This is a genomic window from Providencia sp. PROV197 (assembly GCF_028479625.1).
Lineage (GTDB): Bacteria > Pseudomonadota > Gammaproteobacteria > Enterobacterales > Enterobacteriaceae > Providencia > Providencia vermicola.
Genome location: NZ_JAMPNZ010000022.1, coordinates 1 through 57,671 on the forward strand (window position 1 = coordinate 1; position 57,671 = coordinate 57,671).

At 42.5% G+C, this 57,671-nt stretch carries 49 protein-coding genes (1 of these 49 running past the window's edge); 20 read left to right on the forward strand and 29 right to left on the reverse strand.

All coding sequences use genetic code 11. From position 1 onward, the window contains the following. Positions 1-23: 23 nt before the first annotated feature. A complete protein-coding gene (gene cysS / locus PR808_RS13160) occupies positions 24-1,412 on the reverse strand; it encodes a cysteine--tRNA ligase (RefSeq protein WP_272539447.1) in 1,389 nt (462 codons plus the stop codon). A gap of 268 nt (positions 1,413-1,680) precedes the next feature. Between cysS and ppiB the strand changes: the two genes are divergently transcribed. The 5 genes from ppiB to PR808_RS13185 all read left to right on the forward strand — a co-directional run bounded on the left by ppiB (position 1,681) and on the right by PR808_RS13185 (position 6,013). Continuing rightward, the gene (ppiB, locus tag PR808_RS13165; protein WP_047756161.1) at positions 1,681-2,175 is read left to right on the forward strand and encodes a peptidylprolyl isomerase B; all 495 of its coding nucleotides are present in this window, start codon (positions 1,681-1,683) and stop codon (positions 2,173-2,175) included. Between the two features lie 10 nt (positions 2,176-2,185). Continuing rightward, positions 2,186-2,911, forward strand: coding sequence for a UDP-2,3-diacylglucosamine diphosphatase (lpxH, locus tag PR808_RS13170; RefSeq protein ID WP_272539448.1), 726 nt, complete (start codon positions 2,186-2,188; stop codon positions 2,909-2,911). Between the two features lie 149 nt (positions 2,912-3,060). Then, entirely contained in the window at positions 3,061-3,576 is a 516-nt protein-coding gene (gene purE, locus PR808_RS13175) for a 5-(carboxyamino)imidazole ribonucleotide mutase (protein ID WP_206082897.1), read from the forward strand. Beyond that, on the forward strand, positions 3,576-4,658 hold the full coding sequence (gene purK / locus PR808_RS13180; RefSeq protein WP_272539449.1) for a 5-(carboxyamino)imidazole ribonucleotide synthase: 1,083 nt from the start codon (positions 3,576-3,578) through the stop codon (positions 4,656-4,658). Before purE ends, purK begins: the two co-directional genes overlap by 1 nt. A 116-nt stretch (positions 4,659-4,774) precedes the next feature. Then, the gene (locus PR808_RS13185; protein ID WP_206083035.1) at positions 4,775-6,013 is read left to right on the forward strand and encodes an MFS transporter; all 1,239 of its coding nucleotides are present in this window, start codon (positions 4,775-4,777) and stop codon (positions 6,011-6,013) included. 128 nt (positions 6,014-6,141) lie between these two features. Here PR808_RS13185 and PR808_RS13190 read toward each other — a convergent pair whose 3' ends face one another. The 3 genes from PR808_RS13190 to ybbA form a co-directional block, all read right to left on the reverse strand. Beyond that, positions 6,142-7,524 carry an esterase-like activity of phytase family protein gene (locus PR808_RS13190; RefSeq protein WP_272539450.1) on the reverse strand — a complete coding sequence of 461 codons (1,383 nt, stop codon included), beginning with the start codon at positions 7,522-7,524 and terminating at the stop codon, positions 6,142-6,144. A gap of 140 nt (positions 7,525-7,664) precedes the next feature. Next, the gene (ybbP, locus tag PR808_RS13195; RefSeq protein WP_272539451.1) at positions 7,665-10,112 is read right to left on the reverse strand and encodes a putative ABC transporter permease subunit YbbP; all 2,448 of its coding nucleotides are present in this window, start codon (positions 10,110-10,112) and stop codon (positions 7,665-7,667) included. Continuing rightward, positions 10,109-10,795: a putative ABC transporter ATP-binding protein YbbA gene (gene ybbA / locus PR808_RS13200; RefSeq protein WP_206082905.1), complete on the reverse strand. Its 687-nt coding sequence runs from the start codon at positions 10,793-10,795 to the stop codon at positions 10,109-10,111. Before ybbA ends, ybbP begins: the two co-directional genes overlap by 4 nt. Between ybbA and tesA the strand changes: the two genes are divergently transcribed. From tesA to PR808_RS13225, 5 genes are all read left to right on the forward strand, one after another. Further along, the gene (tesA, locus tag PR808_RS13205; protein WP_206082906.1) at positions 10,763-11,404 is read left to right on the forward strand and encodes a multifunctional acyl-CoA thioesterase I/protease I/lysophospholipase L1; all 642 of its coding nucleotides are present in this window, start codon (positions 10,763-10,765) and stop codon (positions 11,402-11,404) included. The two genes, ybbA and tesA, sit on opposite strands and share 33 nt — an antisense overlap. A gap of 77 nt (positions 11,405-11,481) precedes the next feature. After that, entirely contained in the window at positions 11,482-12,285 is an 804-nt protein-coding gene (locus PR808_RS13210; protein WP_272539452.1) for an SDR family oxidoreductase, read from the forward strand. A gap of 59 nt (positions 12,286-12,344) precedes the next feature. Beyond that, complete coding sequence (locus PR808_RS13215; RefSeq protein ID WP_206082908.1) at positions 12,345-13,205, forward strand: co-chaperone YbbN; 861 nt, start codon at positions 12,345-12,347, stop codon at positions 13,203-13,205. A gap of 13 nt (positions 13,206-13,218) precedes the next feature. Further along, on the forward strand, positions 13,219-14,154 hold the full coding sequence (locus PR808_RS13220; RefSeq protein WP_206082909.1) for an SPFH domain-containing protein: 936 nt from the start codon (positions 13,219-13,221) through the stop codon (positions 14,152-14,154). After that, positions 14,151-14,630: an NfeD family protein gene (locus PR808_RS13225; protein ID WP_272539453.1), complete on the forward strand. Its 480-nt coding sequence runs from the start codon at positions 14,151-14,153 to the stop codon at positions 14,628-14,630. Before PR808_RS13220 ends, PR808_RS13225 begins: the two co-directional genes overlap by 4 nt. Here PR808_RS13225 and cueR read toward each other — a convergent pair. Then, complete coding sequence (gene cueR / locus PR808_RS13230; RefSeq protein WP_206082911.1) at positions 14,584-14,994, reverse strand: Cu(I)-responsive transcriptional regulator; 411 nt, start codon at positions 14,992-14,994, stop codon at positions 14,584-14,586. The two genes, PR808_RS13225 and cueR, sit on opposite strands and share 47 nt — an antisense overlap. Before the next feature lie 119 nt (positions 14,995-15,113). Here cueR and copA point away from each other — a divergent pair, with 119 nt between their 5' ends. Then, positions 15,114-18,047 carry a copper-exporting P-type ATPase CopA gene (gene copA / locus PR808_RS13235; RefSeq protein ID WP_206082912.1) on the forward strand — a complete coding sequence of 978 codons (2,934 nt, stop codon included), beginning with the start codon at positions 15,114-15,116 and terminating at the stop codon, positions 18,045-18,047. A gap of 344 nt (positions 18,048-18,391) precedes the next feature. Continuing rightward, complete coding sequence (locus tag PR808_RS13240; protein ID WP_206082913.1) at positions 18,392-18,973, forward strand: HdeD family acid-resistance protein; 582 nt, start codon at positions 18,392-18,394, stop codon at positions 18,971-18,973. A 32-nt stretch (positions 18,974-19,005) separates the two neighbouring features. On the opposite strand, the gene PR808_RS13245 is transcribed toward PR808_RS13240, so the two are convergent. Next, positions 19,006-21,798 carry an RHS repeat-associated core domain-containing protein gene (locus PR808_RS13245; protein ID WP_272539454.1) on the reverse strand — a complete coding sequence of 931 codons (2,793 nt, stop codon included), beginning with the start codon at positions 21,796-21,798 and terminating at the stop codon, positions 19,006-19,008. 206 nt (positions 21,799-22,004) lie between these two features. On the opposite strand from PR808_RS13245, the gene PR808_RS13250 reads away from it, so the two are divergent. Next, positions 22,005-22,820: a TraB/GumN family protein gene (locus tag PR808_RS13250; RefSeq protein WP_272539511.1), complete on the forward strand. Its 816-nt coding sequence runs from the start codon at positions 22,005-22,007 to the stop codon at positions 22,818-22,820. An 11-nt stretch (positions 22,821-22,831) separates the two neighbouring features. Continuing rightward, positions 22,832-23,305: a Cys-tRNA(Pro)/Cys-tRNA(Cys) deacylase YbaK gene (gene ybaK, locus PR808_RS13255; RefSeq protein WP_206082916.1), complete on the forward strand. Its 474-nt coding sequence runs from the start codon at positions 22,832-22,834 to the stop codon at positions 23,303-23,305. Between the two features lie 59 nt (positions 23,306-23,364). Here the strand turns inward: ybaK and ushA are convergent, their stop codons facing one another. Then, positions 23,365-25,035 (reverse strand): bifunctional UDP-sugar hydrolase/5'-nucleotidase UshA, encoded by a 1,671-nt coding sequence (ushA, locus tag PR808_RS13260; RefSeq protein WP_206082917.1) that lies wholly within the window; start codon positions 25,033-25,035, stop codon positions 23,365-23,367. A gap of 255 nt (positions 25,036-25,290) precedes the next feature. On the opposite strand from ushA, the gene PR808_RS13265 reads away from it, so the two are divergent. Continuing rightward, positions 25,291-26,514 (forward strand): MFS transporter, encoded by a 1,224-nt coding sequence (locus tag PR808_RS13265; RefSeq protein WP_241016788.1) that lies wholly within the window; start codon positions 25,291-25,293, stop codon positions 26,512-26,514. Between the two features lie 286 nt (positions 26,515-26,800). Continuing rightward, positions 26,801-28,552 carry a YbaL family putative K(+) efflux transporter gene (ybaL, locus tag PR808_RS13270; RefSeq protein ID WP_206082918.1) on the forward strand — a complete coding sequence of 584 codons (1,752 nt, stop codon included), beginning with the start codon at positions 26,801-26,803 and terminating at the stop codon, positions 28,550-28,552. Positions 28,553-28,788: 236 nt separating this feature from the next. Here the strand turns inward: ybaL and PR808_RS13275 are convergent, their stop codons facing one another. From PR808_RS13275 to apt, 19 genes are all read right to left on the reverse strand, one after another. After that, positions 28,789-29,682, reverse strand: a complete 894-nt coding sequence (locus PR808_RS13275; RefSeq protein ID WP_272539455.1) for a hypothetical protein — start codon at positions 29,680-29,682, stop codon at positions 28,789-28,791. Between the two features lie 78 nt (positions 29,683-29,760). Then, positions 29,761-30,297 carry a fimbrial protein gene (locus tag PR808_RS13280; protein ID WP_272539456.1) on the reverse strand — a complete coding sequence of 179 codons (537 nt, stop codon included), beginning with the start codon at positions 30,295-30,297 and terminating at the stop codon, positions 29,761-29,763. Positions 30,298-30,307: 10 nt separating this feature from the next. After that, entirely contained in the window at positions 30,308-30,823 is a 516-nt protein-coding gene (locus PR808_RS13285; RefSeq protein WP_272539457.1) for a fimbrial protein, read from the reverse strand. After that, positions 30,823-31,353 (reverse strand): fimbrial protein, encoded by a 531-nt coding sequence (locus tag PR808_RS13290; protein ID WP_272539458.1) that lies wholly within the window; start codon positions 31,351-31,353, stop codon positions 30,823-30,825. The genes PR808_RS13285 and PR808_RS13290 overlap by 1 nt, the downstream gene beginning before the upstream one ends. 11 nt (positions 31,354-31,364) lie before the next feature. Then, complete coding sequence (locus tag PR808_RS13295) at positions 31,365-31,991, reverse strand: fimbrial protein (RefSeq protein ID WP_272539459.1); 627 nt, start codon at positions 31,989-31,991, stop codon at positions 31,365-31,367. Positions 31,992-32,045: 54 nt separating this feature from the next. Further along, the gene (locus PR808_RS13300) at positions 32,046-32,792 is read right to left on the reverse strand and encodes a fimbria/pilus periplasmic chaperone (RefSeq protein ID WP_272539460.1); all 747 of its coding nucleotides are present in this window, start codon (positions 32,790-32,792) and stop codon (positions 32,046-32,048) included. Positions 32,793-32,882: 90 nt separating this feature from the next. Then, positions 32,883-35,417: an outer membrane usher protein gene (locus PR808_RS13305; RefSeq protein WP_272539461.1), complete on the reverse strand. Its 2,535-nt coding sequence runs from the start codon at positions 35,415-35,417 to the stop codon at positions 32,883-32,885. 55 nt (positions 35,418-35,472) lie between these two features. Continuing rightward, entirely contained in the window at positions 35,473-36,003 is a 531-nt protein-coding gene (locus PR808_RS13310) for a fimbrial protein (protein WP_272539462.1), read from the reverse strand. A 67-nt stretch (positions 36,004-36,070) separates the two neighbouring features. Then, the gene (locus PR808_RS13315) at positions 36,071-36,628 is read right to left on the reverse strand and encodes a fimbrial protein (protein ID WP_272539463.1); all 558 of its coding nucleotides are present in this window, start codon (positions 36,626-36,628) and stop codon (positions 36,071-36,073) included. A 129-nt stretch (positions 36,629-36,757) separates the two neighbouring features. After that, the gene (locus tag PR808_RS13320; protein ID WP_272539464.1) at positions 36,758-37,129 is read right to left on the reverse strand and encodes a helix-turn-helix domain-containing protein; all 372 of its coding nucleotides are present in this window, start codon (positions 37,127-37,129) and stop codon (positions 36,758-36,760) included. Positions 37,130-38,426: 1,297 nt separating this feature from the next. Beyond that, complete coding sequence (locus PR808_RS13325; RefSeq protein WP_206082925.1) at positions 38,427-39,740, reverse strand: inosine/guanosine kinase; 1,314 nt, start codon at positions 39,738-39,740, stop codon at positions 38,427-38,429. Between the two features lie 108 nt (positions 39,741-39,848). After that, positions 39,849-40,967 (reverse strand): LPS O-antigen length regulator Wzz(fepE), encoded by a 1,119-nt coding sequence (gene wzz(fepE) / locus PR808_RS13330; RefSeq protein ID WP_241016789.1) that lies wholly within the window; start codon positions 40,965-40,967, stop codon positions 39,849-39,851. A 119-nt stretch (positions 40,968-41,086) separates the two neighbouring features. After that, positions 41,087-42,055: a ferrochelatase gene (gene hemH, locus PR808_RS13335; RefSeq protein ID WP_206082927.1), complete on the reverse strand. Its 969-nt coding sequence runs from the start codon at positions 42,053-42,055 to the stop codon at positions 41,087-41,089. A 182-nt stretch (positions 42,056-42,237) separates the two neighbouring features. Next, on the reverse strand, positions 42,238-42,882 hold the full coding sequence (gene adk, locus PR808_RS13340; protein WP_206082928.1) for an adenylate kinase: 645 nt from the start codon (positions 42,880-42,882) through the stop codon (positions 42,238-42,240). 192 nt (positions 42,883-43,074) lie between these two features. Next, positions 43,075-44,949, reverse strand: coding sequence for a molecular chaperone HtpG (gene htpG, locus PR808_RS13345; RefSeq protein ID WP_206082929.1), 1,875 nt, complete (start codon positions 44,947-44,949; stop codon positions 43,075-43,077). A 666-nt stretch (positions 44,950-45,615) separates the two neighbouring features. Continuing rightward, positions 45,616-46,215: a recombination mediator RecR gene (gene recR / locus PR808_RS13350; RefSeq protein ID WP_206082930.1), complete on the reverse strand. Its 600-nt coding sequence runs from the start codon at positions 46,213-46,215 to the stop codon at positions 45,616-45,618. Beyond that, the gene (locus PR808_RS13355; RefSeq protein WP_004260403.1) at positions 46,215-46,544 is read right to left on the reverse strand and encodes a YbaB/EbfC family nucleoid-associated protein; all 330 of its coding nucleotides are present in this window, start codon (positions 46,542-46,544) and stop codon (positions 46,215-46,217) included. Before PR808_RS13355 ends, recR begins: the two co-directional genes overlap by 1 nt. Before the next feature lie 47 nt (positions 46,545-46,591). Further along, entirely contained in the window at positions 46,592-48,523 is a 1,932-nt protein-coding gene (gene dnaX, locus PR808_RS13360; RefSeq protein ID WP_206082931.1) for a DNA polymerase III subunit gamma/tau, read from the reverse strand. 112 nt (positions 48,524-48,635) lie between these two features. Continuing rightward, complete coding sequence (gene apt, locus PR808_RS13365) at positions 48,636-49,187, reverse strand: adenine phosphoribosyltransferase (protein ID WP_206082932.1); 552 nt, start codon at positions 49,185-49,187, stop codon at positions 48,636-48,638. Positions 49,188-49,329: 142 nt separating this feature from the next. On the opposite strand from apt, the gene priC reads away from it, so the two are divergent. Beyond that, entirely contained in the window at positions 49,330-49,878 is a 549-nt protein-coding gene (gene priC / locus PR808_RS13370; RefSeq protein ID WP_206082933.1) for a primosomal replication protein PriC, read from the forward strand. Positions 49,879-49,907: 29 nt separating this feature from the next. Beyond that, positions 49,908-50,087 (forward strand): DUF2496 domain-containing protein, encoded by a 180-nt coding sequence (locus tag PR808_RS13375; RefSeq protein WP_206082934.1) that lies wholly within the window; start codon positions 49,908-49,910, stop codon positions 50,085-50,087. On the opposite strand, the gene mscK is transcribed toward PR808_RS13375, so the two are convergent. The 3 genes from mscK to acrR form a co-directional block, all read right to left on the reverse strand. Then, positions 50,088-53,486: a mechanosensitive channel MscK gene (mscK, locus tag PR808_RS13380; protein WP_272539512.1), complete on the reverse strand. Its 3,399-nt coding sequence runs from the start codon at positions 53,484-53,486 to the stop codon at positions 50,088-50,090. A gap of 118 nt (positions 53,487-53,604) precedes the next feature. After that, on the reverse strand, positions 53,605-53,958 hold the full coding sequence (locus PR808_RS13385; protein WP_206082936.1) for a DsrE/DsrF/TusD sulfur relay family protein: 354 nt from the start codon (positions 53,956-53,958) through the stop codon (positions 53,605-53,607). Between the two features lie 16 nt (positions 53,959-53,974). Next, on the reverse strand, positions 53,975-54,622 hold the full coding sequence (acrR, locus tag PR808_RS13390) for a multidrug efflux transporter transcriptional repressor AcrR (RefSeq protein WP_272539465.1): 648 nt from the start codon (positions 54,620-54,622) through the stop codon (positions 53,975-53,977). A gap of 134 nt (positions 54,623-54,756) precedes the next feature. Between acrR and PR808_RS13395 the strand changes: the two genes are divergently transcribed. Further along, the gene (locus PR808_RS13395) at positions 54,757-55,944 is read left to right on the forward strand and encodes an efflux RND transporter periplasmic adaptor subunit (RefSeq protein WP_206082938.1); all 1,188 of its coding nucleotides are present in this window, start codon (positions 54,757-54,759) and stop codon (positions 55,942-55,944) included. Between the two features lie 15 nt (positions 55,945-55,959). After that, a protein-coding gene (locus PR808_RS13400; RefSeq protein ID WP_206082939.1) for an efflux RND transporter permease subunit crosses the window boundary here: on the forward strand, positions 55,960-57,671 show its 5' portion. It continues 1,447 nt past the right edge of the window; only the first 1,712 of its 3,159 coding nucleotides appear in the window; it begins with the start codon at positions 55,960-55,962; its stop codon lies beyond the right edge, outside the window.

A 57,671-nucleotide genomic window follows, 5' to 3' on the forward strand; every position in this document is an offset into this window, starting at 1 on the left:
CGCGAAATATGACGCGTAGGTGTTTATTTACGGCGCCACGTTGTCCCCGCAGATGAATCCTCCAGCACAATCCCCATCGCTGTCAGCTCATCACGCGCAGCATCGGCTTGTGCCCAATCTTTATTTTGACGTGCATCTAATCGCTGTTGAATTAACGCTTCGATTTTTGCGACTTCCGCATCATCTTCACCTTGAGCGCCGCCTTTTAGGAAGTTTTCTGGATCTTGTTCTAGTAAACCGAGCACGCCTGCTAGTTCACGCAGTTCTGCAGCCATACCATTAGCAGCAGCCATATCTTCCGTTTTCAAACGATTGATTTCACGTACCATGTCAAATAGCACAGAATAGGCTTCTGGTGTATTAAAATCATCGTTCATGGCTTCAACGAAACGGGCTTTAAAGGCTTCTCCGCCCGCTGGTTTTGCAGATTTTTCTGTGCCACGTAATGCAGTGTACATACGCTCTAACGCGGTGCGCGCTTGCTTCAGGTTTTCTTCCGTATAATTCAGTTGGCTACGATAATGGCCTGAAAGCAGGAAATAACGCACGGTTTCGGCATCGTAATACTCAAGCACATCACGAATGGTGAAGAAGTTATTGAGAGACTTCGACATTTTCTCTCTGTCTACCATGACCATGCCTGAGTGCATCCAATAGTTCACATACGGGCCATCATGCGCACAAGTGGATTGAGCAATCTCATTTTCATGATGCGGGAACATTAAATCTGAGCCGCCGCCGTGAATATCAAAATGATTACCCAATGTTTTGCTGTTCATCGCCGAACATTCAATGTGCCAGCCTGGACGACCTAAACCCCAAGGTGATTCCCAGCTTGGCTCACCTTCTTTGGACATTTTCCAAAGCACGAAGTCCATTGGATTGCGTTTAACATCCGCCACTTCAACACGCGCACCCGCTTGAAGTTGTTCTAAATCTTGGCGAGATAGCAAGCCGTAATTTGGGTCAGTTTTCACTTCGAACATCACATCGCCGTTATCTGCCACGTAAGCATGACCACGTTCAATTAAGCTTTCAGTCAGCTCAATAATTTCGCTAATATGCCGCGTTGCACGTGGCTCGCTATCAGGGCGAAGAATATTCAACGCATCGAAATCTTTGTGCATTTCCGCTAACATGCGAGTGGTGAGTTCTTCAACACTTTCCTTATTTTCCGCGGCACGTTTAATGATTTTGTCATCAATATCCGTGACGTTACGGACATAATTCAAATCATAGCCCAAATAGCGCAAATAGCGGCTAATTGCATCAAATGCCACAAATGTCCGGCCATGGCCGATATGACACAAGTCGTAGATAGTGATGCCACACACATACATCCCAATCTTTCCTGCGTGGATGGGCTTAAACTCTTCTTTTTGACGACTTAGTGTATTAAAAATTTGTAGCATCTGGACTTTTCCATGTAAGTGAAAAATGATTATCGATTTCTATCGGTAAAATACCATGTTATTGAACCCCGATCACCTTAAGAATGCAAGGGTTTACCCTGCCTTTTATTGTTGGATTCAATAGGCATTTAATACACACCTATTATGCTATAAACCACCTGCAAAACGCACTGTCGCTTCAAGTCAGGTTTTATCTGTGATATAAACGTGCAGATCTCAACGCTTTCGCAAGATAGCGCACAAAAAACAATTATTCAGGATAGCTATTATGGTTACATTTCATACCAATCACGGCGACATTGTTATCAAAACATTTGACGATAAAGCGCCAGTCACAGTCGAAAACTTTTTAACTTACTGCCGTGAAGGTTTCTACAATAATACCATTTTCCACCGTGTTATTAACGGCTTCATGATCCAAGGCGGTGGTTTTGAGCCGGGCATGGAACAAAAAAACACGAAAGCGCCTATTAAAAACGAAGCAAACAACGGTGTAAAAAATACCCGTGGCACACTAGCAATGGCTCGTACTAACGACCCACACTCTGCCACTGCACAATTCTTTATCAACGTCGTTGATAATGACTTCTTAAACTTCCGCTCAGAGCGCCCAGATGGTTGGGGTTACTGCGTATTTGCTGAAGTTGTTGAAGGTATGGACGTGGTTGATAAAATCAAAGGCGTTTCAACTGGCCGTAGCGGTTTCCACCAAGACGTTCCTCGTGAAGATGTGGTGATCGAAAAAGTGACTGTCAGCGAGTAATCCTGTCTCTATGTCTACTTACATCATTGCAGATCTGCATTTGAGTGAAGATGAACCGGCGATCACCGCCGGTTTTATCAATTTTATTCAACAACGAGCCATCCACGCCGATAGCCTGTATATCCTCGGTGATTTTTTCAATTATTGGGTGGGCGATGATGATGATAACCCGCTTCATCAGCGCGTTGCGAACGAGCTAAAACAACTCACAGCCAAAGGTATTCCTTGTTACTTTATACATGGCAACCGTGATTTTTTAATTGGTAAACGCTATGCCAAGCAGTGTGGAATGACGATTTTACCCCAAGAAACTGTTCTCGATATTTATGATAAGCGCATTTTAATTCTACACGGTGATACCTTATGCACTGATGATATGGCTTATCAAAACTACCGTAAAAAAGTTCACACTCCTTGGATACAACGTATTTTTCTCACGCTCCCTCTGTTTATTCGCCGCCGAATAGCACAGAAAATGCGTAAAAATAGCCAGTACGCCAGTAGCATGAAAACCGAGTCTATCATGGATGTTAATCCACAAGCGGTTGTTAATGCGCTACAAAGACACCAAGCGCAGTGGATGATTCATGGCCATACCCACCGCCCAGCCATTCATGAAATCAATATTGATGGCAGGCTACATTTCCGAGGTGTATTAGGTGCATGGCATCATGAAGGCTCAGCCTTTGTGATTAATGAACACGGTATTGAACTGATTTTCTTTCCCTTTGAATAATACCCATGAAAGTTCTTGCTCGTAAACGCGACTGTTTGCTTACTTATTAATCACGCAAACGTTTTCCTTGCTGCTTTGTCATGATATGATCGACTCAATTCAATTCTCCACCTTCGGGTGACGTTTTTTTCAATACAGGAAAGCACCAAATGACTGCCCAAGCTTCTGCTCAATCTGCGGCAAAAATCGCCATTGTTATGGGTTCGAAAAGTGATTGGACGACCATGCAGCACGCTGCTGATGTATTAACCGAACTCCAAATTCCTTTTCACGTCGAAATTGTTTCTGCACACCGTACACCCGATAAACTGTTTTCGTTTGCCGAAACCGCCAAAGAAAATGGTTTTGATGTGATCATTGCAGGTGCAGGTGGTGCAGCCCACCTACCAGGTATGATAGCGGCCAAAACCTTAGTGCCTGTTTTTGGTGTTCCTGTACAAAGCGCGGCACTCAGTGGTGTTGATAGCTTATATTCCATCGTTCAGATGCCAAAAGGCATCCCAGTGGGTACGCTTGCCATTGGCAAAGCTGGTGCAGCAAATGCCGCGCTGTTAGCGGCGCAAGTATTAGCCATTGCAGATACCGCTGTTTTTAATCGCTTATCCACTTGGCGTGAAATACAAACTAACGACGTACTCAATAACCCAGACCCGAGGGATGCGTAATGAAACCCGTTTGCGTACTGGGCAACGGTCAACTGGGTCGCATGCTGCGCCAAGCTGGCGAACCATTAGGTATCGCCGTTTTCCCTGTCGGATTGGATGCAGAGCCTGAAGCAGTTCCTTATCAACAAAGCGTGATCACCGCTGAAATCGAGCGTTGGCCTGAAACGCCTTTGACTAAAGAGTTAGCTAGGCACAATGCCTTTATTAACCGCGATATTTTCCCGCGTTTAGCTGACCGCTTCCCACAAAAAAGCCTGTTTGATAGCTTACATTTGTCAACCGCCCCTTGGGTACTGCTCGAATCCCCGGAGCAATGGCCTGAATTGTTTGCCTCACTGGGTGATTTTCTGATAGTCAAACGCCGAACAGGCGGCTATGACGGGCGCGGCCAATGGCGTGTACGCCCAGGTGACGAACTCAGTTTACCCGCTGAAGTTTACGGTGAGTGCATTGTAGAGCAAGGCATCCCTTTTGATGCTGAAGTCTCGGTGATTGGTGCTCGTAATGCTGCTGGGGAGTCAGTTTTTTACCCTATCACCCACAATCTACACCAAGAAGGTATCCTGCGCACCAGTGTCGCTTTTCCGAAATCCACCAATCCTCAGCAAGATCAAGCGCAAGCGATGTTAAGCGCTGTAATGGATGAGCTCGGCTATATTGGTGTGATGGCGATGGAATGCTTTGTTGTGGGCGATAAACTGCTGATCAACGAAATTGCCCCTCGCGTACATAACAGCGGACATTGGACCCAAAACGGTGCATCAATCAGCCAATTTGAGTTACATTTGCGTGCCATATTGAATCTACCAATGCCATCCCCTGAAGTATACAGCCCTGCGGTAATGGTGAACTTAATCGGCACTGATGTGAATATCGATTGGCTCAATTTGCCACTAGTTCACTTGCATTGGTATGAAAAAGAGGTGCGTCCAGCCCGTAAAGTTGGCCATTTAAACCTCTCCCACAGTGACTGTAATCAGCTAACCGAAACGCTCAGTGCACTTATCCCACTCTTACCAAATGAGTATAAAAGTGGCATTGAGTGGGCAAATGAAAAATTAGACTGGTACTCTCACCAATAAATAGGGAAAATAGCCTTAATCGATGCCCGAACTTGTTTTCGGGCATTTTGCTATTTTCGCCGTCATCCAGATGATAATTCTCCTGACTAAAGGTGTGCGGCATGACTGGAGTTACTATGTCCTCGCAGCATTTTAGTCCGTTTTATCAGTGGTGTATTTTAATTCTATTAGGGTTAGTTTATTTTTTAGCCACAGCCACGACTTTCACCTCTTTAGGCGTTGTATTGCCAGAAATGATCAGCGAGCTAAAATGGAGCTGGAGTGAAGCGGGTTTTGGCTTTACCTTATTGGGCTTGACCTGTGGGCTTGCCAGTTTCTTACCCTCTTTGCTGATCCGTAAAGTTGGCGTGCGAGCCACATTACTGCTGGGTACCTTAGTCTTTGTCGCTGGGTTTTATAGCCTGTATTCCACCAACACCATCAGTACATATTTCTTAGGTACAGCCTTGATTGGTATCGGTTTTACCTTATTAGCCACGGTGCCTGGCACTTACGTGCTTTCCCGATTATTTGAAAAACAGTCCCTCGCTTTTGGCTTGTATTTCACCATTGGTGGGCTCGGCGGAGTTGCAGGGCCATGGATTTATTTCTATGCTTCAAACCAATTGGGCTCATGGCGCATGCACTGGGTTTTGTGTGCGATTTACCTCAGCATCATCACGTTAATCACTATCTTTATGTTACGTGAAGGCAAACAAGAGCAAGAACATGCCAAGAAAGTGATGCAAAAACAAGTCAGTGATGCAAGTAAACCCATTTATCGTACAGCTGAAGTGTGGACAGTTGGACGCGCACTGCGCACATGGCAGTTCTATTTAATTGCAGCGACCTATACCTCTTTTCTATGGTGTGGTATTACCGTTAACAGTTTTGCTGTTGCCCATATCGAAGAACGTGGTTTTGGTATGACCGTTGCAGTTTCATTACTTAGTACAATGGCTTTTGTTAATGCATTTTCACGATTTATTGGCGGCGCAGCTGGAGAATGGTTGGAGCCCAAAAAACTGCTGATTGGCAGCTTAATTATCATGGTGCTTGGTGTTATCTTCCTCAGTATCGCAAGCTCTTGGTTCTGGTTAATTTTATTTGTTTTGTGCGTAGGAATTGGTTACGGCATGACGTTCTTAGCATCAAGTGTTTTGTTATCAAACTACTTTGGTCGTGGCCCCTATTTGGAGCTATTTTCTGTGGTTAACTTGATTTCAACTATCGCCTGTTTAGCGCCATTTATCGCAGGTGGGATCAAGGACTACACAGGTAGCTTCACCCCTGCATTTTTAGTCATTGCCGCCCCTGTGGTGGTTATCCTCGGCTTAACATTAATGATGAAACCGCCCGCACTCCATACCAAATAAAAAATCCCGAGCACAGGCTCGGGAAAGATTGAAACCAAGGGAAAAATAATCAGAAGACCAGATATTGGATCAAAACATGCGTTTCACATTGTGCCACGACAAACTGGAATGAGGTGGCACAAATTCAATCAAGGCTTTAACAATTCAGGGACTTTCAACAGAATAAATTCATTATCATCGGCTTGATTTGGCTCACGGCTTGATGAGAACGGGTAGTTATTGTCATTACCAACAATGATATGTTCACCGTCGACCACATCCACATTCTCAATCGTAAAGAATGGGAAGGTAAATACCCCATCATTTAAGGGTTTTCTTGCTTGACTATTTGGGTCTTTAATATTCATTAAATCAATGTACGCCTGCTTATCAACCGCTTCACCGACGTTTTTATCTGAAAACTCAATACGGTATACACGCTTAAATTTCGCTAAATTACTAAAGCAATTTTCCGTGTTCGTACTGCCTGCAGCACAGGCTTTATCCGATATCCCCTCGCCATTATCACGCTCGATGATTAGGCCATGAGTGCCATCGATTAAATTAAAATCGCCGATAGCATTTTGGTTATCTTCGAACACATACAACCAGCTTCTGCCTGTCCAATCTTGTTTTTTTACATCGAACTCAAGAATGCGTGCAGCGCGTTTACCATCCACATTTTCATAATCTTGTTTTTCATCAACCCAAATTGCCCCTTCAAGCATTGGGTACAGTTTTGAACCGTCTGGTGAGGAAGCCATACCTTCAAACCCTTTTGAGCGATTCACTTGGAAGGTGACTTTATCTGTTGGTTTTCCTGGTGTGGTGACTTGATAATGGTCTGGAGAAACCACTTTTTTGCCATCGACCTGCGTTTCAAACAAGGCTAACACTTTGCCATCCAAATCCATTTTTATCAGATATGGGCCAAATTCATCCCCTACCCATAATGCACCATTAGCAAACTGAAAACTTTCTGGGTCGAAGTCGCTGCCCGTTAAGTAACGTTCCTTTGTGCTCTCATTAATAATGTGAAAAGGAATGATTCTGTCGGGGTCATGGAAAAAAACCGTTTTGAGTGGTGTTGTTTTGCCTGATTTAAAATCAATATCGTATTGCGTCACATACAGCATAGAGTCTGGTGAATTCACTTTATTACCAAACCCATTATCCGTTAACACCCAATAGGTGCCATCCCCCATCCGTTTAATTCCTGAATGGCCTTGCAATGGCTGCCCTTTGATTGGAATGTGTTTCCCCGTTGGACGATCAGCGGATTTTCCTTCGACTTTGCCGAGAGTGTCAACGCGTGTGCCAGTGGTGAATTTTCCGCTCACTTGAAGGTCTGCAGGCGCATTTTGTGGCGCTGAAACGGTGGAATCAACGGAAAGAATGGAATGCCCCATTAATGTGGCAGGCACTTCTTGTTGAGCAAACCCTGAGAAGCTAAATGAAATCAAACTTGCCAGTAAAGAAAATGAACCCAACGTCTGTTTAATTGGGTGTGTAATTGAATTTTTATGCTGCATGGTTATGTTTCCATTTTAAGGCTATCAATAATCGACGGCGGAATCATAACCTGAGTAAATGACGATTTTGTGAAGGATTCAAGACAGTTATTTTAATTGGGCGTAAATAATTTCACGCCCAATTATTCCCTATAAATTAATCATCCATTGGGTAATCGACGGTGCTGGCTGCCTGTTCCTAATAAGCGAAGACCTAGCCATCCCCCACAAATCGACAACAAAATAGCTGCGCACAGTGGTAATAATAGCCACATACGCCATTCAGGTTGCCATGGAAAATCAAACACTTTACTTTGCAATAACCACAAGGCAATTTCAGCACCAAAGGCCGCAGCAAGGCCTGCCATTAAGCCAAGTAATGCAAACTCGCTCCATAATGTTCTGCGCATCAGCTTTCTGCTCGCACCTAAGGTGCGATAGACCACCAGTTCGCGCTCACGTTGGCTCATTCCCACTTGAATCTGTGCCAACAATAACAGCAAGCCACAGAAAATCACTAAGACGACCATCACTTCAAGAGCTTGGCTGACTTGCTGAAGGATTTGCTGAATCTGTGTAATGATCGCCCCTGTATCCAGCACATTTATGGTTGGGTAATGGCGGCTAAGTTGCGTCAATAACTGGCCGTCCCCCTCATAATGGAAACTACTCAGCCATGTTGCTGGCATTTTCGACAAGCTTTCTTCCGAAAAAATAAAATAAAAATTCGGTCGTAAACTTTCCCAATCCACAGTGCGGATGCTGCTTACCGTCGCCGTAAAAACTTGAGCTCCTGCGTTAAATGTCAGTTTATCCCCCAGTTTTAACCCTAGCTCTTTCACCACGGTTTGTTCAATGGAAACCTCCCCCGCTTTCGGCGGCCACGTGCCTTCATTCACGATATTCGCAGGGGCCAATTGAGATTGCCACGTTAAGCTTAATTCACGCCGTACCGTATTATTATTTGGGTCACGTTTATCGGCCCATTCAATCGCTGACTGGTCATTAATATCGGTTAAACGCGCTAAAACCACAGGATTGAATTCCGTTGGCTTCACTTGATACTGTGCCAGTAACTCAGTCACAGGTTTAAGCTGTGATTGGTTCATGTTAATCAAGAAATAGTTCGGGCTATCTGCTGGCAATTGCTGCTGCCAGCGGTCAAGTAAATCACCCCGAACTAAAATTAATAATGCCAGTAACATAAACGAGAGCGAAAAGGCGCTCATTTGGGTGATAGTTTGCAACGGTTGGCGCAACAAGCGGCTGACCGAAAGGCGTAAACTCAGCTGGCGAAATTTAATATGGCGCAGCCCCCAAAGCCCGACCCAACCAATTAAAGCCAATAGAATCGCCACGACAACAATCCCTGCAAGAATCGACCATAACAGGGGGTTTACTCCCGCAAAAATAAATAACCCGCCCACGACAATTAATATAACCACAGGGAGATAATAATGCAGCGGCCATACTGGGGATTTTGCATCTTCACGTAACACCCGAGAAGGTTGGGTCGCCATCAATTGGTAATAAGGACGGCTGCCTACAATAATGGCAATGATAAACAATGTCCCTATCGCCCAGACCCACGGCATTAGGCTAGCAGGAGGCAATTCTTTTGGCAGCATTGCGCCTAGAATTTGCATCAAAATGCCTTCAAAGGCTAGCCCTAATAACGAACCTAATAACGCCGCTGCCACTAAAATTACCAACCACTGGCCAATGATCCATTTACGCAGCGCACTGCGCCCAGCCCCAAGTGTTTTTAGAACCGCAATAAGCTGGTGGCGGCTACGGCAATAGTGGGTCATAGAAACCACAACAGCTGCAATCGCCAGTAATAAGGTTAATAATACGGATAACAACAAAAATTGCTGAGCACGTTGGAAAGTTTTCCCCACCGCGCCATTGTCTTCACTTAAGGTATACCATCGCTGGTCATTGCGCAGTTCTTTATCAAACTTTTGCTTAAATGCATCAATAACTTGGCTATCACCCGCGAACATATCGCGATAGGTTAAACGGCTACCTAACTGAATCGCCCCCGTTAACGGTGCATCTTCAATCGCAATTAATACTCGAGGGGCAATTTGGAATGGATTGAAGCCACTATCGGGCTCTTGGAGTAATTTCCCCGAAACCTTTAACGTCGCATCGCCGATATCAATATTATCGCCAATATTCAGGTTCAATAACTCTAATAAGCGAGGTGCCACTAACACCTCCCCTTGGTTTGGTACTAACCCTTCAGGTTCTGTAACTAACTCGCCATACAGCGGATAAGCCTTATCGGCGGCTTTGACTAACACCAGCTGTGGGCGGGCATCTTCATCTTCCGTTGCATAGGCCATCGTCGAAAATGATATCTGCTGGCTCAGTTTTAACCCATCTTTTTGTGCCTCTTGCAACCAAGCGGGCTCGCTCGGGTGTGAGGAACGCAGAACCAGATCCCCTGCAAGTAGCTCACGGCTTTGGTAGCTCATGCTGTTTTCGATACGATCACTAATGCGCCCTAACGCTAAAACACAGGCAACGGCGAGAGTGAGTGCTAACCAGACAATCAATAATGACGGCGTTTTCCATTCACGCCAAAACCAACGCCAAATCATGCTTCTTCCCTCAGTTGTCCATCAACCAAGCGTAAGCGACGCTGACAACGTGCAGCGAGTTCGTTATCGTGTGTAACTAAAATCAGCGTAGTACCATGTTCTTTGTTCATGGCAAACAGCAAGTCCGCGATTTTATCCCCAGTCTGTCTATCAAGGTTACCTGTCGGCTCATCGGCAAATAAAATTTGTGGACGACCGTTAAATGCGCGTGCCAGTGCCACACGCTGTTGTTCGCCACCAGAAAGTTGTGGCGGCATATGCTTCATGCGATCTTTCAAGCCTAAATCAGTCAGTAATTCAGCGGCATGTTGGTGGCTAGATGACTCTGGCTCTCCACGCAACAAGGAAGGTAGCTGCACGTTTTCAATCGCATTTAATGTAGGGATTAACATAAACGATTGGAACACAAACCCCACGCTTTGCGCGCGCAAACGAGCTCGTTCCTCTTCATCCATGCGGGTCAGGTCTTGCCCCAATAAATTGACCGAGCCACACGTACCGTCATCTAAGCCCGCAATGATCCCAAGCAGAGTTGATTTCCCCGATCCTGACTCGCCAATTAAAGCAATTGTTTGACCAGACTCGACAATTAGCTCAACACCTTGCAATATAGTCAGTTCATGTTCACCTTGACCAACACGTTTAATGAGATGATGAACTTCAAGAATATTATTCGCCGACATATATTGGTTTTTCTCCTGTTACTGACTGCAAGTGGACACGCCCTTGCGTCAACTAAGCTATTGATCTTAGGTGATAGCCTAAGTGCAGGCTACCGTTTACCCGCTGAGCAGGCGTGGGCCTCTTTGCTTGCCAACCGCTGGCAGAAACTGTCTCCGCCTATTGAGGTGGTCAATGGCAGCATTAGTGGCAATACATCAGCACAAGGGCTGGAACGCCTTTCTACCTTATTGGAACAAAATAAACCGAGCTGGGTGCTGATCGAGTTAGGTGCTAACGATGGTCTGCAAGGCTTACCTGTCGAACAACTGGAAACTAATTTACAGCAAATAATCGACCAAATCGTGCAATCGGGTGCAAAACCGCTCTTAATGCAAATTCGTATTCCACCAAATTATGGAAAACGTTATACAACAAGCTTTGAAAAAGTGTACCCGAAACTGGCGGATAGCAATCAAATTCCGTTACTGCCTTTTTACATGGAAACCGTTATCACTAAGCCTGAGTGGATACAACAAGATGGGATTCACCCGACGGTTGAAGCACAGTCATCCATTGCTGACTTTATGGAAAAACAACTTTCCGCACATATTTTACCCTCAAACAAGTAAAATAGACGGTAAACAAACGCGATAAAGGGCTCTTTATACGCGAAATAAATTCAGTTGCATGAAATGAAGGTAAAGTTATGCAAACATCCGCACGAAACGGAAAATCGGTTCTGATCACTGGAGCATCAAGCGGTATAGGCTTTTGTGCTGCCCAAACTCTGCGCCAACGGGGCTACCATGTGATTGTCGCCTGTCGCAAAGAGAGCGATATCTTCCGCTTAAGAGACCTTGGCTTTGATACAGTTGCTCTCGACCTTGATGATAAGAATAGCATAGATACAGCGGCAAAAGAGGTGTTAACACTCTGTAATCACCGACTTTTCGGATTATTCAACAATGCGGGTTTTGGGGTTTATGGGCCATTGAACAGTGTTAGTCGGGAACAACTCGAAGCCCAGTTTTCCACAAACTTTTTCGGCGTGCACCAATTGACCTTCCAACTGCTACCCGCCATGCTAGCACACCATGAAGGGCGCATTGTGCAAACCAGTTCGGTGATGGGCATTATCTCTACCCCAGGTCGTGGTGCTTATGCAGCGAGCAAATATGCCTTGGAAGGTTGGTCAGATGCCTTACGGTTAGAGCTAAAAGGCAGTGGTGTTTTCGTGAGTTTGATTGAGCCAGGGCCAATTCACACGGCATTCACTCAAAATGTTGAACAAACTCAAAAAGATAAACCTGTTAAAAACCCAGGGATCGCCTCGCGCTTTACCTTAACCCCAGAGCATGTGGTGGAAAAGCTTATCCATGCGTTAGAAAGCCCACGCCCACGCGTGCGTTATTCTGTCACGCTTTTAACAGTGGCAGTCCGAGTGCTTAAACGTGTTTTACCTGACAAACTGATGGATAGAATACTGGCAAATCAGGGAAAAAAGGCTTGAAAAAAGCAAATTAAGCCCCACTCTACTATTAATGCTAACTCATTCAAAAGAGATACCCTATGTTTGCGAATAACGCACAAATTATTGATATTAACGAAACTAATCTTCATCAAGTCATTGAACAATCAATGAACTTACCCGTCATGTTTTACTTTTGGTCACCTCGTAGCCCTCATTGCCAAGAGTTTGGCTCAATGTTGGAAAAAATTGCCAACGACTACGCAGGTTTATATATCTTAGCTAAAGTTAACTGTGACGAAGAACAAATGATTGCCAGCCAGTTTGGCTTAAAAGCCATCCCAACGGTATATGTCCTGCAAAATGGCCGACCCGTTGATGGCTTTGAAGGGCCGCAACCGGAAGAGGTCGTGTTAGAGATTTTATCTCGTGTTCTACCAAGCCCTGAAGAGTTAAAAGCGGCACAAGCGGCTGAATTAATAGCGGAAGGTAAAACACAAGAAGCGTTGCCTCTGCTGAAAGAAGCTCATCAACTAAACCCGAAAAATAGCGATATCACGCTGTTATTGGCAGAAACGCAAATTAACCTAAAACTCGTCGATGATGCACAAACCACCTTAGATGTGGTGCCATTACAAGACAAAGACAGTCGTTATCAAGGGCTGATTGCACAAATTGAGTTGTTAAAACAAGCAGCGGATACCCCTGAAATTCAACAATTACAGGACGAATTTAATCAAGATCCGCAAAATACCACGTTAGCCGTTCAATTAGCACTAAAATTACATGAAGTGAACCGTAATGAAGAAGCCCTTGAAATGTTATTTAGCTTCTTACGTAAAGATTTAGGTGCGGGTGACGGTGCTGTGAAAAAAACCATGATGGATATTATGTCCGCCATGGGTACTGGCGATGCGATTGCGAGTAAATATCGCCGCCAAATGTATTCATTACTTTATTAATTAAGGGTTAGATATGGACTTGTTCGCCTTTGGTGCCATTCCGATTATTATTTTTGTAGCCATCGTTATTGTTTTCACCTGCGTTAAAACAGTACCGCAGGGTTTTCAATGGACAGTTGAACGTTTTGGGCGTTACACCCGTACATTGCAACCTGGGCTGCATATCATTGTGCCATTTATGGACAAAATCGGCCGTCGTATCAATATGATGGAACAAGTCCTTGATATCCCATCACAAGAAGTTATTTCACGGGATAACGCCAACGTCACTATTGATGCCGTGTGCTTTATTCAAGTGGTTGACCCTGTTCGTGCTGCTTATGAAGTCAGTAATTTAGAACTGTCCGTGCTTAATCTGACAATGACCAATATTCGTACCGTGTTAGGGTCTATGGAACTTGATGAAATGCTGTCTCAACGAGATTCGATCAACTCCCGCTTATTGCATGTGGTGGATGAAGCAACTAACCCATGGGGTGTGAAAATCACCCGTATTGAAATTCGTGATGTGAAACCGCCAAAAGAACTTATCAGCGCGATGAATGCGCAGATGAAAGCGGAACGAACAAAACGTGCCGATATTTTAGAAGCGGAAGGTATTCGTCAAGCGGCAATCCTTAAAGCGGAAGGTGAAAAACAATCACAAATTTTAAAAGCCGAAGGGGAAAGACAATCTGCTTTCTTACAAGCTGAAGCGCGTGAAAGGGCTGCAGAAGCTGAAGCGAGAGCAACCCAAATGGTATCTGAAGCAATTGCCGCTGGGGATATGCAAGCCATTAACTACTTCGTGGCACAGAAATACACAGATGCGTTAACCAGTATTGGCTCGGCTCAAAATAGCAAAGTGATTATGATGCCATTAGAAGCCAGCAATTTAATGGGCGCGATCGGCGGTATTACCGAACTCATTAGCGAAAGCAAAAAAACAACACAAAAGGCGAAAGAATGATAGAGCTTATCAGCGCTCAACCCGCATGGTTTTGGCTGTGCCTCGGTGGGCTATTGCTGATTGCTGAGTTACTCGGCACGGGTGGCTATTTGCTTTGGTCGGGGATTGCCGCTGTCGCCGTCGGTTTATTGACTTGGGCTTTACCCTTCCTAAATTGGGAGTGGCAAGGGATTTTATTTGCCGTCTTTACCCTTGTTTCTGCCGTGTTATGGCGCAAATGGTTAAGCGGCCGTAAAAGAAGCAAAGCTGACGATGTCAATCAAATCAGCCACCAGCTTGTGGGGGTTAAAGCGCGTTTGTTAACGGATACCGAAGAAGGCTTTAGCCGTGTTCGCCTTGCTGATGGCAGCTGGCGGGTTTTCAGCGATGTCCCACTTCTTGCTAATACTGAAGTAGTGGTCATCGCCGTTGATGGCATTACATTGCAAGTTAAACCTTCTGGTGATGGCAACAGCCACGTGCCAGGTGGTCAATAATTGGGCAGTTAGCGCCATCATCCCCTGGGCACACATCCACCAGCTCCTGTAATGTATCGCGGATTGCAGACAGTTTAAAAATTGTCTGCTCTATTTCATTTATCTTAGCAATGGTCGTGCTTTTCACATCAGCACTGTGTCTGGTTGGATTACGAAACAGCCCAAGCAGTTCACCGCATTCATCCAAGGTAAAGCCAACATCCTTCGCTTGTTTTAGCAATATCAATTCGTTTAAATGCCGTTCTTGGTAATAGCGGTAGCTATTCTCCCCTCTTTCAGGTGGCGTAATCAGCCCTTTATCTTCATAAAAACGGATTGCTTTTGCAGTTAGGCCTGTTTTTTTGGCAATTTCACTAATATTCATAATAACCCCTTGACCTTAACCTTGCTGGAAGGTGTAACCTTTGCTCATTGTCGAATTATAGACCTAATTGTCGATAAAGTTATAGACCCAATTCATCGAACGGGTTCGGAGGCTGCAAAATGAGTAACAAAACTATCCTAAAATTACAGGGGCTAAGCTGCATGCACTGTGTCGGCTCAGTCACTAAAGCATTAGAAGCTCGCGGTGATGTGATAAATTTAAACGTCACTATCGATTATGCGACATTAGAAAGTGATACCAATGTTGCTGATATCATCAACACGATTACTGAAGCTGGCTATGAAGCCGAAGTTGCATCAACACCTGATGTCGAATTGCAGCTTTCGGGTTTAAATTGCATGAAATGTGCAGGCAAAACCCAAAAAGCCCTTGAAGAGGTTGAAGGTGTTGCCGCTGCGGTTGTTAGCACAACTCAGGCAAAAGTGTATGGCTCTGCTGATGCACAAACCTTAATCGCTGCGGTTGAACAAGCAGGCTTTAAGGCCCAGTTGCCGCAGTCCAATGAGGTGACGTTATCCCTTTCAGGATTAAGCTGCATGAAATGTGCGGCGAAAACCCAACAAGCACTCGAAGCTGTTGACGGTGTAGAAAGCGCACAAGTGGATACAACGTCTGCGGTTGTACAAGGTTCTGCATCAGTTTCGGCATTGATTGCTGCCGTCGAAGCCGCTGGCTACCAAGCTACAGAAGGTGAATCTCACCCAAAAACTGAGCCGCTGACCACCCAAACTGAACAGCCGGATGCTGATTCAGCGGCAATTTGTGACATTCCGGCACAAGAGTCAGATTTAGGTGAACAGCCTGACATCCCCCCAACGGATGACAGTGTGCAGTTACTGCTTGATGGCATGACCTGTGCCAGCTGTGTGAATAAAGTGCAAAAAGCACTCAGCGGCGTCCCTGGTGTGGAAAACGCACGCGTTAATTTAGCCGAGCGTAGCGCATTAGTCACAGGAACTGCAGATCCCAATGACCTGATTAATGCCGTGGTTAAAGCGGGTTATGGTGCTGAAATCATTCAAGATGAAGCCAAACGCCGTGAACGCCAGCAAGAAGTTGCTCAAGCCAATATGCGCCGTTTCCGTTGGCAATCAGCCTTAGCCTTAGCCCTTGGTATCCCTGTCATGGTATGGGGAATGATGGGCGATAATATGGTGCTGACTGAGCAAAATCACACCACATGGCTTACCATTGGGGTATTAACCTTCCTAGTAATGGTATTCGCAGGTGGGCATTTTTATCGCAGTGCATGGCAAAGTTTAAAAAATGGCAGTGCCACTATGGATACCTTGGTTGCACTGGGTACAGGAGCTGCATGGCTCTACTCTATCGTCGTTAATATTTGGCCTGAATGGTTCCCTGACCAAGCTCGCCACCTTTATTACGAAGCCAGTGCGATGATCATCGGTCTGATTAACCTTGGCCACGCTTTAGAGCAACGGGCACGCCAACGTTCCTCCAAAGCCCTTGAAAGGTTGTTAGATTTAACACCGCCAACTGCACGTGTTGTGACGGAGCAAGGCGAAGTTGACATGCCATTGGAGCAGGTTAAAAAAGGCATGATCTTACGCTTAGCGACGGGTGACCGCGTACCTGTCGATGGGGAAATCATCGAAGGGGAAGTTTGGCTAGACGAAGCGATGCTGACAGGTGAACCTATCCCGCAACAAAAAAGTAAAGGTGACCCTGTACATGCAGGTACTGTCGTGCAAGATGGTACGGTACTCTTTCGCGCCGCGGCAGTGGGAAGCCAAACCACATTAGCGCGAATTATTCACCTTGTTCGTCAAGCACAAAGTAGTAAACCGCAAATTGGCCAAATGGCGGATAAAATTTCGGCAGTGTTTGTCCCTGTAGTTGTTGCTATTGCATTGATTTCGGGGGCTATCTGGTACTTTATTGGCCCTGCGCCACAAATTACTTATGCCTTGGTTATCACCACAACTGTGTTAATCATTGCCTGTCCATGTGCTTTAGGATTAGCAACGCCGATGTCGATAATTTCAGGTGTCGGTCGTGCAGCTGAGTTCGGGGTGTTAGTCCGTGATGCGGATGCCCTTCAGCAAGCTAGCGAACTGGACACTATCGTCTTTGATAAAACAGGTACATTAACCGAAGGTATGCCTCAAGTTACTGACATCCACGTATTTAATGGTTTTGATCAGGACGGCGCATTGCAGCTCGCAGCATCGTTAGAAAATGGTTCAAACCACCCATTAGCGCGTGCTGTCTTAGCAAAAGCGAAAGGCTTAACCTTACCCGCTAATGAGCAATTTAGGACATTAGCAGGCTTAGGTGTAAGCGCAATTATTGATGGTAAAACCATTTTGTTAGGTAACCAAAAGCTGTTAGCGCAAAGCAGTGTGGATACCACAGATGTCGACGGTATTCTGCATCAGCAAGCCTCTCAAGGGGTGACCCCTGTACTGTTGGCCGTTGAAGGGAAAGTCGCTGCGTTGTTATCTATTCGTGACCCATTGCGTGAAGACAGCATCAGTGCTCTTGCTCGCTTACATAAACAAGGCTTCCGTTTGGTGATGTTAACAGGGGATAATCCAGTCACCGCAAATGCTATCGCTAAAGAAGCGGGTATTGATGAAGTGATTGCTGGCGTCATGCCTGATGGTAAATCAGCCGCAATTGAAGCCCTGCAAGCGAAAGGTCATAAAGTAGCGATGGTCGGTGATGGCATCAATGATGCCCCTGCACTTGCCCGTGCTGATGTGGGTATTGCGATGGGCGGCGGTAGTGATATCGCCATTGAAACAGCATCTATCACCTTGATGCGTCAAAGCTTACACGGGGTTGCTGATGCGGTTTCTATCTCAAAAGGGACGCTGCGCAATATGAAGCAAAACCTATTTGGTGCCTTTATATATAACACGCTGGGGATCCCAATTGCTGCTGGTATTTTATACCCACTCACAGGGACTTTACTTAACCCAGTAGTTGCAGGAGCAGCAATGGCGCTCTCCTCTATCACTGTAGTGAGTAACGCAAACCGTCTATTACGTTTTAAGCCTGAAAAATAACCTTTAAAAAAGGGTGGGGGCCTCTCTCACCCTTGAGGTTGTTGACAAAGCAGGATAAAAGCGTGGTTTTTCCTGCTTTGTGTTATCAGCCGAAAATCAATAAATTGATTTTCCTCGACTATTTTCAAAACCAATCCAACCTGCAGTCAAACCTAATCGGTTTGTCAGCAGTCTGAAGGGTGGGAGCCTATCTCATCCTTTCTCGTCTTATTTCAATCATCAAAATACGCTAAGTATTTGCCTTCCAAGATTTTATTATTTAAATCGCACGATCTTTGATGCCCTTTCTCGTCGGCTAGGTCTATACTATTAAATAATTAGCTACTTAATATTTGGAGCGCAAAATGCTTAATATTGATCGTGAAAAACTTGCTAAACTCGCTGGTGAGGAATTTAAAAAACAGCGAACTTTTTTATTAATTTTGTCCTTTTTGCTGTTGGCTGGCGGCATTTTTTGTATTGTTAACCCAATGATTTCAGGCATTGCGGTCAGTACGGTATTAGGCGTTTTACTGATTATTGGTGGTGTCGGTGCCATTGTTAGCATACTTAGCACGGTAATTTATACGGGATGGTCGCGCTTATTTGGTTTTGTGATTGGGCTAATCTATATTATTGTCGGCTATTCCTTTATTAAAGACCCACTACAAAGCTTAATCGCCCTCGCGATTTTAGTCGCCGCACTATTTATTGTCGGCGGTGTCATTCGCTTATATGTGGGTTTTCAACAAATAAAATCCCCAAGCGGTTGGCTGCAAATTCTTATCGGGTTATTAGATTTCTTTATTGCCTTTTTGCTTGTTGGCAATGGGCCATTAACGTCGATTACGCTATTAACCACGTTAATTGGTATCGAAATGGTGTTTAGCTCATTCAGCTTATTTGCGTTGCTAAGTGTGTTTAAAAACATTACTAAAAACAGTTAATTCAATTTGCCCCCTATTTGGGGGCAATCACTTCATCGATGACGACGACTGGTACTGGGTTGATTTTTATCAAGCTGATGGCCACGACCTCCTGAGCTTTTGGGGGGTTTAGGGGGAAATGACTTTTTGACTCCCTTTCCGATAGGAAGACTCCCAAATACACGTTCAAACTCATTGGCATACATTGTATAGAGTGTTTTATCCATCCCTCCCCAGAAATTCCCCATTCCAACCTGAAACTCTATATCTTTATAGTCGTATAATGTGAAACTCGTTTTCCCTACCGCCACTCCAGCAGAATATGAAGAGTTTTTATAGCGAGTTCGTGACTGTCCATGTTGTATGGCTGCAAGAGGTAAATCACCATCTCGAAGAATCATCGTTGTGAAGCGACGTTTAGGCATTGATTGTCGAAAAGTATACATGGCATTTTCACAACTTGAACATAATTTAGCCTTTTGGGATATGATTAAATTACTTATGTTAAAACTATCATGAGCCGTTAATGTTCTTATTAATGCCTGCTCCGCATGATTAACCGTTTCCCAGCCAGGCTGACGCTGGCGAGAAGTATTTTGATAGCTTAATTTATTTGTCGCCCATGTCTTAAACTCCTCACTTTGCGAGTCCATCTCCAAAAATTCATATAAATTAATAGCATATGTAAATTTAGATGTTTTATCTTTGTAAAATAATTGCGCCATACTAATGACTCGGTTGCGAATTAATGATGGATTTTTCGCAATTCTTTCAATTTTAGAGGATGCATTAAGCAGCTTTGATACTGTTTGCTGGAAATCAGCAAACATATCATCCTGTGTATCAAAAAGTCGAGGTGCTAACCCATGTTCATCCTGATAGGTCAATGGGTTGTTACGTACCATCCGATACAGATTTAAACCATCAATAGTTCCCGCGGGATCTGCGCTTAACCAACGCCCCACCCAAGGCTGATAATAACGACGACCATAATAATAAAGCCCTGTAATATCACGCTCTTGCCCTGAATAGCGCCGTGTTTTGTAGTTTACTTCCAATGCGCTACTTACCGCCCAAACAGCCGTTCCACCAAAGGGATAAAACTCCTCTTGGCTAATCAAGTTTCCATCCATATCGAGTTCTAAACCGCTATTGCTGGCAAGCCCATTAATACTATAACGAACGGTATTATTTACCATTTTATCTGGTAGCCCAATTTCCCAATGCAATACTTGGGCTTGTACCTCACTGTCTTCCCCGATACAGATCACATGGTATTTTTCATTATGTTCAATTTGCCTAATCTCTAGGTTCGGTAAATAAACAACCTTGCTTTGTTTTTGATTATATTGTGTTATTTTTAATGCCCGCTGGCTGTCGCCATCGTAGCGGTAAAACTCATTCCCGCCAGCACCATTAACACTTTGCAGTTCTTGCCTTGATGTCCACGTTAAATTTTTTCCTTGCAAAAGCTGTTTTTGCTGTCCACTTGGCGTGAATAATGGTTCCACTTGATGAGGAAACTCAGCTAAATCTGCCAGTACTGCATGGTTACTTCGGCTGCTCGTTGTCATTTTGATTGTATAAGCTTGCTGCATCGCAGGGGCACGGTGGTGAATTTGAATTAAATTCCCGCCTTTATCATAAGAATAGGCACGGAAATACCGTGTATATACCGAATTATCAATTGATGAATGGTGAGGAAGGTAGTGACTTTGCTGGCTAATACCCGCTATTTCTCGCCCTGTCGCATGGACTAATTGATAAAGCGTGTCATATTGATATCGATGCTTGGGTTCGACTTTTTGATTCCGCCAAAAAACCTTTTTTTCTGCACTATTATAAATTGCAATCACATTGCCGACAGGATCGTAGTCGTAATGTAAACTCTGAAATAATTTATAACCCAATGAGTGATTTACTGGCCTATAGGTCTGAATAAGGATTAAGCGCTGTGTCTGCGCCTCGTATACATACTCAGTCACGGCACCATTACCATAGATCTCTCGCACTTTCTGACCGACTGCCGAATATTCAATGATCTGAGTTATTAGCTGCGTATCTTGCCCTTTAACTGTGAATGTCGTTCTGATTAACTGACCTGTAATATCATATTCTCGCTGTTGTTTATGGCCTTTTGCATCAATAATAGAAAGGCAAGCACCTGCAGCATCAAAATGTGTTTGGTGAGAAAATTTTTCGGGTGATAATGCCGTTAAATCACTATCTCCTTGCCAATCAACATTAAACTCAGCATTATCAACTTGTTGAATAAACTGCCGAGTCAATAAAGTCGGTTCCCCTTGCAGTGATACTTCCTGTGTTTGCAATAACCCTGCAGTATCAAAGTGACTAATACATTGCCCAGCTAAATTTGCCAATTGTTCGGTATGCGAATTACCTGCATATTGAAAACGCTCGCTGACTCGCCAGTTCCCCCCCTCTATTTTCTCACTGACACTTTCGAGGCGACCTAATGAATCATTAGCCTCATAGCAACACCATTTAAACGTTTTATTTGCGTCAATGCTTACCATAAGCCGCTGTTCAATATCATTCAGTTGGTAAATTTCACCGCTATCAACACCTTTGTTTAATAACGAGAACCCCATTAAATCCGCATGATAATAAAAGTTATCTTGCCCACTTTCAGACAAACGTGCATCTGCATTTTTCTGTAAAAAACCATAAATATTAAAATAATGAAATTCAAGACGCTCCTGTACATCCTGTTGAATATTAGGCTGTCGATAGTATTGAAGTGTACGAACCGTAAAGTGACGGTTATCGAATGCCGTTATTGTTGGTGTGCCCGCATGAATATTTGAAATTTGAGGCGTTATCATGTTATCTCCAATTAAGGCTAACAAAATGATAACACCATCTTGTTAACGTATTGCTTCATATCGTGAAACCATAATTGAAGTGTGCCTAAATTGTCATTGTCCATTTTTATCAGGACAGACGAAAAATGCGTAATTGACGTACAACATTCGCAAATTCGCGAGAGATTGTTTACCCTATTAACCCAAGAAGAATGCAGGGTAAAATGATGGGAAAACTATTTGAAAGCTTTAAAAATTGGCTCCATATGGAAACGGCGCTGGTATACCCCTATCCTGCGATTGATGTTCGCTTATCAAAAGGCCTTAAATTGCACATTGTAGGCAGTATTCATATGGGAACAGAAAATATGTTTCCGTTATCTGCCATATTGCTCGATAAACTGAATCAAGCGGATGCATTAATTGTTGAAGCGGATATAACCCAAGCTCAATCCCCTTTCCCTCATGAAGTTGATGAGCAGCGCCCTGTTCAGCAACGTTTGAGCGAAGAACAATACGCCTTATTTTTGCAATGTTGCCAAGAAATTCACCAGTCACCCGAAAAGTTTGATAGTCTCCCTTCATGGCAAATCGCCTTGATCCTACAGGCCACTCAAGCACAAGGGCTTGGCTTGCGCGGCCACTATGGCATCGATTATCAGCTTATTCGCAACGCTCAGACCCAACTTAAACCGATCATTGAACTTGAAGGCACTGCATCCCAAGTTGAATTGCTGCTTTCCTTGCCTAATAATGGGTTAGCGCTCTTACAAGACTCATTAGTCCATTGGCGTGCAAATGCACGTTCACTGCAAACCATGATTGGTTGGTGGCTTGATTATCAACCCAATAACCACATGACTTTACCTAATACTTTCAGTAAAGATGTCTATCAAGTACTAATGGATAAACGTAATGCAGTTTGGAGTGAACAACTTAAGGCGCTTCCAGATGGCAATTATGTGGTTGCTGTTGGTGCATTACACCTATTTGGTGAAGGCAGTCTTGTTGAGTATCTGCGCCATTGTGTCAGAGATAAATAAAAGGTAAAAAAATGACTCCTGCTGTTAAATTACTTGAAAAACAAAAAATTAACTTCACATTGCACCCTTATGATCATGACCCAAATGAGAGCAACTTTGGTGATGAGGCAGTACGTAAATTAGGCTTAGATGCCAAACAAGTGTTTAAAACGTTATTAGTGGCATTAAATGGTGACCAAAAAACATTAGCTGTTGCCGTCACCCCTGTCTCAGGGCAGCTTGACTTAAAACTGGTCGCAAAAGTGTTCAAAGTGAAAAAAGTGGAAATGGCCGATCCCCAAATCGCGCAAAAGACCACTGGCTATTTATTAGGTGGCATCAGCCCATTGGGCCAAAAGAAGCGATTACCCACGGTAATCGATGACCAAGCCCAGCAATATGCAACAATGTTTATTTCAGGGGGAAAACGCGGGTTGGATATTGAATTAGCGCCAGCTGATTTAGGTAACGTACTCAATGCTACTTTTGCTGAAATTCGCAAGTAAATACGCGCATTGATAAAAAAAGCCTCATCGATATGAGGCTTTTCATATTATAAAATGAATTATTTATTGTTATAAATAATCTCACCTTTTGGTTCGTAATCTGCAGCTTTTAGTGGAGAATGTTTCTCTATATAACCTTTGAGCACTTCCGCATCCACAAAACCTGTATTCACATAGTTAGGGTGATTATCAATTTTCGGATAACCATCACCACCAATCGCATTAAAATTCAATGTTGCCATACGATAAGTTTTTGATGTATCAACAGGTTTACCATCGATTTTCACATCGCTAATCGTACCATCTTTATTCAACGTCAAGTTTACATTATAGAATTGACCATATGCCCCTGCATCGGGTTTCATATTCGCGACCGCAGTCAGGTAAGGAATGACTTCATCCCCTTTAAAATCAACGTACACTAATTCATTCGCAAAGGGTTGAACTTTCAGCACATCTTTATACGTGATATCACCGCTTTCGATAGAATCACGGACACCCCCCCCACTCATGATGGCAAAATCAGCGCCTGCGCGCTCTTTTTGAGCTGCTAACAGAAGGTGCCCCATATTGGTTTGCACAAAGCGCACTTTGCTACGATCGCCTTCCAGTTTGCCTTCAACAGAACCCACTTTGACGCTTAATTGCTTATCACCTTTCTCTTGGTATGGCGTCAGTAATTTCATCATATCTGGGTTGTGGGCGATTTCTTGTGTGTAATAAACACGCTCACTGGTACCATCTTCTTTGGTCACTTTTTTCTTCAAGTTAATTGGAATTAACTGGTAGTGTTTTAAGGTAAATTTGCCATTTTTGAATTCAAAATCAGCACGTCCTACATATTTACCCCACTCATGGGCCTGAACAATCCATGTACCATTTTGATTATCTGGCGCACAAGGAGTCCCTGGTACATAGTCCGCTTGTTTGTAGTCTTTGTTTTCTTGGGACATACAAACGGGGTCTTGTGAGTGACCACCCACTATCATATCTAAGTAACCCGCAGGTAAACTGCGTGCCATTTCGACGTCACCTGGTGCGTTTGAACCATGTTTGCCGTCATCATAGTGCCCCATGTGGGTTGCGGCGATGATAATGTCAGGTTTTTCAGTCTGGCGCAGTTCTTCAACCACTTTTTTTGCTTCATCCGCAGGTACGCGGAATTCGACATCAGGGAAATTAGCTGGGTTACCAATACGTACAGTATCATCTGTAGTCAGCCCCATCACTGCAATTTTTACACCTTGTTTATCAAATATTTGATAAGGTTTAAACAGACGTTTACCTGTGCTGGTTTGGTAAATATTAGCGGATAAGAATGGGAAGGTTGCCCATTTTTCTTGCTGACGTAGCGTTTCAAGCGGATTATCGAACTCATGGTTACCCAATGCCATTGCATCGTACCCGACTAAATTCATCCCTTTGAAATCAGGCTCCGCGTCTTGTAAATCAGATTCTGGAACCCCTGTATTGATATCACCACCAGAGAGTAGCAACACACTGCCACCTTGCTTCGCCACTTCATTGCGAATTTCATCAACGACGGTTTTTTGCGCTGCTAAACCGTATTCGCCGTGGTCGTTATGCCAAAAGTGACCATGGTGGTCATTTGTATGCAAAATAGTGATATTGTAGGTTTTGTCTTTTTCCCACGCGTTTGCCATCGTCGCGGGTATTAACGCTAACGATACTGTTAATGCACATGCGGATGCTTTAAATGCAAACTTCATACACTTCTCCCTGCTGGTATAGGAATTTTTATTCGTTAATATTAGATTATAGTTTGTCACTGCCCGCAGATTTATAGCATAAAAATATGAGCAAGATTTGATACCTCTTGCAGAATAAGAAATTCGTTTCATAAAAATGAGATCACCATCAAATAATTCACTGATATTATTTTTCATGTGGCTTATTTATTCATTTCAATAAATTGTATTTCAGTTATATTGATAACAATTATGTAACACAGAAAGTTGATAATTATGAGTGAGCAAACAACAACCCCTAATAACGCAAATCCATCAAAACCCGTGAATAAAACAGGGAAAACCGTCTTCAGTATTCTGACAGCAATTAGTGTCTCCCATTTATTAAACGACATGATCCAATCGCTTATCTTAGCGATTTATCCTTTATTACAATCTGATTTCTCGCTGAGCTTCGCGCAAATTGGGATGATCACCCTAACGTATCAGATTACCGCATCCCTACTGCAGCCTGTTATTGGCTACTACACGGATAAACACCCTCAGCCATACTCATTACCAATTGGCATGAGCTTTACATTGACTGGGTTAATTTTATTGGCGATGGCAGAAACCTTCCCAATGATTTTATTTGCAGCCGCTTTAGTCGGGACGGGTTCTTCAGTCTTCCACCCAGAATCATCTCGTGTAGCTCGAATGGCTTCAGGTGGTCGTCACGGCCTTGCTCAGTCATTTTTCCAAGTAGGCGGTAACTTAGGGGCATCACTAGGGCCGTTGCTTGCCGCATTAATTATTGAACCTTATGGAAAAGGCAACTTAGGTTGGTTCTCCCTTGCGGCTTTGTTAGCGATTGTGATTTTACTGCAAGTCAGTAACTGGTATAAGCAGCAACATCGCGCTGCCAGTAAAAAAACCATTTCCACTGGCAACATTAAAATCTTACCTCGCAAGGCGGTTATTGGTTCGTTAGCGGTCTTACTAGTTTTGATTTTTTCTAAATACTTCTATTTGGCTAGCATTAGCAGTTATTACACCTTTTATCTTATAGAGAAGTTTGGTGTTTCTGTGCAAAATGCCCAGATTCACCTATTTGTTTTCTTATTCGCTGTTGCCGCAGGGACAATGATTGGCGGCCCTATTGGGGATAAAATAGGTCGTAAATATGTTATTTGGTTCTCAATCCTCGGTGTCGCCCCCTTTACCCTCATTTTACCGTATGCTTCGCTGTACTGGACGGGCGTGCTAACTGTAATCATTGGGATGATTTTAGCCTCTGCGTTCTCAGCTATTTTGGTGTATGCACAGGAGCTGATCCCCGGTAAAACCGGCATGGTATCAGGATTGTTCTTCGGTCTTGCATTCGGAATGGGCGGTGTTGGGGCAGCAGTTTTAGGCCATATTGCTGACCAAACCAGTATTGAGCAAGTTTATCATTATTGTGCTTTCTTGCCATTACTTGGGATTTTTACAGTATTGTTACCAAATATCGGTCATAAATAGATTTATTTTCTTATTTTACCCACACTTAATTAAAAATAAGTGTGGGTCTTTCCTACCATATTTCCTAAAAATTTCAGCTAAAAATCGCCTAATCCTAAAGTTTGTAACGATTTAGCACCTTTAGTCTGTCTTTTTTTTAAAAACATTTCATTTTTTTAAGGAAATATTTCTCAAAAAAAGTTAAAATAGAAAAACATGCAAATTGGCATTTTAAAATGAAGGCCTCATTTTAAAAGTCAACGGCATGTACCCACCTTATATTTTCATACTAACCAGAGGAGACTAAATGGAGCATTCAACGCCCTTAATCACAACCATTGTTGGTGGTCTCGCCCTTGCATATTTGTTAGGTATGATCGCACAGCGATTAAAAATCTCCCCACTTGTGGGCTACCTTGCAGCAGGTGTCCTTGCAGGCCCATTTACCCCAGGGTTTGTGGCAGATGCAGCGCTTGCACCTGAATTAGCTGAAATCGGCGTTATCTTGCTGATGTTTGGCGTGGGTTTACACTTTTCACTCAAAGATTTACTAGCCGTTAAAGCCATTGCTATTCCTGGTGCAATTGCACAAATTGCGGTAGCAACCCTATTAGGTCTCGGCCTGTCGATGTTATTTGGCTGGGGCATTTTTACTGGTATTGTCTTTGGTTTATGTCTTTCAACCGCCAGTACCGTGGTTTTATTACGCGCATTAGAAGAACGGCAACTCATTGAAAGCCAACGCGGGCAAATTGCCATTGGCTGGCTAATTGTGGAAGACTTAGCCATGGTTCTTACCCTGGTACTGCTTCCTGCCGCAGCTGCTATCATGAATACAGATGATGCAAGCTTTAGTGAGCTCGCATTAGGCCTTGCCTGGACAATTGGTAAAGTTGTTTTATTCATATTCATTATGATTGTGGTCGGTCGTAAAGTCATTCCATGGATTTTATCTCGTACCGCCTCAACAGGTTCTCGTGAGCTGTTCACCTTAGCTGTTCTCGCCCTTGCGTTAGGTATCGCTTATGCCGCTGTAGCTATCTTTGATGCTTCCTTTGCGCTGGGGGCGTTCTTCGCGGGTATGGTTCTGAACGAGTCTGAGCTGAGCCACCGTGCAGCACAAGACACCTTACCACTGCGTGATGCATTTGCGGTTCTGTTCTTCGTTTCCGTTGGTATGCTTTTCGATCCGATGGTTCTGATCCAGCAACCTCTCGGTATCTTGGCTGTTCTGGCTATCATTATTATTGGTAAGTCCGCTGCGGCCCTGGTTCTGGTCAGAATGTTTGGGCACTCACGGCGAACCGCATTAACCATCTCCGTCAGCCTTGCGCAAATTGGTGAGTTTGCGTTTATATTAGCGGGTATGGGCCTCACCCTCGGCGTGATGGATAAAGACGCACAAAACTTGGTGTTAGCGGGTGCTATTGTCTCTATTATGCTTAACCCAGTATTATTTAGTTTGTTAGATAAATACCTTGAAAGAACAGAAACGATTGAAGAGCAACTTCTGGAAGAAACGCTGGAAGAAGAAACACAAGTACCTGTCGATATCTGTGGTCACGCCATCATCGTCGGTTATGGTCGTGTCGGAGGTATGTTAGCGGACAAACTGCGTAGACGAGAAATCCCTGTTGTCGTCGTGGAAGACACCCGTGCTCGCTTTGAGGAGCTGGCTGAAAATGGCTTCAGTGCAATCCTCGGTAATGGAGCGAATAAAGAAATCATCAGCCTTGCCCGCATTGAATGTGCTAAAACGTTATTATTAACCATTCCAAATGGTTATGAAGCAGGTGAAATCGTCGCAACCGCGAAAGAGATGAACCCTGACGTTACCGTTATTGTTCGTGCCCACTATGATGATGAAGTCAGCTTTATTAAAGAGCGCGGCGCTGATCATATCATTATAGGTGAACATGAAATTGCCAAATCCATGGCGACACTCATGTGTAATGATGTGGAAGAGTTTGGCTGTTCTATCGATGATATGCTTGATGGCGGCAACGATAAAAAAGGTGAAGGCAAAAGTTTAGATGATTATCTAAAACCGGCTCACTAACCTCCTCTCTCTATAAATACAAAAAGGAAGCCATGGCTTCCTTTTTTATTACTACACATTGCTTATGTGCTTTTTATTCAGCCTTTCCTTATCATTCACTCTACATAGTTGAATTAATACGCCTGCACAATAAGCACAATACTCGCTTCGTAATTACCTGCTTCAACATTTCCTGATTGCAATACAGACGTTTTAATCGTATTTATAGAAGTACCCGACTTATAACTTATCATTTTCTAAAAACCATCTTTATTACAACTACCATTGTCTGCAAAGCAGATTACCCCTGATAGCGCCTTCCCTAGAGGAAATCGTAATCCATTTTGGGCCGAGCCATTTCCGCCTGAAAATGACATTGATACACTCGCGGGACCTGAGCAGCTTACCGTTACAGTATCTGTATTGGTACTTGAGGCCAAATCTTTAATCCCTACGACACCAAAATCAATGGTATTTGGTGTTTCTACATCACAATATACAGGGTCTGGCTCTGGCATCGGGGTTGATGGCCCAGATGACAAACAGGTTGGATCTACCGCGCGATTATCAATATATAAACAATATTTAAACTCACTGCCATAATGATTATCTTTTATTGCTTGAGTAGAAAACCCCCCTGCTGCTGTGGAATAACCCCATGTGTTTCCTAATGAAAGGATATCTGCCCTACAATTTGAGCTGTTCTTGCCATAAACACCGGCTCTTTTTAAGGTCATACCTACGACATTTCCGGCTTGCTGTGTCACCGACAGCCTAATAAAACCTGAATAAGGCTCTAACCGCCACTCGATAGTACATGCACTGCTTTTATCGTACCAGGCACCCGGCTCAATATACGGAAAAACAATACTTTTTAGTAAGGTTGCTTGAGTATAGGTACATGTATAATTCCCTGTCTGCCCTGCCCCCCACCTTGGCAAATTAGCTCCCCAACACTGAGCAACTGAGCCGCTCCAAACACTGCACGTTTCAGGGTCACCAATACCACCAGCACCACAAACAACTCTAGCAGTATAGTGGGTATTATATACCCACTGGTTTGCATCCCCTGTACCACTCCCCCAAGACCATATGGCAGCAGTAGAAACCTCAGGAATGAGAAGAAATAAAAAAAATAACACACGATACATATAAGAACTTCCATTAATCGTTAATTTTACTACTCTGATATTTCCAGCAATGCAGTAAATAAAAATTATCTAAAATGATTATTCATAACCTAAGGTATAGGTCATTGTTGCGCTGAAAAAGCCAGGAGTAATGGATTGGTTTGCTATTGCAGCGCTATCACCTTCGACATAAGCGCGCAGCCGAACGGTCGTTGTACCATCATATAACCGATGGGCTAAGTAGGGCTTATCAGGATTAATCGGTAGCTTTACGCCACTCATCGTTTCAATACCAATAGCGGCACCAGAAGCCTCACTACTAGAATCGAAGACGAGTAACCCTTCCGCGTTACTATTACCTGTAAACATTGCAGTAATCCCACTCCCTAACGAAGTGCTACAATCTTTCAATACAAAATCAAATTCCACACCCGTTGTACGTTTGTGTAAATACAGCTGTTTTGCGACTATATTTCCCATATCTAGCCCAATAATTTCAAATGAAGGCTCGACTGTGCAGGGCAGTGCGACCAAAGTGCCACTGTACTCAATATTTTTCAGGTTATCTGACTGCGCAAATAGAGGTATGAAGCTAAGCCACATCAAATAACCCACGGTGTAATAACGTTTAGCCATCATTGCCTCTTTACGGATATAATATTTCAATGGTAGCTGATGCCGTAAAATCACCTTCTCGCAATACCACTGAGGGGCGATTATCTTTCACTGGAATAGCGGTTAATGGCAACTCTGCGGTATCATTGTTTGACATTATAATCTTCGTTCCAGTATTCGGCGGAATGACTACTCCACCATGATATAAACGGATACCTAACCCCGCGGGATAAGCCTGTATTGCGTTATTGTCAAAGGGGGACTTTATCCCTCTATACTCTAAATAGAGCAAAACGCCCTCCCCCAAACCATCTTCACAATTCACCTTTAAGGTGAAATTCTGTTGATAGTTTTCGCCATTAATTTTAGTAATCCCCATTTCTCCAAATTGGATTTTTATTGGTTGGTCTGGGCCATCGGGGCCTGTTATATGACACGGCGGGTTCTTAATTAAATTACCTTTAATTTTAACGTCTACTGCATAGCTATTAAGTGAAACTAAGCCAGACAATATTAACCCGATCCCTCGAATATGATTCTTTTTCACTATTGATACTCCACACTCAAGGTTGCAGACGCATCTAGCTCACCGTCTTTGACTCCACCCGTTTGGCTTGTCACCGGAACGACACTCAATGTAGGCCTAGTTGCATAATTAAAATATTCCCATGCACCAAGGTTTAACAATGTGGTGCCAGCCTTGAAGCGCAAACCTAAATTGGGGTCTTGTGTTTTGAGTAAATTGGCATTAAAAGGACTAGAAGCCCCATCAAATTTCAATTTTAACTTTGGGTTTTGAGCCGAATCTTCACAATCAATGGTATAAGGAATGTCAGTTTCATACTGAACACCATCAATTTTTTTGATGGTTATATCCCCTAAATCAACTGTGATGGGTTGGTTGATACCACCATTCCCATAAATATCACACGTTTTTTCAACAACGGTTATTTTCACTTTTAATGTGTACGTTTCAGCGAATGCAATGCTGGAACAAAAACACAACACGACCAAAAGCATGCCGTTTGCAACGCGATTAATGGCAAATAGAAAAGGTAAATTAGGCATTATTTTCATATTTCCCTCACTTACTCATACTGCATTTCAAAAGAAATCAAAGCTGAATAAGCCCCAGGCTGTAATAAACCTGTCTGTACAGGGGTGACATAAAATGTTAATTGGTTTTGATTAGGAGATAACCACTGCGGGCTACTTGCTTCGCCTATTGATAATAAGTCGCCCTTAGCAGTAGTTAATAACAACCCTAAACCACTAGCACCATTAACCTTAACGACATTCGGCAAATTACCAGCTGTTGGCGCTAAAAAACGAATTTTTGCCGCAGGTTGATTCATGCTCCAAATAGATAAACCAGAACGTTTATTTTCTAATTTTGTGGGAGTGTCAACGCAGTCTTCTAATTCAATTTGAAATGGGACTGAACTTCCTTGACCATTTTGTTTCAAAGTCCCGATATCTAAATTCCCCATTTCTACCGTTTGATAACTCGATGCCATACCTAAGCGACATGGGCTTTCTGTTAATGAGCCGGAGACATAAACAACACCGTGTTGCCCATCAACATTCCAATTATCAACAGAACGATAAAGCGTAGAATCATTATTAGCAGCCCACATTGAAGTGACAACACTGCAACTTACCACAGCCGCAGTAAGGCCATATCGAAACCGATTTTTGCTTTTTAGGTCAATCATCTACTATTCCTTACCGTCTTTTAATATGCGTGCCAATATACTGGTTCAAAGTGATTAATCATTACTTTGGGAGACAACCTGACATGTTGTTGTTTGACAGTTAAGCTGTAATGCAGGACGCCCACCAAAATCATTGATATACATAACTTGTGGGTTGTTCCCTAATTGGCTAGCCGTTAACCCTAATTTATCTTGTCCAAATGGCGCCACCATCACAGGTGTAAACTCTTGCCCATTCACAGGCTTACTATTTCCAACTGCATTGATAATAGTGATGTAATAAGGCGTTGGGTTTTTAACAATGACCTGTTCGCCTTGTTTTTCTAACGTTATTTTTTGCTGCCAAGGCGTTCCATTTTTTTCTGCTTGAATAGCTTTCGGACGATAAAACAGTTTCACTCGAGTTTGTAACGCAATTTGTAACGTATTTGGTTTGTCACTTTTAGGTGGAATTTCACGCATATTAAAATAAAACAGAGACTCTCTATCTTGAGGCAAATTAGCGATAGCAGGCAATGACTCAATTTTAACCTGACTTGATTTACCTGGCTCAAGGCGTTGAACAGGCGGTAAAACAATCAATGGTGACTGTATTTTTTTACCCTCTTCATTTTCAATCCAAGCCTGCGCCAAATAAGGTAATTGTTTATTGTTATTAGAAATATTTAACGAGATGGATTTTTGTCCACCATCAAAAACAACGCGCGTTCTATCCATTGATATCGCCGCTTGTGCTGCGCTGCTTAAAAGAATTAAACTCATAACACTGGCTAATGAGTATAAGTATTTATTTGCTGTCATGGTATTTCACCTTTCAAATGGTTCTGTCATTACACTAAGTCGTTTTATGGGTGTTCAATAATAAGTACACCGTTATTTTCTATTTAATTTTTAGCGGGTTCTATTGACTAATACAGCCGCCTTATCTATTGGTATACATGGCAGCAGTAAAGCCTCCTGTTGCAAATCTATGCTTGCCGGAAATTGAATTTCACAGGCTTTATCCTCCCCCCAAGTGACTGTCATTGAGGTTTGTGGATTTATTCCACTGATATAAGTATTTCCTGCATCACCGACAATCCCTGTATTTTGCCCTTTACTATTGACAACCTGAGCACCAAATGGCGGGTAGCTACCATCTGATATACGCAATACAGTCATTGCTTTTTGACCTGAAACCACAGAAAAATGGCGATACCCTACAGCCCCTTCAGTTAAAGTTGCTTGTACCACCGATTGTTGAGCATCAACATCATCGGGTAAGGTGTTTAAATCAATTTGAGCTTTACTACGGTAGTAACTATTCACATCGCCAACGACCGCTTTACCAAAATGGTTCGATTCTATTGGTGCTTTAACACTTTTAATCGGAACACCTGAAACACCATCAGTGTCTACTAATAAACGAGTTCCGCCCGGTGAGTTCATCCTATGTATTGCTCCACCCTCAGGCGTTAAAGTCATACCACCACTTGCTGTGACACCAAATGCACTATATTGGTTGTTCATGTAGCTGGCATTTGCCGTTATACGTGCGCTATCACCTTCATGGGTGACAAATGCACTCCCCATTCCCCCTTTTTTATTGCTACCCGCACTCAATTGGTAAGTTGTACGATCATCAATACGGTCGAAATAGGTGGCTCTATTGGTAGTATCGTAATGGCTGTTACTTATTGAATAACCAACGCTAGCTCCATTACTTAACGGTATTGAAGTAGACAAATAGATGCTGTCATCATTTACCCCGTTATAAACACTGCGATTAGCAGACAGAGTGAAGCTAATATTTTTTAATGAACCAAGATCCATATACTTAGAGAGCATAATGCTGTAATAGTCATTATCTGGCTGCTCCCAATAGGTTTGGTGGCTGTAGTTCAAATAAACAGACATTCCAATATCAGCAAAATTTTTGTTTAAGGAAACGGTATATAATTCTTTGCTCCCCCCTGAACGCTCTCCTGTTTTTCTTGCATTTAGAAAGTCAGACATCGTCATAAAATCACGTTCAGAAAAACGATAACCCGCAAATTGGATAGTGCTATCTATCTCATCAAAACGTTTTGAATAGTTAACACGATACGAGCTCCCCGTAAGCTGCCCGGTTTCTGGTAAACGCGCAAATGATTGAGTAACATCGAAAGATAAAGCACCAAAAACTAATAAATCGCGACCAACACCGAGTGATAATGCGTTATAGCGTTGGCTGTTTAAACTTCCACCAAACAGTGACCAGCCGTTGTTCACTCCCCAAGAAAATTCACCTGTAGCAAAGTTATCTCCTTCACTATGGCGCTTATCATCTGTTGGTTGTCCTAACGCTAATTTATATTGAATTTGCCCCGGTCGTGTTAAATATGGCAAGTTAGCCGTATCAACTTGAAACTCTTGAACGGTGCCATCTTGCTCTTTAACTGTTACATCCAACTTGCCACTTACCGCGTCACTTAAATCTTGAATTCGAAATGGTCCCGGCGCGACTTGCGTTTCATATAAAATACGACCTTGCTGGCTCACCGTTACGGTGGCATTGGTTTTCGCTATGCCCGTCACTTCCGGCGCATAGCCTCGCAAATTAGGAGGTAGCATATTGAGGTCTGAACGAATGCTTGCACCAATATAGCGAAATGAATCAAAAATATTAGAAACTAAATAATCTTCACCAAGTACTAATTTTGCAGCAACCGTTGGTAACGCACGATAGGCATAGAAGCGATCCCAATTGAAATCTTTTTGAGTTCCTTGAGAACGGCCCGCAGTATGGTTCACTCTTCCTTGCCAATTGGCTCGAAAACGCCATGCACCAAGGTTAACTCCTGCAACACCATTACCATTTGCGCTGTGTGTATCTTTACCACCATTATATGAATGGTTAGAATTTGCGTTTAGGTTGTAGTCCAATATCAGCGCTGAAACTCCGTCATCCCAACGTGATGGAGGGTCCCAATTTGGTGCGGTATATTCAAGGTAAGCCTGAGGTAGGCTGACATATAAAGAAGAAGTGGATAAATCCCCACTAATTAGCATTCCTGGAAGGCTATTTTGCTCTAAGCACTGCCCATCATGCCACCACTTAACATCTTTCAACGCTGAAGCCGTTAAGCCTAGTTGTTGAACAATATCAGGAGATAAGCACGCGATACTGCTATTAGAATCATTTTCAGCGAGATAGAAAGGCACTGAAATATCTGCAACTTGCTCGCTATTCACTTTTAATGCCAATGAATAGTTACCAGGCATAATATATCCAGCCTGTGAAAACTGTTCTAAATCGATGTTATTTTTGTCTTCTAAATCCAATACATCAGTATTGAACTGAATAGCTTGTGCTGCCCATATTGGCGTTAATACACCATATAATGACAACGCGATAGCTAAACTAAGCCCAGTAGGGCGAAGAAATAAAGGTTGTGATGAAGACATGAATAATATCCCTAGAAATTAACATCAGGAAAAAATATGAACAGAATTATTGTTATTAGTAATAGTCCAACTTAAAACGGATCGCGCTTTGGTATTCACCTGGCCGTAATGGCTTATTGTCTGATACCAACCGTAATCCATAATTTAAAACAGCTTCACCTTGAACTATATTTTGACGAGCCATCGATTTTCCTGGGTAAATTGAATTCCCTTGAGCATCTTGCAATAACAATGCTACCCCTCTGGCTTCACCTGATACGGTAAACCATTCTCCTAATGAAGCTCCATCAAAGGTGACGGAAAAGGTTTTCCAATTACTCCCATCAATAGGTACTAATTGGCAACCAATTAATTTAATTGAAAAAGGATGAACAGGGCCATGTCCTTGTTGACGAATAGCACTTACAGGCAATATCCCCATATCAACTGACTGTTCATAAGAACCTATATCAATGGCACATGCAGAATCGACAATACTGCCATTCATACTCACAAGGCCTAACAACTGTGCTTTTTCAGCCTGAGCGAAAGGCAATGGTATTAAAAAGCTGGTCAGTAATAATGCAGCACCTGTAATCGCTTTCATAACCTTGCATCCCTTTCTTCATTAATTCCCCTGACACCAAAGATGTTCAGGGGGATATCCGTACTAATTAGTTATATTGCAGAGTAAAATTAGTCACTGCTGAAAATTCACCAGGAGTAACCGTTGTGCCGTTAACACCTTGCAGAGCTGCTTGGAAACTCAACGCGTTTTCACCTTTAACAAAATTTTGGTTTACCGCTGAGTTGATATTGATTTGAGCACCTGATTTATTCATTAACTTAATACCAGCGCCTTTTGCATCACCGATAATTTGCAATAAACCTGTGTTTGTTGTGCCGTTAATCCACTCTGTACCTGCGAAAGTAACATCTACAGTATTATTATAAGTCTGCTCGTCACCTTTACTGTCTGTATATTTAGCATTCAGGTTACAACCTTCTAAATTGATTTTGAAAGATTGAGCTGAAGATGCGCCACCATTTTCTAATGTCACATTAGAAATTTGGCCCAGTTCTACGGTTTGATTTTCATCGCCAGGTGCAATTGAACACGGTGCGTCAATAATTGAACCCGTGAAAGTAACAGTTCCTTTACCTGCATCAACAGCTAAAGCAGATGAACTCATTACACCAGAAACTAATGTCGCTATAATTACTTTTTTCATAATTTCCTCAAATATAATATTTAATAAAAAATTTATTCATATAAAAATAAAAACTAAAGATCTATTTAAATAAATTTACAGTGATAAACCAGACATAAAAAACTAAAATTATTTTCCAATAAGAAATAATCAATCGAAATAAAGGTACTGTTTATTTCGAATTGCATACTCATTATTAAAATCCATTAAAGGTAAAAATATTGGTTGATATTTTTCATAAAAATCTGGCATATCCTTTTTTAAAGATAAGGATACTTTAAAAAAAAACTCATCTAATGGCACACCTAGATTATGCAATATGTATATCAGTGTATCTATACTCACTTGACAAATACCTCGTTCATAACGTGATATTTGCTGTTGAGAAACACCAACTTGTTCGGCTAATGTTTTCCCTGATATACCAAGGCTTTTTCTTAATAAGTGAATTTGGTGACCTACAGCACTAGATATATGTTGTTTAGATTCCAACATTGTAGTGTGGACACTTTCTTCTTTCATTTTTATATTTCCAAAAAATCACTTAAGCTAAATTTAAATATTGGATATGTTTATTTAACTTATATTACCACTCCGCTGTTGCGACGAATTTTAATATATTCAGTAAAATAATTGCAACCATCGAAAAAAGCACAGTCATTGATATTTAAGTTTTTTTTTACACTTAAAAATAGACTTATTAAAATAAAATCCTTTCATAACAAACCAATACCTTATTCATCACTTTTTGATGAGCAAGAATCAACCAAAGATAACACCAAAATAGACATCATTAAATATGTAATTCGATATAAAATCCTACATTTTACACTCATTAATACATTAATACCAAAAGTGATGAAGATCACGTTTGATAATTAATTTTAACTCGTCTTGCGAGTTAAAAAAAATAAAATAAAATCAATGAGTTAACATTTTGTTACAAATTTACTCAGTCTTGCCATCCCTTCTATATTAATACTATAACCTTTTAATATGTAATGTTATTAAATTAAACAAAAAGGAAATATACCCGCTAAAAAAACAATTACCCTATAAATAAAGTAGCTAATATTACTTATGGAAATTTGTCGTACAATATTAAAATAATGCTTTACACCTTTTCTTTGTAAGTATGTAAATAATAATTTACTTTACATATCCAAAATTATTATTACCATCTCAATTAATAATAAATTAATAAATGCCTTGGCTGCATTAACGCAACAACGTGTTTTTGATTACATATTTAAACATTGCTTTTAAACAACACTCTCATAGAGTCGGATTTATTAAAAAGTGTGATACTGACCGTACCATTATTGGTGAACATGAAATTGCAAAATCTATAGCAACATTAATGTGAAATGATGTGGAGAGATTTACTAGTTCTATTGATGATGCGCTTGATAACAACAATGCCACTGCACACCATAGGTCCATGCACTAAACCGTCATTTAAAACTGAGCGATAGCAGTTCATAGGGTTTATGATGACAATGGAAAACATTATTACAACTTATCATTATTAGAATATTGCTATTCCATAATGTCGAATGCTGTTTTTTTGGATTATTCATCATTATGAACGATGAGAGCAATTGAGTTTAGTATTGGTAATTAATATATAAATTAGCTTGATGTATTTTTGATTATCAAGAAGGAAGAAATAGTTAATCAATGAATTAAATAATTGGCTTTTTATTAATTTATTAATGATATGTCTCATTGAGTCTATAAAAACACTTTAATCTCCTTATGGAAATTAAAGCATTTTTATACTGAACAGACAGAAATTGGATAAATTACAATCTAATGATTAACGTTCCCAATAAGACTCTTCTAAACTGTCTTCTTTTTCAGGAAGCCCACGAGTTAGCCGAGGGGAATGCTGGGTTAACACTTGATAACTCACTCGATTTGCATACTTACAAACTTGAGCCAATGAGGAATAGGTTAAATATTGGCGCTCATGTTTGCTGGAATTAGGCACATTTGAACGATGGTAAGAATTCGCTGTAATATCATGCAGTAATGCAGATAAAGCCCCGTCTCCAGCACCATTCGTGTTCATAATTTTCTCAGGGCCACCCATATACGGTTCAATATGCGAAAATATACGCAGTGGTACTTTGCAATCTTGCTGGCGCATTGCACGGCTAAATTCATATAAATTGAATTCTGCAATCGCACCAGGCAACAATGGGTGCTGAGTCGTCCGTTTGTAGCTCTCTTCTGTATATCCTGCCATATATAGCCCTGATGGGCCCGCCGTACAGAGCACCAAATCAACCCAGTCTAAAGCCATATTAGAGGCTAATAACGGGTCACTCAGACCTGTCAACTCTTGCGCTTCATCTTCATTCATCGCAACGACCGAAATATGCTCAGCAAGGAAGTCACGCCAAAATTGCGGATCTTGAGCAATCACAAATTTAGTTCCCAATGTGAGCACCACAGGAACATTGTGTTTTTTCGCATAGGCTATGGCTTGCATTGTGGCATCAGGCATGGTTTCACCGGGTTTGCAACGCACCAAATACGCCGTTAAAACTAACGCAGACGCCCCAGCGATAATCTCTTCAGGAATACTCATTGGATGCAGGCGATTCATATGCCCAGGGCTAATGGCAAATGTCCGTTCACCATTTTCGGTAATCAATGTGAAACAACGACCAATTGGACCATCAACGCCTTGCAGATAGTTCAGATCCATACGGCTTGAGGTATGGCACAGGTAGCGATAAGCATAACTTCCTATTTGGATATTATTACACATCGTCCCTAATAATACCGACCTATCATCTGCTAACACTGAGTAGTTATGCAGCGTGTTACCGATGGTGCCACCCGCAAATTCATGCGTAATCAACGCATTGTCAGTCAACTCTTTATACAACGCCTCAGCAGCATCATCTTCAATAACCAATGAATGCCCTTTACTGAGCTGATAACGTTGAATAAAATCATCATCTACTTTCGCTTCAATATCGACGAGAGTTTGATCTATCCCCACAATATAGGATTTACAATTCTCATCATCAGCCAACGTCTCTTTTAATGGCTGTAAAAGTGGATCTCTGAGACTAACAGGGAAATAATGTTTTGACTTGCGTTGACCGGGGAATTTCATAAGTAAGAAGATTAACAATGGAACATCACGCTATTCTAGCACGATAAAATAAAGCCAGCACCTTCAAAGAAAGTACTGGCCTCATTGTTTGTCTTTTGTAAGGTTAGCTTATTGATTTTGCATTTTATAATCGCGATAAAGCTCACGGCTTAATACAAATGCACAACTTAAAATTAAGCCTAAAATGGCGCTTAACGCCACAATCAATGCTGATTTAGGTGATTCTTTATTCAATGGCAAATCAGGTTGTAATATAAAAGTGACTGGCGTAAAAGCCAATTCCTTGCTCTTCAATTCCGTGATTTCATTGATATAAATCTGGCGATTTTGCAAATTTTCACTCATCAAGGCTAAATCACGGTTTTGTGTCTCAATCAGTAATTTCTTTTCTAACGCCTCAGCTCCCAACGCAATAGGATAGTCTGGGTCATCATTAATCGCTTGAGAATCACTGGCTATAGGCTTTTCAATCCCTGCTGCTTTAGCAATATCCACTGCACGTTTTAACCTTTCAACTTTAACGTCATACTCAGTTTGAATTTTGCTCACTTCACGCTTAAGTGATTCAGTGGCAAAAATAAGTTGCTGTGAGATCGTATTATCAATTTCGTTTTTAATCTGACTTCTCACTTTAGATGCGCTATAGCGGATATAGCCATCCAATAAATCTTGGGCTTCTGTTGGCTGTGATGCCGTAAATTTTAAAATAATATCGTTAGAGGTACTGTTTTTCTCTTTAGATTGGTCTTGAATTTGAATATCGTTATTAATGATTTGATTCACTAAACGTTGCTGTGCCACCACATCATCTTTAGGATCAACATTTTGTGCAAGTTTATGATAGTACTGGGTACTTCTAACATAGTCGCTTTGATTAACTTTAGAACGATATTGGTCTATAAAGGCATTAAAAATACGTTGAGACGTTAAATCTATAGGTATTTCAAGTACATCCAGTTGAGCTTTTAGTGCATTAACTTCTTTCATGCTTTCGGAGGTTGGCGGAATGACAATGGCCGTGCTGCTCCACTTTTGAGGTAAAAGCTTGACAATCCCAGCACTCAACGCAATACATAAAGCCGTAAAAATGGTAATCAATAATTTATTTTTTAATAAAACACTCAATAATGCCATGAGATCAATTTCATCACTCTGCTGAATATGAAATTGATGAGCAGAATTTGACTTCTGCTCAATACTTTTTCGTGGCGGCTGCTCATTGCTCATATTAATTCCAAAAGACATCACATTTCTTTAATAGTTTTTAATTTAAGATAAGTTATTATAGTCTATATTTGAAATTTTGATATATCGATTAATGAACTTTTTAGTATCAATTTAAGCGATCACTGATTTAATTCATCTTGAATAATTAAATTAATCATGCGAATACTATTTAGATTATCATTTAACGCCGCTATGTAATTATATTTACTACCCCCACTACTGATAAAGAATTCTTTATTTTGTTCGCTAATTTCTTCTAATGTTTCCAAACAATCAACAGAGAAGCCAGGGCAAATGACCTGAACAGAGTTTACCCCTTGTGATGGTAATTCATGCATGGTTTTATCCATGTATGGCATCAACCAAGGTTCACGACCAAAACGTGACTGATAAGTGAGCAACACTTTTTCACTTGGGTAATTCAGCGCCTCTCGAAGCGCCTGAGCCGTTTGTTCGCATTCTTGCTGATAGATATCCCCTGTATCACAATAACGCTGTGGGATACCGTGGAACGACAATACCAGCCTATCAGGTTCACCATGTACTGCAAAGCTCTCTTCAATTGATGCTACTAATGCTTGAATATAAGCAGGGTGAGTTGCATAACTGCGAATAAAACGGACTGACGGAATGGTACGCCTACCTTGAAAAGCTCTCGTTACAGCATCATACACAGCAGCAGTTGTTGTGCAGGAGTATTGTGGATATAACGGTAAAACAACTAAATCATTAACGCCTTGCTCCATTAAACTATCAACAGCACTTTTAATGGAAGGCGAACCATAGCTCATCCCTATTTCTACGGGGGTGTTTGGCATCAACTCTGCCAGCTTTTGTTTTTGACGCAATGAATACACCAATAAAGGTGAGCCATCATCAAGCCAAATTGACTGATAGAGCTTAGCCACTTTAGATGAGCGCAGCGGTAGAATGGCTCCATGTAAAATGGGTTTCCAAATCAAACGAGGTACATCAATAACGCGCTTATCACTAAGAAACTCGGCTAAATAACGTCTAACAGCTGAAGTTGTTGGGGCATCAGGGGTTCCTAAGTTCGCTAACAGAATGCCGGTTTTTTTTTCTGACATGAAACAGCTCCTAATTGATAATCATTCCCAACTTTATCACAATTAAATAACGATTTTTGTCACCAAGTGGTATAAAAAAGAAAGGCAGCGATATTCGCTGCCTTCATATAATACATTCATACTCTAAATAATTCGAATTACAGTTATCAATACTGTAATTTAGCGCATGATACGTACAAATATTAACCTAAAATTTTCGCTAACTCTGCGCTAACTTCTGCGACTTTACGAGTACCGTCTAATTTAAAGTATTTAGTGTTACCCGCTTTCGCTTCGTTTTGATAATAAGCAATCAATGGCGCAGTGAGTGCATGGTATTCAACCAGACGCTTACGAACCGTGTCTTCTTGGTCATCTTTACGGATAGTCAGCTCTTCACCTGTCACGTCATCTTTGCCTTCCACTTTTGGTGGATTGAAGTTGACGTGGTAAACACGACCTGATGGTGCGTGAACACGGCGACCGATAATACGCTCAACAATGATTTCGTCTGGTACGTCAAACTCAAGTACGTTATCAACAGTAATGCCCGCTTCTTTCATCGCATCCGCTTGTGGAATTGTGCGAGGGAACCCATCCAACAAGAAGCCGTTACGGCAGTCATCTTGTTTGATGCGCTCATTAACCAGTGCGATAACAAGTTCATCCGTCACTAATTTGCCGTTATCCATCAGCTCTTTAGCTTGTAAACCTAACTCGCTCCCTGATTTAACAGCTGCACGTAACATGTCACCTGTTGAAATTTGTGGGATCCCAAACTTCTCCATAATAAATTGAGCTTGAGTGCCCTTACCAGCGCCCGGAGCGCCCAGCAGAATGATACGCATTGCGTAAACCCCTTGCTATTTAGTTTTTTATAATTTGAAAAGAAAACACGCTACCATACCATTAGCATGGCGCTTTACTCAAGAACACACGTAAACGTTTTCGCATTTATCTTTTTTCGCAAAAGAAAAAAACCACGCTAAAGCACAAGCAAAAGCGCGGTTTATGTTCAGAAACGAAAATACAATTTCACATTACTTTAGAAGTAATTCATTGATTTTTCGTATAAATAGATTTGGATCTTCTAACGTCCCGCGTTCTGCCAATAAGGCTTGATCCAGCAGGACATCTACCCAGTCAGCAAAAACAGACTCATCTGAGACTTCAGACGCTTTTTTCACCAGTGGGTGTGCAGGGTTTAGCTCAAAGTTATATTTCACCTCTGGTGCTGCTTGCCCCGCCGCCGCAAATAATTTCGCCATTTGCGTACTCATTTCATCCGCGTTGGTGGTAACAATCGCTGGAGTGTCGGTTAAGCGGTGCGTTAATTTCACCTCTTTAACACGCTCACCTAAGAAGGTTTTCACGCGCTCAACAAATGGTTCAAGCTGTTTGTCTGCTTCTTCTTGTTCTGCTTTGTTTTCATCGGCAAGTTTATCCAATGATTCATCTGCTTTACTGACTGATTGGAACTGTTTACCGTCAAACTCAGACAAGTAGTTCATCATCCATTCGTCAATGCGGTCGGATAACAGCAGGACTTCGATACCTTTTTTGCGGAACAATTCCAGGTGTGGGCTACCTTTCGCTGCTGCGTAGCTGTCTGCGGTGATGTAATAAATTTTGTCCTGACCTTCCACCATACGGCTAACATACTCTTCCAACGACACGTTTTGTTCGCTGCTATCGGTATGTGTTGTGGCAAAACGCAGAAGTTTCGCGATTATTTCGCTGTTCGCCATATCTTCAGCAGGGCCTTCTTTCATCACAAGACCAAATTGCTGCCAGAAGGTTTGATATTTTTCTGTATCTGATTTTGCCAGTTTTTCGAGCATTTGCAGAACGCGTTTCGTTAATGCACTGCGTAAACTGCGAGTCAGCGCGCTATCTTGTAAGATTTCACGCGATACGTTCAGTGGCAAATCATTGGAATCCAAGACACCGCGGACAAAACGCAGATAATTAGGCATAAACTGCTCTGCATCATCCATAATGAATACACGCTGAACGTACAGTTTTAAGCCATGTTGTTGGTCACGATTCCACAAATCAAACGGCGCTTGAGAAGGCACATACAGCAAACTGGTGTACTCTTGCTTACCTTCAACACGGTTGTGTGTCCACGTTAGTGGATCAGCATAATCGTGGGAAATATGTTTATAGAATTCAACATATTCCTCGTCTGATATTTCAGATTTGCTACGTGTCCATAGGGCTTTCGCTTGGTTGATTTTTTCCCAAGTGACCGTGCCGTCTTCTTCGTTTTTATCTTCGATTTCAACAGGCAAGGCAATATGGTCTGAATATTTACTGATAACTGACCGTAAGCGCCAGTTATCGAGGAATTCTTTTTCGTCATCGCGTAGATGTAAGGTTATTTCAGTCCCACGCTCCGCTTTTTCAATATCCGCGATGGTGTATTCACCCTCACCCGCGGATTCCCAGAAAACGCCTTCATCAGCTGGCGCACCCGCAGCACGGCTGCGTACAGTGACTTTATCCGCCACAATAAACGCGGAGTAGAAGCCCACACCAAACTGGCCAATCATTTGGCTGTCTTTGGCTTGGTCGCTACCGAGAGTTTCTAGGAATGCTTTTGTACCCGATTTTGCGATTGTCCCAAGGTTGTCAATCACCTCGTCACGGCTCATCCCGATACCGTTGTCGCTGATAGTTAGCGTGCCTTTATCTTTATCGGCGCTGATGCGTACACGTAATTCACCCTCATTTTCGTACAGCTCTGGCTTAGATAGCGCACGAAAACGCAGTTTATCTGCCGCATCAGATGCGTTAGAGATAAGCTCACGCAGGAAAATTTCTTTATTGGAATAAAGAGAGTGGATCATTAATTGGAGGAGTTGTTTAACTTCTGATTGGAAACCACGCGTTTCCTGTCCTTTCATACTCATTAATCGCCTCTATTTCATCAATCTAATTGGATAGGTTTGACTTACCGATGCAGATTAGTTGGGGGCGAAAAACAGAAATTCAAGCGAAAAAGACAAAAATTTTTATCAAATAAAAACCTAAAACCAATGATTAAAAAGGAAATAATAACAACATAAATTATTTTAAAGGAAACCAAGAAGGAGATCTTTTTACCACCTCCCAGTATATCCTCTAAATAATTTGTGCTGTAGCTAGGCGTCGAATGCGTTAATCCCTAGGAGCATACACCAGTTGTGCCCTGAATCGTCCCCTCTCCAGTTATATCCTTTAAATAGTTCAAACTGTAGGTAGGCGGCAAATGAGGAGATTTCGGAGAGCATATATGAGTATGTGGCCCCAGTCGCCGAAAGCAGACTCCTACAGCTTACCCTCTCCAGTTATATCCTCTAAATAGTTCAAACTGTAGGTAGGCGGCAAATGAGAAGATCTCGGGGAGCATATATGAGTATGTGACCCCTGTCGCCGAAAGCAGGCTCCTACAGCTTACCCTCTCCAGTTATATCCTCTAAATAGTTCAAACTGTAGGTAGGCGGCAAATGAGGAGATCTCGGGGAGCATACATGAGTATGTGACCCGAGTCGCCGAGTGCAGCCAACACCCCTACAGATTGAAATATGACGAGGATATCAAAGTTTAAGGCGGCCGGAGAGCGAATGGGATAACGTCGTACTATCTACAAGCTCCAACTCCCCCCCCACTGGAACCCCGTGGGCGATACGGCTCGCCGTCACCCCATATTGCGCGCACATTTGCCCAATATAGTTTGCCGTTGCTTCGCCTTCCACCGTCGGATTGGTGGCTAAAATCACCTCGACGATTGATTCGGCGGCTAAGCGCTCTTCAAGCCGATCCAAGCCGATATCCATCGGGCCAATACCATCTAGCGGTGATAGATGCCCCATCAGAACGAAATAACGCCCTGAAAATTGCCCCGTTTGCTCAATAGCGTATATATCCGCAGGGCTTTCCACCACACAGATCAAGCCATTTTGTTGGCGGCGGGGATTATCACAAATATTGCATACATCTTGTTCAGTAAATGTTCTGCAATCACGGCAATGGCCAATTTCAGACATCGCACGTGTTAACGACTGCGCTAAACGCATCCCACCACTACGGTCACGTTGTAGTAGTTGGAAAGCCATTCGCTGCGCTGACTTTGGCCCAACACCAGGGAGACAGCGCAGAGCTTCCATTAATGATTCAAGAAGCGGACTAGTTTGCATTAGAATGGCATCTTAAAGCCTGGTGGTAATTGCATACCACTAGAAACACTCGCCATTTTTTCTTTTTGCGTCTCTTCGATACGACGTGCTGCATCATTAAATGCCGCAGCAATTAAATCTTCCAGCATTTCTTTGTCGTCTTCGAGCAGACTAGGGTCAATTTCTACGCGACGACAGTTGTGTGAGCCATTGATAGTGACTTTAACCAGACCCGCGCCAGATTCGCCTGTAGCTTCTAGTTGAGCGATTTCTTCCTGAACCTTTTGCATTTTGTCTTGCATTTGCTGGGCCTGTTTCATCAGGTTACCCAATCCACCTTTACCGAACATAGTTTTCTCTCACAACTGAGGCTACAGCTAAATATAAGACTGTAGCGTTAAACGGGGCGAATACTCTCTTCGTCCAACTGCGCATCAAACATTGAGCGCAGTTTTTGAATCGTCTTATCCGCAATAATAGACTGGCGAGCTTGTGCCAGTTTCTCTTCATAAATCGCCTGTCGCCATTCCAGCGGGGTTTTCACCTCACTATTATCATCGTGAACGATTTTCAGTTCAACAGTACGACCATACAGTTCACTCAGAGCCTCTTCCAATGCTCTATGGGCAGAGGGTTTATCAAGGTGTTTCTGAGCGGGACGCAAATGCAAAGCAATTTGCGACTCACTTAATTCTTCTATATATGAATTCAAAGCTAATTGTTCAACTAGCTTGGGAATATTTAATTTTGCAATTTGACCTGACCAGCTATCTCGTTCACGCCCTTCTTCGATAATTTTTACTGCTAATTCAGGGGTTTTCTCATATTCGAGCGCCTCTTTAATCTCCGTTGGCGTGGTGACCGCCTCTTTCGAGTTCATAACGGCTTCGTTTTGTGGCTTCCACTGATACTGCTTCGGTTTCTCTGGTTTTGCAGACCCCGATGCTTTGTTTTCCACATTTTGTTGATGTTTGCTGGTCACGGCGGCCAGCCTTTCCAGTGCTGATACCGCCGGCTTTGCCCTTTCAGACATCACCGGTTTAGCCTTTTTTGGGCTAGGATCCTCACTTTGTGGCACTTGCAGCGCCTGCCTTGCTTTGAGCAATTGCGCTGTCGGGCTATTTTCAGGCAAATTTTCTGAACGAGGCATCGAAGGTGCAACACGTTGCTGAGTAACGGGCTGGTTCACAACTGCCGCTTGCTGCACTATTCTTGGGGGCGGTTCAATCTCTTCAATCACGCTCTTTGGGTGAAAAGCTAACGCCCGCAATAGCGTCATTTCAACCCCCATACGCCGCTCTGGTGCATAAGGCAGCTCTTTTCTGCCCACCAAAAGAGTTTGGTAAAAAAGTTGCAAATCCGCAGGGGAAACCACCCTAGCCACTTGCCGTAAACGCCCCTCTGTTGAAGATGGGTCGGTTTCTTGTTCCGCAGGCAGTAATTGGATCATCGCGATGCGGTGCAGTTGCGATAGAATTTCCACTAATAAGTTTTCCCAATCAGCACCGCGACTTGCCGCGTGCTCCACTTGGGTCATAACCGCAATGCTATCTGCTCTAACGAGGGCTTCGATAATGGCTAAAGGTTGCTCATCATCCAACGTTCCTAACATTTGGCTGACTATGTCTGCGGTGACTTTACCTTGTCCCATAGCAATGGCTTGGTCAGTTAAACTTAATGCATCACGCAAGCTGCCATCCGCAGCACGAGCAATTAATTGACGTGCACGTTGGTCGTGCTCAATATTTTCTGCATTGAGAATAACCTCGAGCTGTTCACTGATTTGCGTGACATCCAACGCTTTAAGATGGAACTGTAAGCAACGCGATAAAATCGTCACTGGCAATTTTTGTGGATCCGTCGTTGCCAATAAAAACTTGACGTGCTCAGGCGGTTCTTCGAGGGTTTTTAACAGCGCATTGAAGCTGTGTCGTGAAAGCATGTGAACTTCATCGATGAGGTACACTTTAAAGCGCCCTCTCGCAGGTGCATATTGCACGTTGTCTAGCAATTCACGCGTATCTTCGACCTTCGTTCGCGAAGCGGCATCAATTTCAATGAGGTCAACAAAACGGCCTTGCTCAATTTCAAGACAGTTTGCACATTGGCCACAAGGCGTTGCTGTGATCCCTGTTTCGCAATTGAGCCCTTTAGCAAAAAGGCGTGCGATTGTGGTTTTCCCAACACCGCGAGTCCCCGAGAAAAGATAGGCGTGATGAAGCCGCTGGTGCTCCAGCCCATTAGCAAGTGCAGTCAAGACATGTTGTTGGCCAACAACGTCTGAAAATTTTTGAGGTCGCCACTTACGGGCAAGTACCTGATAGCTCATGGATCCCACAGTAATTTAATAATGGTGTGTGAATAAAGGTAATCATAGTACATGCTACCACAGCCTCAACCTCTGCGGCGAGACTGTGATAAAAATAGAGGAAAAATAAAGATTAATGGCCAGGGAATTCAACCAAGCTGTATGAAGAAACGCCTTCTTTTTGTAAGCGTTCAACGCCACCTAAGTCAGGTAGGCTAATGATAAATGCAGCCTCAACTACATTTGCGCCAAGTTGCTTGATCATTTTCACGGTCGCTTCAACTGTTCCGCCTGTTGCCAGCAGATCGTCAACCACCAGCACATTATCTTCTGGACGAATGCTGTCTTTGTGGATCTCAAGGGTATCAGTGCCGTATTCAAGATCATAAGTCATACTTAATACTTCGCGCGGTAATTTTCCTTTTTTACGAACAGGAACGAAACCCACGCCTAAACGTAATGCGACTGGTGCGCCGAATAGAAAACCTCGCGCTTCAGTTCCTACAATCTTAGTGACGCCTTTATTTTGATAATGCTCAACTAACATATCAATCGTTGCTTGGTATGCAGCAGGGTTATTTAACAAAGTCGTAATGTCACGGAAGATCACACCTTCGATTGGATAATCTTGAATGGATGCGATACTTTCTTTAATCAATTGCAGTTGTTGCTCTTTAGCGGTCATAATAAAAGCCATGTAGTAAACACGAAAGTGTAGAATCTATGTAAAGTACCATAAAAATGCAATAAGCAGCCGTCTATTTGCGGTGAGTTTTGTTGCTGAATATCAATTTTACGCGATTTTTCACATTTAATGGGAACAAAAAATGAAAATACAAGCTCTGTTGGATGCGTTAAAAAAGCAAATTGACGAGTTAGAAACCCGTGTCGCTCCCATTAAAGATAACGAGTTTTCCCACTCACGTTTTGATATGCAACTGTTTAGCCATAAATCGACGCGCTTAGGGGATTGCCAAAAAGAGTTAAATAATCTTTATCAGCAGTTGTGCAACAGTGTCACACTGAACCATACCGAACAAGTGAATTTTCTCACCGAAAAAATTGTGCATCAAATGCAGGCTATTTCCCGCGAAATTTCAACGCAATCGTTGCGTGAAAAAGAATCATCCTTTACCAAGAAAAAGGAACAGGTTGATTTATATGAACGTTTATCACAACATCAAGATTATGAGCGCCGCTTACAAGCGATGGTCAGTGAAAAAGAACTTCAATTATCAGGGCTAACAGACCACCGCTTACAGCACCAATGCCAAAAAGAGCTCGCAACATTAGCAGGCCGTTTGTACCGTTGCCGCCAAGCTCTTTTACGTATTGAAAAGGCCATAGAGCACCAAGAAAATCAGTATTTTGAATAATACGACACACCGCAATATAAGGAATACGAATGGACTCACTCAAAGATGCCTCCCTCGAAATACAGCTTGCCGTTGATTTGATTTACTTGTTAGAAACGTCAGATATTGAAACCGATATTGTTCTTAAAGCCCTAGATATTGTTAAAAATGATTATATTTTAAAACAACAAAAGCAAACGGCAGAAACAGCCTGCTTTGAAGAGCTTTAATTATTTCCCGCTATCTTCGCCATTTTCTTTCGAGGAACGTTGCACTTCCTGTACTTCCTCCCCTTTATTATTGTGCAGATGAACTTCCAGCTGATTAAAGGCGATATCAATGTCGTTTTCTCTGCACAGTTTATCAATCGCTCGATTCACTTCATCACTGGTCACGCTGCGATCGCCAATTTGGCGGACGTAGAAGCGCAGTTCATGGTCTAACGTGCTCGCACCAAACGTGGTGAAATAAACGCTCGGTGCGGGCTCTGTCATCACTTTGGCATTACTGGTGGCCGCAGAGAGTAATACACGCTTCACTTTGTCCAGATCCGATCCGTACGCTACGCCCAGTGAAATCGTGATCCGCGTAACTGTATCTGACAACGACCAGTTGATCAGCCGTTCAGTGACAAACGCTTTATTAGGAATGATCACTTCTTTGCGATCGAAATCAACAATGGTGGTCGCACGAATACGAATTTTGCTCACCGTGCCTGAATAGGTCCCGATGGTGACGGTGTCGCCAATACGGATCGGTCTTTCGAATAAGAGGATGATCCCCGAAACAAAGTTCGCAAAAATTTCTTGTAAACCAAACCCCAACCCGACGGTTAAAGCGGCAGCTAACCATTGTAATTTGTTCCATGTCACGCCAATCATGCCCAGAGACGCAATCGCACCGATCCCCACAATGATATACGTTAATATCGTCGTTATGGCATAAGTTGACCCTTGTCTCAATTTTAAGCGTGATAAAACAAGGACCTCTAATAGCCCAGGCAAGTTGCGGGTCATCACCCACGCAACAATAATAATCACCACCGCTAAAATGAGATTGGCGAGTGTCACGGACTGAAGAATATTCGTACCTTCAGGAGAAACATCGGTATAGCGCCACAGTTCCACACTATCAAAAAACGAGAAAATGGTAATAAAATCAGACCAAATACCATAAAACGCCAACGCAAAGATGATAAACAACACCATGGTTGTTAAACGCAAAGATTGCTGGCTAATCAGTTCAATGGTCATTGGCGGCTCTTTAATTGGCTCATTTTCCGCATCTTCCTGCGGTTCCTGCCTTTCTAGCCTTAATGCTTCACGACGTTCGACTGCACGTTGATAAGCCAGCTTGCGCGCCACCAGCGTCAAGCCCCTTAAACAGGCGTTATAGGTGATATACCAAAGCAACAACAAATACAAACTATCAAGCCAACGGTTTGCCAAACGTAGCGTGGTGTAATAGTAGCCCGCCATCATCAGCCCCACTAAAATAAGCGGGGAAAACGTCAATAATGTGATGACAATCGTCCGCGTTAAATGGCTACCTTTCTCTTGCCAGACTTGTTTGCAAAATGGCACGGTAAAAATACACAACAGCAGTAGCGAAACTAAAACTATCAATTGCCCAATCACATCTTCTGATACTTTTAGTGGGTTGATCACGCCATAAGTTGAAAAGAAGATTAATGGAATCAGCGGGATAGATAACCGTGACATACGGCGACGAGTACGTGAGATAGTGCCTTGGTCTATCCCAAAATGCTTCTGTGCAATGCCTTGTGGCTTCAATATGCGGAATGTCAGCTCAAACAACGCCCAAAAAATGGCAAGTTGTTGGCAAAACTGCCAAAAGAACGGCCCTTGGACATTACCTGTTTTTAAGAACCAATAACCTATCGCCAATAATAATAAAGAGATAGGCAGGGTTTGCATCAATGTCAGTAAGAGCGCTATTGGCGTGCTCAAAACACTGTCATTCCGTAGGCTCGATAAGCGTTGGTCAATCTCTTGTAAACGTCGGTTAATTTTGCGATGAAACCAAATAAAAATCACCGCAATCAATACCAGCGGGATCACCACTAACAACGAGTTTGTTATCCCGCGCTGAATACTGCGAGACGATAAACTGAAATCAAAACTGCTGATTTGGGCTGCCGCAGCTTCTGGGAAGGTTTTAATCCACTCCAAATCCATCGGTTTATTGCTGTTCACCCAAAATATTTGCTGAGCTAATGTATTTTCAAGGGAGCTTACCACACTCAATAATTGGTTTTGGTCGAGCTGCAAGTTAATTGCTTGGGAAATTTGCCCGCCCAGTTGCTGGTTAAGCTCATCTAACAAGCCACGCCTGACATCTAAAAGCTTGGTCAATGCGGCCTTATCATCTGTTGATAGCAATGATCCGCTGCTCTGTTCTTCACCTGTTTTGACGGCCAGTTGGCTCTCTAAACCAGAGATGTAGTCATTAGGTTGATACAACGCATCACGCTGCTGATTAATATCAAACTGTTCAAGACGTAAATCCGCAATCGTCACAGGCAAGTTTTTAGTTAAAATATCTGGCGGTAAATAGATTTGCTGTTGGAATAAGATACGAGATAGCAATAAGCTCCCGCGTAAAACGTTAATTTGCTCTTTCAAATTACGTTCTGACTGCGTTGCCCTTTCTAACCACGCTTTAACACGGATACCGTTTTGTACCAGTTTATTGCTTTCCTCGGTCACTTGGATCAATCGGTCACTGAGCGCATTATTAATAGCGACTTCTTTTTGAATAACGGGGTTTTGCTGTGCTTGAATATCCGCTTCAGAAGTATTTAAAGCTTCACGCACAGTTGATTGGGAATCATCTAGACGGCGATTACTGATAGCCGCTTGTAGCTGTTGAACCTGATCCTCAAGCTGCACAATATACGCTGCGGTATAATCACGTTGCTTTTGCAGAACATCTTGCAATTGCGTGTTAGTTTGCAAAATCCGTTTTTGGTATTCATTTTGTTGCTGCAAGAGATACTGCTCGACTTGTAGCATATCAACCTGAGAAGGCCGCAAGCTCACTGAGTCATTAAGTGTACTGTTTAATTCATTACGAATTTCTTGTAATCGCCGCGCATTATCTAACATCAACGCCTGCGCACGTTCTGGTTGAGTTTGTAAACCGATGAGTTGGCTATTATAGGTTGCTAGGTCGTTTTGTTCAGACTGTAAGTTTTCTAAGTAGGTCGATTGTAGGGTTTCTAATTGAGAAAGTGAGCTACTTTTTATCTTTTCAGCGAATTGGGAGGCTTGTCGTTCGCTTTCATTTCTAACTTGTTGCAAACCTTGAATAGCAATTCTTGATTCTTCACTTGTTCGATTAAGTTTTTTTTGCAGTTCTTCCGTTCGTTGCTCAAGTTTATCCAATTCATTATAAAAATCAGATGTTTTTTCTAAGTCCCCACGCACCAATTTTTCTTCTTCACTTAAGCTACTTTTTTTACTTAACGCAGTGAGCGAATTTTTAATGTCGTTTTTACTAGGCAGGTTATTGGGAGCTAAAGCAGATGCGGAGTAAGAAAAAAATATCATTGCGAGTAACAACACAGCGCTAATAAAATACCGCTCTATTCTTTGTTGTTTTATCATCATAATATTCTTATACCCGCTCATATTCTTTCTTTTGTTCCAGCTTTATCCAGAAAAGTAAAGTGCCAGTAATACATTACCAGCACATACGATTAGGCTAACATTTTAAACCAACAAATTAGAATGTTAAGACTTTATCTGATGTTAATGTCCAGCTAGCCAATTCCACTAGTGTGCCAACTTCAACGCCATCCGCTAAAGTTAACTCACTGATACCACGGGCATCGGTACATGTCTTACATAATTTAACAGGCACCCCTTGAGCCGTTAAAATCTCTAACATTTGCTGAAGGTTATAACCTTCTTTCGGCTTTTGAGCAGCTAAACCTGCACAAACCGCATCTGACATTAAAAAAATTTTTAAATCTAAATCTGAATTTTGCTCTTTTAGCGTGATAGCAAGACGCAGGGAGTTGAATAAAGTTTCACTACCATATGGCGCGCCATTGGCGATAATCAGAATAGAGGCCATCTGTTACTCCAGTTTATTATATTTGAGTGGGTTTAAGTCGTATTGCTGGGTTACACTTTAATGTCTCTAATAGTGTCTCAACCAACGTTATCGTGTGTTGATTTATATTAAAGTCCTCAGGTTGTAATAGCCAGTTTTCTAACAAACCCGACATTAATGAACGGATCATGATGGCAGCGCATTCAATATCAAGGTCAGCAGGTAATTGCCCAGCATCGATACAATCTTGCAAATTACCGACAATACGACACTGGCTAGCCACATAATTAGCCCGTTTAAAATCGACTAATTCAGCCATCTCACCAACTAATTCGCATTTTAAAAAGAAAATTTCCATCAACGCACGGTTTTTGGGATTGTCGATAAAATCGGTCAAAATAAAAACTAATAATTCTCTTAGTATTGAAAGTGGATCATTGGTATATTTAGAACGATAATATTCTTCAGCTTGGATTATTTGGTTATCACCAAACTCACAGGCCTGAAAAAAGAGATCAACTTTATTTTTAAAATGCCAATATATTGCACCTCGGGTTACCCCCGCTGCTTTTGCAATATCGGCTAATGATGTGGCTGAAACCCCTCGCTCAGAGAATGTTTTGATGGCAGCATCTAGTATTTCCTGGCGGGTTTCTTCAGCCTGTTGTTTAGTTTTTCGTGCCATTGTGACCCGTTTCTATCGAAAGCTGATTTACATACATTCGTGTATGTTTGTACTATAGCACAGTGATAAATCATATTGTTTACCATTTTTCTTATTTTTGTTTTGAACTCATATTGATTAATTGAGGTTAACTTATGCGAAAAAACAGAGGGGTGTTACCTCTGGCTCTGTTGGTTCTTTCAGGTGGCTTAGCTTTATCAGGTTGTAACGATGAACAACAAGGTGGCGGAGAACGCCCGGCGCCTGAAGTAGGAATTGTTACGCTGAAAGCCGAACCTCTGACTCTCAAAACCGAGTTACCAGGCCGTACATCTGCATTCCGTGTTGCCGAGGTTCGCCCACAAGTGAGCGGCATCATTTTAAAACGTAACTATAAAGAAGGTAGCGACGTAGAAGCTGGAACATCTTTGTATCAAATTGATCCTGCTCCTTTCCAAGCAACCTACGACAGTGCAAAAGCAGAACTTGCAAAAGCGCAAGCGAATGCAAATATCGCGGCTCTGACGGTTAAGCGTTATAAACCATTATTAGGGACGAATTACATTAGTCAGCAAGAATACGACCAAGCGACTTCAACTTATGCCCAAGCGCTTGCTGCCGTCAAAGCAGCCGAAGCAGCTGTTGAGACTGCGCGTATCAACCTGAACTATACCAAAGTGACCGCACCAATCAGTGGCCGTACTGGCAAATCGAATGTGACTGAAGGGGCGTTGGTCTCCACAGGACAAGCAACTGAATTAATGCGAGTTCAGCAACTTGACCCTATCTACGTTGATGTGACGCAATCGAGCGATGATTTTCTGCGTCTAAAAAATGAGATAGCACAAGGCGCTGTGCAAAAAGAGTCTGGTCAGGCACCTGTTAGTTTAATTAATAACAATGGCCAAGAATACGCACAAAAAGGTGTTCTCGAGTTCTCTGATGTCACCGTGGATGAAACCACAGGTTCCATTACTATGAGAGCCGTTTTCCCTAACCCGAACAAAGAGTTACTTCCGGGAATGTTTGTCCGTGCAATTTTAGAAGATGGCGTTGTTGAAAATGCAATTTTGATTCCTCAACAAGGTTTATCGCGTACTGCTCAAGGTACCTCTCAAGTCATGGTTGTTGGCGCAGAGAATAAAATTGAAGTCAGGACGGTTAAAGCAGGACAAGCGGTTGGCAACAAATGGCTGATTAAAGACGGTTTAAAAGCAGGTGATCGTGTTGTCGTCATTGGCTTACAAAAAATCAAACCAGGAATTGTTGTGAATCCTAAGGAAGCAAACTTAGAAACGCAATCCATAGACAATCAGGCTAAACCTGAAGAAAAGTCTAAATAAGGGAGCGGCTGATTAATGCCTAAGTTTTTTATAGAAAGACCAATTTTTGCGTGGGTAATTGCGATTATCACCATGCTCGCTGGTCTGTTGGCAATTATCCAGTTACCTGTTTCTCAGTACCCGACCATCGCACCTCCAGCTGTTTCTATTTCAGCTAACTATCCAGGAGCGGATGCTGAGACGGTACAAAACACAGTAACGCAGGTTATCGAACAGAATATGAACGGTATCGATAACTTGGTATATATGTCATCGAGCAGTGACTCATCAGGTTCTGCTAGCATTACGCTTACCTTTGAAGCAGGAACTGATGGTGATATCGCGCAAGTACAGGTGCAAAACAAATTGCAACTGGCGATGCCATTGCTGCCACAAGAAGTTCAACAGCAAGGTATTAGTGTCGATAAATCAACAAGTTCGTTCTTAATGGTTGCAGGTTTCGTGTCCAACGATGGGTCGATGGGCCAATATGACATTGCTGACTATGTAGGTTCGAATATTAAAGACCCATTAAGCCGTGTAAATGGTGTGGGTGAAACACAGTTGTTTGGTACCCAATATGCCATGCGTATTTGGTTAAAACCAGAGCAACTCGTTAAATACAATATGACGACGACCGATGTCATTAATGCAATCAAGGTTCAAAATAACCAAGTTGCAGCAGGACAGCTCGGTGGCTCGCCGTCAATTGCAAACCAACGTTTAAACGTTTCAATCATTGCACAGACACGTTTAAACAATGCAGAAGAGTTTTCTAATATCTTACTGCGTGTTAACCAGGATGGTTCGCAAGTTCGTATTAAAGATGTTGCGGATGTTCAATTAGGTGCGGAAAACTACAGTACCGTAGCGCGCTTTAACGGAAAACCTGCTGCAGGTATCGGTATTAAACTAGCGACAGGTGCGAATGCGTTAGATACCTCTAACAACGTACGTGCTGCGCTGGAAGAGATGAAACCGTTCTTCCCGCAAGGGTTAGAAATCGTTTATCCATACGATACAACACCATTCGTTAAAATCTCGATTAACGAAGTTGTTAAAACATTAGTTGAAGCAATCATGTTGGTTGTCGTGGTTATGTATTTGTTCCTCCAGAACATTCGTGCCACATTGATCCCAACAATTGCCGTTCCTGTTGTATTGTTGGGGACATTTGCCATCCTATCGGCATTTGGTTACTCAATAAACACCTTGACCATGTTCGCGATGGTACTCGCCATCGGTCTACTCGTCGATGATGCCATCGTTGTTGTAGAGAACGTTGAACGTGTTATGCAAGAAGAAGGCTTATCACCGAAGGAAGCGACCAAAAAATCAATGGGTCAAATCCAAGGTGCGTTAGTCGGTATTGCAATGGTGCTGTCTGCGGTATTTATCCCAATGGCCTTCTTTGGTGGGTCAACAGGGGCAATTTACCGTCAGTTCTCAATTACCATTGTTTCATCCATGATCCTCTCAGTTCTGGTGGCGATGATTTTAACACCAGCACTGTGTGCCACGATGTTAAAGCCAATTGAAAAAGGCAGCCATGGTAGCCAAAAAGGGTTCTTTGGATGGTTTAACAGAACGTTTGAAAAACAAGCTCACCACTACACAGACAGCGTAAGCCGCATGCTTAACGGCACAGGTCGTTACCTGGTGATTTATCTGATTTTAGTGGCAGGCATGGCATTCATGTTTGTTCGTTTACCGTCGTCCTTCTTACCAGCAGAAGACCAAGGTGTATT

Excerpts from the sequence above, each read along its gene's own strand:
- PR808_RS13300 (WP_272539460.1), bottom strand. The coding sequence starts at position 32,792 with ATGACAGCAAATAAATACTTATACTCATTAGCCAGTGTTATGAGTTTA.
- ybbA (WP_206082905.1), bottom strand. The coding sequence starts at position 10,795 with ATGTCGGCGAATAATATTCTTGAAGTTCATCATCTCATTAAACGTGTT.
- hemH (WP_206082927.1), bottom strand. The coding sequence starts at position 42,055 with ATGTCAGAAAAAAAAACCGGCATTCTGTTAGCGAACTTAGGAACCCCT.
- copA (WP_206082912.1), top strand. The coding sequence starts at position 15,114 with ATGAGTAACAAAACTATCCTAAAATTACAGGGGCTAAGCTGCATGCAC.
- PR808_RS13385 (WP_206082936.1), bottom strand. The coding sequence starts at position 53,958 with ATGGCCTCTATTCTGATTATCGCCAATGGCGCGCCATATGGTAGTGAA.
- PR808_RS13320 (WP_272539464.1), bottom strand. The coding sequence starts at position 37,129 with ATGAAAGAAGAAAGTGTCCACACTACAATGTTGGAATCTAAACAACAT.
- PR808_RS13275 (WP_272539455.1), bottom strand. The coding sequence starts at position 29,682 with ATGTATCGTGTGTTATTTTTTTTATTTCTTCTCATTCCTGAGGTTTCT.
- htpG (WP_206082929.1), bottom strand. The coding sequence starts at position 44,949 with ATGAGTATGAAAGGACAGGAAACGCGTGGTTTCCAATCAGAAGTTAAA.
- ybaK (WP_206082916.1), top strand. The coding sequence starts at position 22,832 with ATGACTCCTGCTGTTAAATTACTTGAAAAACAAAAAATTAACTTCACA.
- PR808_RS13325 (WP_206082925.1), bottom strand. The coding sequence starts at position 39,740 with ATGAAATTCCCCGGTCAACGCAAGTCAAAACATTATTTCCCTGTTAGT.
- cueR (WP_206082911.1), bottom strand. The coding sequence starts at position 14,994 with ATGAATATTAGTGAAATTGCCAAAAAAACAGGCCTAACTGCAAAAGCA.
- PR808_RS13225 (WP_272539453.1), top strand. The coding sequence starts at position 14,151 with ATGATAGAGCTTATCAGCGCTCAACCCGCATGGTTTTGGCTGTGCCTC.
- PR808_RS13375 (WP_206082934.1), top strand. The coding sequence starts at position 49,908 with ATGGACTCACTCAAAGATGCCTCCCTCGAAATACAGCTTGCCGTTGAT.
- purE (WP_206082897.1), top strand. The coding sequence starts at position 3,061 with ATGACTGCCCAAGCTTCTGCTCAATCTGCGGCAAAAATCGCCATTGTT.
- PR808_RS13240 (WP_206082913.1), top strand. The coding sequence starts at position 18,392 with ATGCTTAATATTGATCGTGAAAAACTTGCTAAACTCGCTGGTGAGGAA.
- tesA (WP_206082906.1), top strand. The coding sequence starts at position 10,763 with ATGATGAACTTCAAGAATATTATTCGCCGACATATATTGGTTTTTCTC.
- ushA (WP_206082917.1), bottom strand. The coding sequence starts at position 25,035 with ATGAAGTTTGCATTTAAAGCATCCGCATGTGCATTAACAGTATCGTTA.
- ppiB (WP_047756161.1), top strand. The coding sequence starts at position 1,681 with ATGGTTACATTTCATACCAATCACGGCGACATTGTTATCAAAACATTT.
- PR808_RS13220 (WP_206082909.1), top strand. The coding sequence starts at position 13,219 with ATGGACTTGTTCGCCTTTGGTGCCATTCCGATTATTATTTTTGTAGCC.
- ybbP (WP_272539451.1), bottom strand. The coding sequence starts at position 10,112 with ATGATTTGGCGTTGGTTTTGGCGTGAATGGAAAACGCCGTCATTATTG.
- PR808_RS13245 (WP_272539454.1), bottom strand. The coding sequence starts at position 21,798 with ATGATAACGCCTCAAATTTCAAATATTCATGCGGGCACACCAACAATA.
- PR808_RS13315 (WP_272539463.1), bottom strand. The coding sequence starts at position 36,628 with ATGAAAAAAGTAATTATAGCGACATTAGTTTCTGGTGTAATGAGTTCA.
- PR808_RS13355 (WP_004260403.1), bottom strand. The coding sequence starts at position 46,544 with ATGTTCGGTAAAGGTGGATTGGGTAACCTGATGAAACAGGCCCAGCAA.
- adk (WP_206082928.1), bottom strand. The coding sequence starts at position 42,882 with ATGCGTATCATTCTGCTGGGCGCTCCGGGCGCTGGTAAGGGCACTCAA.
- PR808_RS13280 (WP_272539456.1), bottom strand. The coding sequence starts at position 30,297 with ATGGCTAAACGTTATTACACCGTGGGTTATTTGATGTGGCTTAGCTTC.
- PR808_RS13290 (WP_272539458.1), bottom strand. The coding sequence starts at position 31,353 with ATGAAAATAATGCCTAATTTACCTTTTCTATTTGCCATTAATCGCGTT.
- acrR (WP_272539465.1), bottom strand. The coding sequence starts at position 54,622 with ATGGCACGAAAAACTAAACAACAGGCTGAAGAAACCCGCCAGGAAATA.
- PR808_RS13215 (WP_206082908.1), top strand. The coding sequence starts at position 12,345 with ATGTTTGCGAATAACGCACAAATTATTGATATTAACGAAACTAATCTT.
- PR808_RS13190 (WP_272539450.1), bottom strand. The coding sequence starts at position 7,524 with ATGCAGCATAAAAATTCAATTACACACCCAATTAAACAGACGTTGGGT.
- recR (WP_206082930.1), bottom strand. The coding sequence starts at position 46,215 with ATGCAAACTAGTCCGCTTCTTGAATCATTAATGGAAGCTCTGCGCTGT.
- ybaL (WP_206082918.1), top strand. The coding sequence starts at position 26,801 with ATGGAGCATTCAACGCCCTTAATCACAACCATTGTTGGTGGTCTCGCC.
- lpxH (WP_272539448.1), top strand. The coding sequence starts at position 2,186 with ATGTCTACTTACATCATTGCAGATCTGCATTTGAGTGAAGATGAACCG.
- apt (WP_206082932.1), bottom strand. The coding sequence starts at position 49,187 with ATGACCGCTAAAGAGCAACAACTGCAATTGATTAAAGAAAGTATCGCA.
- PR808_RS13395 (WP_206082938.1), top strand. The coding sequence starts at position 54,757 with ATGCGAAAAAACAGAGGGGTGTTACCTCTGGCTCTGTTGGTTCTTTCA.
- PR808_RS13295 (WP_272539459.1), bottom strand. The coding sequence starts at position 31,991 with ATGATTGACCTAAAAAGCAAAAATCGGTTTCGATATGGCCTTACTGCG.
- PR808_RS13305 (WP_272539461.1), bottom strand. The coding sequence starts at position 35,417 with ATGTCTTCATCACAACCTTTATTTCTTCGCCCTACTGGGCTTAGTTTA.
- purK (WP_272539449.1), top strand. The coding sequence starts at position 3,576 with ATGAAACCCGTTTGCGTACTGGGCAACGGTCAACTGGGTCGCATGCTG.
- cysS (WP_272539447.1), bottom strand. The coding sequence starts at position 1,412 with ATGCTACAAATTTTTAATACACTAAGTCGTCAAAAAGAAGAGTTTAAG.
- PR808_RS13310 (WP_272539462.1), bottom strand. The coding sequence starts at position 36,003 with ATGAAAGCGATTACAGGTGCTGCATTATTACTGACCAGCTTTTTAATA.
- PR808_RS13210 (WP_272539452.1), top strand. The coding sequence starts at position 11,482 with ATGCAAACATCCGCACGAAACGGAAAATCGGTTCTGATCACTGGAGCA.
- mscK (WP_272539512.1), bottom strand. The coding sequence starts at position 53,486 with ATGATAAAACAACAAAGAATAGAGCGGTATTTTATTAGCGCTGTGTTG.
- dnaX (WP_206082931.1), bottom strand. The coding sequence starts at position 48,523 with ATGAGCTATCAGGTACTTGCCCGTAAGTGGCGACCTCAAAAATTTTCA.
- PR808_RS13265 (WP_241016788.1), top strand. The coding sequence starts at position 25,291 with ATGAGTGAGCAAACAACAACCCCTAATAACGCAAATCCATCAAAACCC.
- PR808_RS13185 (WP_206083035.1), top strand. The coding sequence starts at position 4,775 with ATGTCCTCGCAGCATTTTAGTCCGTTTTATCAGTGGTGTATTTTAATT.
- priC (WP_206082933.1), top strand. The coding sequence starts at position 49,330 with ATGAAAATACAAGCTCTGTTGGATGCGTTAAAAAAGCAAATTGACGAG.
- PR808_RS13250 (WP_272539511.1), top strand. The coding sequence starts at position 22,005 with ATGGGAAAACTATTTGAAAGCTTTAAAAATTGGCTCCATATGGAAACG.